General features: G+C 58.3%; 53 protein-coding genes, 4 tRNA genes and 2 pseudogenes (2 of these 59 only partly in view). 39 read left to right on the forward strand and 20 right to left on the reverse strand.

What is annotated here, in order from left to right; genetic code table 11:
* From ACQZ5Y_RS21300 to ACQZ5Y_RS21330, 7 genes and pseudogenes are all read left to right on the forward strand, one after another.
* A protein-coding gene (locus ACQZ5Y_RS21300) for an SGNH/GDSL hydrolase family protein (RefSeq protein WP_174059852.1) crosses the window boundary here: on the forward strand, window positions 1-1330 show its 3' end. The gene continues 1595 nt to the left of window position 1, outside the view; only the last 1330 of its 2925 coding nucleotides appear in the window; its start codon lies off the left edge, out of view; its stop codon occupies window positions 1328-1330.
* 141 nt (window positions 1331-1471) lie between these two features.
* A pseudogene (locus ACQZ5Y_RS21305) lies at window positions 1472-2209 on the forward strand (N-acetylmuramidase domain-containing protein); the annotation flags it as partial.
* A gap of 338 nt (window positions 2210-2547) precedes the next feature.
* Window positions 2548-2811 carry a hypothetical protein gene (locus tag ACQZ5Y_RS21310; RefSeq protein ID WP_236762852.1) on the forward strand — a complete coding sequence of 88 codons (264 nt, stop codon included), beginning with the start codon at window positions 2548-2550 and terminating at the stop codon, window positions 2809-2811.
* A gap of 174 nt (window positions 2812-2985) precedes the next feature.
* Window positions 2986-3396 carry a hypothetical protein gene (locus ACQZ5Y_RS21315; RefSeq protein ID WP_174059853.1) on the forward strand — a complete coding sequence of 137 codons (411 nt, stop codon included), beginning with the start codon at window positions 2986-2988 and terminating at the stop codon, window positions 3394-3396.
* The gene (locus ACQZ5Y_RS21320; RefSeq protein ID WP_174059854.1) at window positions 3396-3866 is read left to right on the forward strand and encodes a hypothetical protein; all 471 of its coding nucleotides are present in this window, start codon (window positions 3396-3398) and stop codon (window positions 3864-3866) included. Before ACQZ5Y_RS21315 ends, ACQZ5Y_RS21320 begins: the two co-directional genes overlap by 1 nt.
* Window positions 3867-3875: 9 nt before the next feature.
* A complete protein-coding gene (locus ACQZ5Y_RS21325) occupies window positions 3876-5291 on the forward strand; it encodes a hypothetical protein (protein WP_174059855.1) in 1416 nt (471 codons plus the stop codon).
* A gap of 171 nt (window positions 5292-5462) precedes the next feature.
* Window positions 5463-5876 (forward strand): hypothetical protein, encoded by a 414-nt coding sequence (locus ACQZ5Y_RS21330; protein ID WP_236762856.1) that lies wholly within the window; start codon window positions 5463-5465, stop codon window positions 5874-5876.
* Window positions 5877-6029: 153 nt separating this feature from the next.
* Here ACQZ5Y_RS21330 and ACQZ5Y_RS21335 read toward each other — a convergent pair whose 3' ends face one another.
* Together ACQZ5Y_RS21335 and ACQZ5Y_RS21340 are read right to left on the reverse strand one after the other, a co-directional pair.
* Complete coding sequence (locus ACQZ5Y_RS21335; protein ID WP_112402966.1) at window positions 6030-6293, reverse strand: hypothetical protein; 264 nt, start codon at window positions 6291-6293, stop codon at window positions 6030-6032.
* A gap of 220 nt (window positions 6294-6513) precedes the next feature.
* A tRNA-Pro gene (locus ACQZ5Y_RS21340) sits at window positions 6514-6590 on the reverse strand.
* Window positions 6591-6809: 219 nt separating this feature from the next.
* On the opposite strand from ACQZ5Y_RS21340, the gene ACQZ5Y_RS21345 reads away from it, so the two are divergent.
* Window positions 6810-7346: a DUF1269 domain-containing protein gene (locus tag ACQZ5Y_RS21345; RefSeq protein WP_003512604.1), complete on the forward strand. Its 537-nt coding sequence runs from the start codon at window positions 6810-6812 to the stop codon at window positions 7344-7346.
* A gap of 96 nt (window positions 7347-7442) precedes the next feature.
* On the opposite strand, the gene ACQZ5Y_RS21350 is transcribed toward ACQZ5Y_RS21345, so the two are convergent.
* The 6 genes from ACQZ5Y_RS21350 to uppC form a co-directional block, all read right to left on the reverse strand.
* On the reverse strand, window positions 7443-8123 hold the full coding sequence (locus ACQZ5Y_RS21350) for a hypothetical protein (protein WP_236762858.1): 681 nt from the start codon (window positions 8121-8123) through the stop codon (window positions 7443-7445).
* Window positions 8124-8351: 228 nt separating this feature from the next.
* Window positions 8352-8501 (reverse strand): hypothetical protein, encoded by a 150-nt coding sequence (locus ACQZ5Y_RS21355; protein WP_003512607.1) that lies wholly within the window; start codon window positions 8499-8501, stop codon window positions 8352-8354.
* Window positions 8502-8579: 78 nt separating this feature from the next.
* The gene (uppF, locus tag ACQZ5Y_RS21360; RefSeq protein ID WP_174049389.1) at window positions 8580-9821 is read right to left on the reverse strand and encodes a polysaccharide biosynthesis O-antigen ligase family protein UppF; all 1242 of its coding nucleotides are present in this window, start codon (window positions 9819-9821) and stop codon (window positions 8580-8582) included.
* Entirely contained in the window at window positions 9818-11371 is a 1554-nt protein-coding gene (gene uppE / locus ACQZ5Y_RS21365) for a polysaccharide biosynthesis glycosyltransferase UppE (protein WP_174049390.1), read from the reverse strand. The genes uppF and uppE overlap by 4 nt, the downstream gene beginning before the upstream one ends.
* A gap of 221 nt (window positions 11372-11592) precedes the next feature.
* Window positions 11593-12735, reverse strand: coding sequence for a polysaccharide biosynthesis type 4 glycosyltransferase UppD (gene uppD / locus ACQZ5Y_RS21370; RefSeq protein WP_019565456.1), 1143 nt, complete (start codon window positions 12733-12735; stop codon window positions 11593-11595).
* A gap of 17 nt (window positions 12736-12752) precedes the next feature.
* Window positions 12753-13325 carry a polysaccharide export protein UppC gene (gene uppC / locus ACQZ5Y_RS21375; protein ID WP_003512614.1) on the reverse strand — a complete coding sequence of 191 codons (573 nt, stop codon included), beginning with the start codon at window positions 13323-13325 and terminating at the stop codon, window positions 12753-12755.
* Between the two features lie 209 nt (window positions 13326-13534).
* Here uppC and uppB point away from each other — a divergent pair, with 209 nt between their 5' ends.
* Window positions 13535-15799: a polysaccharide biosynthesis protein UppB gene (gene uppB, locus ACQZ5Y_RS21380; protein WP_174049391.1), complete on the forward strand. Its 2265-nt coding sequence runs from the start codon at window positions 13535-13537 to the stop codon at window positions 15797-15799.
* Between the two features lie 21 nt (window positions 15800-15820).
* Here uppB and uppA read toward each other — a convergent pair whose 3' ends face one another.
* Both uppA and ACQZ5Y_RS21390 read right to left on the reverse strand, forming a co-directional pair.
* Window positions 15821-17053 carry a polysaccharide biosynthesis GNAT family N-acetyltransferase UppA gene (uppA, locus tag ACQZ5Y_RS21385; RefSeq protein ID WP_174049392.1) on the reverse strand — a complete coding sequence of 411 codons (1233 nt, stop codon included), beginning with the start codon at window positions 17051-17053 and terminating at the stop codon, window positions 15821-15823.
* Window positions 17054-17151: 98 nt separating this feature from the next.
* Window positions 17152-17364 (reverse strand): DUF2842 domain-containing protein, encoded by a 213-nt coding sequence (locus tag ACQZ5Y_RS21390; RefSeq protein ID WP_003512618.1) that lies wholly within the window; start codon window positions 17362-17364, stop codon window positions 17152-17154.
* A gap of 227 nt (window positions 17365-17591) precedes the next feature.
* Between ACQZ5Y_RS21390 and ACQZ5Y_RS21395 the strand changes: the two genes are divergently transcribed.
* Window positions 17592-18710, forward strand: a complete 1119-nt coding sequence (locus ACQZ5Y_RS21395; RefSeq protein WP_174049393.1) for a COX15/CtaA family protein — start codon at window positions 17592-17594, stop codon at window positions 18708-18710.
* A 6-nt stretch (window positions 18711-18716) separates the two neighbouring features.
* On the opposite strand, the pseudogene ACQZ5Y_RS21400 reads toward ACQZ5Y_RS21395, so the two are convergent.
* The 6 genes and pseudogenes from ACQZ5Y_RS21400 to ACQZ5Y_RS21425 all read right to left on the reverse strand — a co-directional run bounded on the left by ACQZ5Y_RS21400 (window position 18717) and on the right by ACQZ5Y_RS21425 (window position 23681).
* Window positions 18717-19561: pseudogene (locus ACQZ5Y_RS21400) on the reverse strand (aminoglycoside phosphotransferase family protein).
* A gap of 10 nt (window positions 19562-19571) precedes the next feature.
* Complete coding sequence (gene argC, locus ACQZ5Y_RS21405; RefSeq protein WP_019565461.1) at window positions 19572-20504, reverse strand: N-acetyl-gamma-glutamyl-phosphate reductase; 933 nt, start codon at window positions 20502-20504, stop codon at window positions 19572-19574.
* A gap of 71 nt (window positions 20505-20575) precedes the next feature.
* Window positions 20576-21529, reverse strand: coding sequence for an agmatinase (gene speB, locus ACQZ5Y_RS21410; protein ID WP_174049394.1), 954 nt, complete (start codon window positions 21527-21529; stop codon window positions 20576-20578).
* A gap of 131 nt (window positions 21530-21660) precedes the next feature.
* A complete protein-coding gene (gene rpsI, locus ACQZ5Y_RS21415) occupies window positions 21661-22128 on the reverse strand; it encodes a 30S ribosomal protein S9 (RefSeq protein ID WP_003512631.1) in 468 nt (155 codons plus the stop codon).
* Between the two features lie 2 nt (window positions 22129-22130).
* Window positions 22131-22595: a 50S ribosomal protein L13 gene (gene rplM, locus ACQZ5Y_RS21420; RefSeq protein WP_038490710.1), complete on the reverse strand. Its 465-nt coding sequence runs from the start codon at window positions 22593-22595 to the stop codon at window positions 22131-22133.
* Window positions 22596-22844: 249 nt separating this feature from the next.
* Window positions 22845-23681 carry an EamA family transporter gene (locus ACQZ5Y_RS21425; protein ID WP_003512635.1) on the reverse strand — a complete coding sequence of 279 codons (837 nt, stop codon included), beginning with the start codon at window positions 23679-23681 and terminating at the stop codon, window positions 22845-22847.
* A gap of 239 nt (window positions 23682-23920) precedes the next feature.
* Here ACQZ5Y_RS21425 and ACQZ5Y_RS21430 point away from each other — a divergent pair, with 239 nt between their 5' ends.
* The 4 genes from ACQZ5Y_RS21430 (at window position 23921) to ACQZ5Y_RS21445 (ending at window position 26740) form a co-directional block, all read left to right on the forward strand.
* Window positions 23921-24067, forward strand: a complete 147-nt coding sequence (locus tag ACQZ5Y_RS21430) for a hypothetical protein (protein ID WP_162163069.1) — start codon at window positions 23921-23923, stop codon at window positions 24065-24067.
* Window positions 24068-24564: 497 nt separating this feature from the next.
* Window positions 24565-24999 carry a CoA-binding protein gene (locus ACQZ5Y_RS21435; RefSeq protein WP_025593243.1) on the forward strand — a complete coding sequence of 145 codons (435 nt, stop codon included), beginning with the start codon at window positions 24565-24567 and terminating at the stop codon, window positions 24997-24999.
* Window positions 25000-25072: 73 nt separating this feature from the next.
* Window positions 25073-26356: an O-acetylhomoserine aminocarboxypropyltransferase gene (locus ACQZ5Y_RS21440; RefSeq protein ID WP_035198148.1), complete on the forward strand. Its 1284-nt coding sequence runs from the start codon at window positions 25073-25075 to the stop codon at window positions 26354-26356.
* Between the two features lie 15 nt (window positions 26357-26371).
* The gene (locus ACQZ5Y_RS21445; protein WP_113473845.1) at window positions 26372-26740 is read left to right on the forward strand and encodes a cupin domain-containing protein; all 369 of its coding nucleotides are present in this window, start codon (window positions 26372-26374) and stop codon (window positions 26738-26740) included.
* A gap of 58 nt (window positions 26741-26798) precedes the next feature.
* Here ACQZ5Y_RS21445 and ACQZ5Y_RS21450 read toward each other — a convergent pair whose 3' ends face one another.
* Together ACQZ5Y_RS21450 and ACQZ5Y_RS21455 are read right to left on the reverse strand one after the other, a co-directional pair.
* Window positions 26799-28046 carry a cytochrome P450 gene (locus ACQZ5Y_RS21450; RefSeq protein ID WP_174059856.1) on the reverse strand — a complete coding sequence of 416 codons (1248 nt, stop codon included), beginning with the start codon at window positions 28044-28046 and terminating at the stop codon, window positions 26799-26801.
* 91 nt (window positions 28047-28137) lie between these two features.
* Window positions 28138-29385 (reverse strand): GGDEF domain-containing protein, encoded by a 1248-nt coding sequence (locus ACQZ5Y_RS21455; protein ID WP_065688229.1) that lies wholly within the window; start codon window positions 29383-29385, stop codon window positions 28138-28140.
* Between the two features lie 455 nt (window positions 29386-29840).
* Here ACQZ5Y_RS21455 and clpP point away from each other — a divergent pair, with 455 nt between their 5' ends.
* The 5 genes from clpP to ACQZ5Y_RS21480 all read left to right on the forward strand — a co-directional run bounded on the left by clpP (window position 29841) and on the right by ACQZ5Y_RS21480 (window position 37993).
* Window positions 29841-30473, forward strand: a complete 633-nt coding sequence (gene clpP, locus ACQZ5Y_RS21460; RefSeq protein WP_003496491.1) for an ATP-dependent Clp endopeptidase proteolytic subunit ClpP — start codon at window positions 29841-29843, stop codon at window positions 30471-30473.
* A 291-nt stretch (window positions 30474-30764) separates the two neighbouring features.
* Entirely contained in the window at window positions 30765-32042 is a 1278-nt protein-coding gene (clpX, locus tag ACQZ5Y_RS21465) for an ATP-dependent Clp protease ATP-binding subunit ClpX (protein WP_003512644.1), read from the forward strand.
* A 412-nt stretch (window positions 32043-32454) separates the two neighbouring features.
* A complete protein-coding gene (lon, locus tag ACQZ5Y_RS21470) occupies window positions 32455-34872 on the forward strand; it encodes an endopeptidase La (RefSeq protein ID WP_003512645.1) in 2418 nt (805 codons plus the stop codon).
* 288 nt (window positions 34873-35160) lie between these two features.
* Window positions 35161-35436, forward strand: coding sequence for a DNA-binding protein HupB (gene hupB / locus ACQZ5Y_RS21475; RefSeq protein WP_003496481.1), 276 nt, complete (start codon window positions 35161-35163; stop codon window positions 35434-35436).
* Window positions 35437-35794: 358 nt separating this feature from the next.
* Complete coding sequence (locus ACQZ5Y_RS21480; RefSeq protein WP_174049395.1) at window positions 35795-37993, forward strand: esterase-like activity of phytase family protein; 2199 nt, start codon at window positions 35795-35797, stop codon at window positions 37991-37993.
* A 208-nt stretch (window positions 37994-38201) separates the two neighbouring features.
* On the opposite strand, the gene ACQZ5Y_RS21485 is transcribed toward ACQZ5Y_RS21480, so the two are convergent.
* Entirely contained in the window at window positions 38202-38342 is a 141-nt protein-coding gene (locus ACQZ5Y_RS21485; protein WP_003512649.1) for a hypothetical protein, read from the reverse strand.
* Between the two features lie 311 nt (window positions 38343-38653).
* Window positions 38654-38729 (reverse strand) — tRNA-Val (locus ACQZ5Y_RS21490).
* 226 nt (window positions 38730-38955) lie between these two features.
* Between ACQZ5Y_RS21490 and ACQZ5Y_RS21495 the strand changes: the two genes are divergently transcribed.
* From ACQZ5Y_RS21495 to ACQZ5Y_RS21590, 20 genes are all read left to right on the forward strand, one after another.
* Complete coding sequence (locus ACQZ5Y_RS21495; RefSeq protein ID WP_003512651.1) at window positions 38956-39087, forward strand: hypothetical protein; 132 nt, start codon at window positions 38956-38958, stop codon at window positions 39085-39087.
* 89 nt (window positions 39088-39176) lie between these two features.
* Window positions 39177-39253, forward strand: a tRNA-Asp gene (locus ACQZ5Y_RS21500).
* 41 nt (window positions 39254-39294) lie between these two features.
* Window positions 39295-39371, forward strand: a tRNA-Asp gene (locus ACQZ5Y_RS21505).
* 435 nt (window positions 39372-39806) lie between these two features.
* Window positions 39807-40172, forward strand: coding sequence for an NADH-quinone oxidoreductase subunit A (locus ACQZ5Y_RS21510; RefSeq protein WP_003512653.1), 366 nt, complete (start codon window positions 39807-39809; stop codon window positions 40170-40172).
* Window positions 40163-40747 carry a NuoB/complex I 20 kDa subunit family protein gene (locus ACQZ5Y_RS21515; protein ID WP_003512655.1) on the forward strand — a complete coding sequence of 195 codons (585 nt, stop codon included), beginning with the start codon at window positions 40163-40165 and terminating at the stop codon, window positions 40745-40747. Before ACQZ5Y_RS21510 ends, ACQZ5Y_RS21515 begins: the two co-directional genes overlap by 10 nt.
* Window positions 40748-40768: 21 nt before the next feature.
* Window positions 40769-41371: an NADH-quinone oxidoreductase subunit C gene (locus ACQZ5Y_RS21520; RefSeq protein ID WP_003512657.1), complete on the forward strand. Its 603-nt coding sequence runs from the start codon at window positions 40769-40771 to the stop codon at window positions 41369-41371.
* Window positions 41368-41796, forward strand: a complete 429-nt coding sequence (locus tag ACQZ5Y_RS21525; RefSeq protein WP_038490727.1) for a GFA family protein — start codon at window positions 41368-41370, stop codon at window positions 41794-41796. Before ACQZ5Y_RS21520 ends, ACQZ5Y_RS21525 begins: the two co-directional genes overlap by 4 nt.
* Before the next feature lies 1 nt (window position 41797).
* Complete coding sequence (locus ACQZ5Y_RS21530) at window positions 41798-42988, forward strand: NADH-quinone oxidoreductase subunit D (protein WP_003512668.1); 1191 nt, start codon at window positions 41798-41800, stop codon at window positions 42986-42988.
* On the forward strand, window positions 42988-43248 hold the full coding sequence (locus tag ACQZ5Y_RS21535) for a hypothetical protein (protein ID WP_025593255.1): 261 nt from the start codon (window positions 42988-42990) through the stop codon (window positions 43246-43248). The genes ACQZ5Y_RS21530 and ACQZ5Y_RS21535 overlap by 1 nt, the downstream gene beginning before the upstream one ends.
* A 16-nt stretch (window positions 43249-43264) precedes the next feature.
* Window positions 43265-44374, forward strand: coding sequence for an NADH-quinone oxidoreductase subunit E (locus ACQZ5Y_RS21540; protein WP_019565474.1), 1110 nt, complete (start codon window positions 43265-43267; stop codon window positions 44372-44374).
* 10 nt (window positions 44375-44384) lie between these two features.
* A complete protein-coding gene (gene nuoF, locus ACQZ5Y_RS21545) occupies window positions 44385-45689 on the forward strand; it encodes an NADH-quinone oxidoreductase subunit NuoF (protein ID WP_003502381.1) in 1305 nt (434 codons plus the stop codon).
* A 156-nt stretch (window positions 45690-45845) separates the two neighbouring features.
* A complete protein-coding gene (nuoG, locus tag ACQZ5Y_RS21550) occupies window positions 45846-47927 on the forward strand; it encodes an NADH-quinone oxidoreductase subunit NuoG (RefSeq protein ID WP_174049396.1) in 2082 nt (693 codons plus the stop codon).
* A 12-nt stretch (window positions 47928-47939) separates the two neighbouring features.
* A complete protein-coding gene (gene nuoH, locus ACQZ5Y_RS21555) occupies window positions 47940-48986 on the forward strand; it encodes an NADH-quinone oxidoreductase subunit NuoH (RefSeq protein WP_013635951.1) in 1047 nt (348 codons plus the stop codon).
* 36 nt (window positions 48987-49022) lie between these two features.
* Entirely contained in the window at window positions 49023-49514 is a 492-nt protein-coding gene (gene nuoI / locus ACQZ5Y_RS21560) for an NADH-quinone oxidoreductase subunit NuoI (RefSeq protein ID WP_003512679.1), read from the forward strand.
* Window positions 49515-49655: 141 nt separating this feature from the next.
* On the forward strand, window positions 49656-50270 hold the full coding sequence (locus ACQZ5Y_RS21565; RefSeq protein ID WP_003512680.1) for an NADH-quinone oxidoreductase subunit J: 615 nt from the start codon (window positions 49656-49658) through the stop codon (window positions 50268-50270).
* 29 nt (window positions 50271-50299) lie between these two features.
* Window positions 50300-50608 (forward strand): NADH-quinone oxidoreductase subunit NuoK, encoded by a 309-nt coding sequence (nuoK, locus tag ACQZ5Y_RS21570; RefSeq protein ID WP_003496445.1) that lies wholly within the window; start codon window positions 50300-50302, stop codon window positions 50606-50608.
* A 7-nt stretch (window positions 50609-50615) separates the two neighbouring features.
* A complete protein-coding gene (gene nuoL / locus ACQZ5Y_RS21575; protein WP_174049397.1) occupies window positions 50616-52613 on the forward strand; it encodes an NADH-quinone oxidoreductase subunit L in 1998 nt (665 codons plus the stop codon).
* The gene (locus ACQZ5Y_RS21580; protein ID WP_013635953.1) at window positions 52613-54124 is read left to right on the forward strand and encodes an NADH-quinone oxidoreductase subunit M; all 1512 of its coding nucleotides are present in this window, start codon (window positions 52613-52615) and stop codon (window positions 54122-54124) included. Before nuoL ends, ACQZ5Y_RS21580 begins: the two co-directional genes overlap by 1 nt.
* Window positions 54125-54142: 18 nt before the next feature.
* The gene (gene nuoN, locus ACQZ5Y_RS21585; RefSeq protein WP_003512691.1) at window positions 54143-55585 is read left to right on the forward strand and encodes an NADH-quinone oxidoreductase subunit NuoN; all 1443 of its coding nucleotides are present in this window, start codon (window positions 54143-54145) and stop codon (window positions 55583-55585) included.
* 26 nt (window positions 55586-55611) lie between these two features.
* A protein-coding gene (locus tag ACQZ5Y_RS21590; protein WP_025593259.1) for a biotin--[acetyl-CoA-carboxylase] ligase crosses the window boundary here: on the forward strand, window positions 55612-56221 show its 5' portion. 131 nt of this gene lie beyond the right edge of the window; only the first 610 of its 741 coding nucleotides appear in the window; it begins with the start codon at window positions 55612-55614; its stop codon lies off the right edge, out of view.

Raw genomic sequence — 56221 nt, forward strand, 5'->3', positions numbered from 1 at the left:
TATCTCGACCGATTATCAGATCCGGACGTTGATCGGCTTCACCGCCAAGATACCGCCAACCGAGACGCGCCGCCCATCTGGTCGCGTAAAGACGCCGGAGACCACACTGAACTTCGATGCTCCGGCGTCCACGGTTCGGACAGGGACACTTTCCCTTGCTCTTCTGCCGACCTCTGGGATTTCCCCTGTTCTGCCGACGTTCGATCAGTACATATCTGATGTGACGTTGGTTCGGATTTCGGACGGTGTAACGCTGATGCAGGGTACAGACTATGTCGTCTACCCAGACCAGGGCGCGGTTGGGTTGCCGGCTGCTGGAACGCCTTTTGACGTGAACTACACCATCACCGGTCACTCCCAGCGTTACGACATGGTTTCTCTGAATCCTACTACGAGGGCTGTGGTGGTGACGAAAGGGACGGACCGGGTCCGCGATCCGGATTACTACGCTGCGGTAGCGCCAGCTGGAAACATACCGCTCTACCGTGCCTTCGTCACCCGTTATGGGGCCGATCTTATCCCTCTCATGCATCATCATCGGATGGTGAGGGACGATCTCAAGTCTGACTTTGCTGCTCGTATGGCCTACAACCGTTCCTGTCTGGCTAAGACCCTGAAAGCGTTTCGTGCGGGAATTGCTTGGAAGCTGATAGGATACGGCGACAGTATCACCGCTATTGGTGGTGGCGGCATTGAACCGGATGGCGCATTGCGAGACATGGCGTCATGGATATCTGGCATGCCAGCAGATACAAGGGCAACCATACCGGTCTTTGATGGCCCTGGTGGTGTTGGCGCTCACGTTCATATTGGTTGGAACTGGGTGCTGAAGGCAGCTCTTGAGACGCGTTATAGCTCGGCTATCACCTATCTCAATTTCGGTTGGTCAGGGACCACTTCGGCAAACACCGGCAACAACGGTCTGAACCCGACGAGGCTAAACCGCGTCCTGTCGGAAGGTCCGGCCCTAATGGTGCTTGCTTTCGGGATGAATGAGCTGGGTTCGACGTCGACTTATGCCAATGTCGTCAGCATCATCCAGCAAGCTAAGGCTGCTGGTATGGAGGTGATCGTGTTGACACCTCCGCGATGCAATGAAATCGGTCGCGCTTCCGTCTACGACAGTTGGCGCAAGACGCACGATGACCTCATAATGGCTGCCATTGATACGGGGTCGGCCTATGTCTCCACCTTCGAAATCTCGGGCAACGGTTTTGAAGGAGCGATCGGTCGTTCCCCGAAGAGCATGTGCATGCAGAACCTCTATAACCACCCGTGGCCGCTTGAGCTGTCGGAAATTGGCGCCGCCTTGGTCAAGAGTTTTGACTAAGCTGTTAATTCTAATGGTTTGGCTCCGCCTGACCTGACGCTGGAATATCCCTCGACCAAGGCGTCAACCATCTAGGCTCGCTTCGGCGCGCCTTTCCTGCGCCGTAACCCGGCACCCATAACCACAATCAGGAGAAGCCTCATGCTGAAGGCTGATGTCGCGCGCTCGATCGAGCGAGTTGCGAGCGTGCACGGTATCGACCCGGCGGCGCTGAAGGCTGTTGTCGAGGTCGAGAGCAACGGCGTTGTCTTTGCGGATATCGACGGCAAGGAAATGCCGATCATTCGGTTTGAGGGGCATTACTTTGACCGGCTGGTGACGGCGTCTCGTCGTGAGGAGGCGCGGCGTCTCGGTCTTGCATCCCCGAACGTCGGTGGAGTGAAGAACCCGGCATCGCAGAAAGACCGCTGGCAGCTTCTTGGACGGGCAATGATGATCGACAAGCAGGCAGCACTGGAAAGCACGTCCTTCGGCGTTGGGCAGGTCATGGGGAGCCACTGGAAAGCACTCGGCTATCCAACGGTAATTGATCTGTTCGAAGCGGCCCGCAGCGGCGTAGAGGGCCAGGTCGATCTGATGGTTCGCTTCATCAAGACGAACAATCTCCTCGGGGCGCTGAGCCGTAAGGACTGGGCCGGGTTCGCTCGCGGCTATAACGGCCCTGCTTACAAGAAGAACGCCTACGACACGAAGATGGCCGCCGCATATGAGCGCTATGCGAGAAAAGAACCGGTAGCTTCTGGTGCCGTAGGCATGTTGCGCCTCGGCTCCAAAGGCGCAGGGGTTCGCGAAATTCAGGTACTCCTCACGCGCGCCGGCCATTCCGTTCCGGCCGATGGCGACTTCGGCCCTGCCACTGATCGGGCGCTACGCAGCTTTCAGGATGAAAACTCCCTGACGATCGACGGCGTTGCCGGTCCGCAGACCATGCGCAAGCTGAAAGAGTTTCAGGTGTCCGCGGATGAGAAGCCTGGCAATCTCGGCATCGCGCAGGTGCCGGAAGTGAAGAACGCAGCGCGCAACTTCGGCCCGCTGGCGCTGGTGACTGCCGCACGCGACCAGATTGCAGAACTCGCAACCTATGTCACCGGCATCAACTCGGATCTGGCGAACACCATCGCGAACGGGATGCTGGCCGTCTCGGGCGCCATTGGTCTCGGTCTTACGATCTGGGGCGTCTACGGCTGGTGGAAGAGCAAGCAGACGGTGGAACAGGCATGATCACAGACAAGATCAGTTTCGCCGTTGGCGCGGCTGCAGGAGCGATTGTGGCCTGTCTGCTGTTCACCACCATCAACGCCGTCTGGTGGCTTCCTTGGGCTAAGCAAGAGGCGCGATTGATCGAGCGTGCGGAACTCGACGCTGCAACCAACAAGGCAATCGGAGAACTCACCAATGAAGCTGATAAGGCTCGCGTCAATCGTCGCCTGTGCCGTGAGCGTGGCGGCGTGTACCTCAACGCAACAGGTCGCTGCCAGTAAGGAGCGGTTGAACCAGTCAGCCCGGTCAATCTTCGGAACGTCTCTCGTTGGCGCTCGGGGCGCATCACCCAAGGATCAGGATGCAATTGATGAAACGGTTGCCGGCATTTGCGGCGCCAAGGTTTGGACCGTCGGCGAGTGCGCGCGCCATGACGAACTCACAGGAGCGAAATAATGGCACCTACCAAGCGATTTGACACAGTCACCTATCAGGGGGCGGCCGGCAATCTTCTCGACGCGCAAGGCGTCGTTGCGTATAGCCCAGATGGCACTCCGGCTGGCGACAAGAAGCAATACACGCTGCTTGCTGGCGCGACCGCAACCGGCTCTCAGGTCGGGCCGATCTCCGGCGGTGATTATATCTGGCGCGCGGAATCGGCCAACTGGAACGGTGCTACGGCCACGCTGCAGTATCTCGGGCTTGATGGCGCGACGTGGAATAATGTGAAGGACAGCGCAAACGCTGATGTGACGTTGACAGCCAATGGCTCGAAGGCGATCGGCGTTGCCCAAGGCTCTGTCATGCGTGTGTCGATCAGCGGCGGTACTCCTGCACCCATGAACTCGGTCATCGGTGGCCTGTAATGTCTGCGCTTGGCTATGGAGCGGCGGTGACCGAGGCCGCACTGAGCGCTATATCCGCCCGCCTCGGCAAAGTGGAAACGGCTATGCCTGGCAAAGCTGATACGTCCATGGTGGCATCAGAACTGGCAGAGAAAGCCAACGAGAGCGATCTTCCACCCGCGGTGCAGTGCAAGCGCATTCAGGTGGCAGGAGCTTCAGGTGTGGCGACGTGGGTATTCTCTCCAGCCTTTGAAGTTGCGCCGATCTGCGCTGCCATCGCTGAGACTCCTACTGGCGCCAGCTACATCAACGTTGCCACAATCGTTCAGGGTTCGACAACGACCGCGCAGACGCAGTTCGTGGTTAAACAGGTCGCCAAATCAATCATGCTCCCCACTCTCGCCACGGCGCTGCTCGGTCTCGTCTTGACGCTGTTCGGCTTCGCTCCCGCCGGCGTCTACGTCAACTGCTTCGCCCGCCGCCCTTCATAGGATAGACCAATGGTATCTCGCGCGATCTTGAATAACTGGCCGCTGGTGCCGCCGTCTGGGACTAGCAAAGGCGATCTAGTGGATATGCCAATTGCTGCCTTTTCGTTTCTATCTTCGGTCTTTGGGGTGAACGTTTACAAAAATAACGGGCTATTCGTCCACGACTACGACGACCAGAAATCGAAGCCCGCGATCACCGGATCGACGTACTACGTGAAGCCGGGTGGCAGTGACGCAGCGGCGGGTACATCGCCTGCAACGGCGTTTGCCACTTTAAGCCGCGCCATGAACCGCATCATCAACGATGGTGTTTCTCAGGCGCTTGTCGGCAAGATTGTCATTGACACCAGTGCTGGGGACATCATCTACAGCGGCAGCACACAGGGGCTTTACGGCGTCACCTGCCGGAAATCGGTCGTGATCGAACCTTCCGGTCCTGGTCGTGTCATCTGCGCAAACACTGTTGCCAATACAGCATCGTTCACATGGACGGTGACCGCGAACCCGCCGATTTATTCAACTCCTTGCCCATCTGCGCCGGGATATGTCGTAGACCTGTCTCGCATCGTTGCTGGATCGCCTGCTAACAAGCGAGAATATGAACCTCTGGCACTAGGCGCGTCGGCCACGACCTTGACCGCTGGACAGTATTTCTACGATAGCGGCACCACCACGCTTTACGTCAGAACGGCAGACGGTCGCGCGCCTGACAACAAGATCATCCCCACGGCAATTGGCACAGGCAGCTTTGCCTTTGGCCCGCAGCTTTCCGGCCAAGTCTTTTGGGCGAAGGGTATTGATTTCGTCGGCGGCTACAATACGCAGATCGATTACACCTTTATGCCCGACAACACCGGCAAGGCGTATTTCAACGAATGCACGTCTCAGGCGACGGGGCTTGATGGCTTCGTCATGAACATGATGGGTTACGGGCTGTTCAGCAAATGCGGCGCGTACAATACGACCGGCGACGGCTTCTCTGCCTATGCTGGGGCGGCCGGGAACACTCTAAACCAGTCTTGGAAGGCAGAGCTTGATTGCCGCGCTCGTCGTAATGGAAACAGCGGTAATCTGGCGAATAACGCTTCCACGGGCCATGATGCTTCAAGGACGGTGGTTGTGAACCCGGATTATGATCTGTCGCAGGATAGGCTCGTTCACTACGTCTACGCATCGCTGGCGTGGATCGTTGGTGGTATTCTTGGCCGCTCAGCTCGCGCTTCTGGAGCGACTTCAAGAACATTGATGGTCAATCAAGGCGCATCTGGTCGCGTCCCGACAATCTGGCTTGATGGTGTTACCTACAGCGGCCACTCCGAAATCGATGTGGAAGCCACATCCTACGGACAGATACTCTTCAAAGGCTCTACCCCTGCCGGTCTCACCACCACGACCAGTGCAAACGGTGTGATCGGAACCTACTGATGACGGATATAGAAAAATCAATGCGAAGCTTTCGCTATGGCTTCATGGCTGGCTCAGCCTGGGTGCTTTTCTGGTTTCTCGTTTCACTCTGACGCTCTCCCCCGACCTATGGCCGGGGCTTCTTCAATCGCATCTCAAGGGCAGGCTTACCGGATGGCGGAGAATACAAACATGCAGATAAGTCGCGCGCCTAAGTTGGAATGGAACCTCAATACCATAATCCAGATTGTCACCCTCATCGGTATGGTCGGGGGCGGGATCGCAATCTGGGTAGACAAGAGCCGAGACATAGAAGAGCTTCAGGGCTGGCGAACGAACCACGAGCAGCTGCACAAGGAGCGCCTTGTGGACGTTAAGGCGAATGAGGCAAGGAACGACGAGAAGTTCAAGAGCGTCGAGGCTGATGTTCGAAAGCTCACCAGCCTAACAGACAGCCTCAATTTCCGGCTCACCACCAACGAGAATGCCACGACGGGTATTGCTTCGACAGTCAAGGACATCCAGACCCAGCTATCTCAGCAGTCTGGTGACCTTCGCGAGATAAAGGTCATCTTGCAGCGGATGGAGAAGGGCCAGCGGCCTTGAGCATGCCCCGCTCCGGGTAATGCTCGATGCAGTGCCACGATGGCTTGTCTGCCTTAGACCGGCTGAAGCCAAAACTGCCCCAGCGCTTACACCCCGGATGCTCGCACCAGTGATTCTCGTGTACGCCGTCGCCGGCCTTGATGTTCTGGTCGCTCATGCCTTCACCCTTACACCAACGACAGGCGGCAGCCCAGCCGCTTCTCTCACCATGTCATAGTGATCTTCCACCTTACGTGCCGCCTCGTGCACGTCCGGCACATAGCCGCCCTGTGGAAGCACGTTGACCCTGATGCGCCTTGAGTGCCCTCCATCCCATTTGTAGGTGCCGCGCATCGGGCCTGTCTCTTGCTCAGAGATTCGGCCGACAATCTCCCCCTCGACAATGCATACGAAGTCGTTGAGAAGTTCGCCGTTCAAGGCTCGCTCTCCCTTCCACGTTCTCATCCAGAAATGTCTGCGTTGGTATTTCTCATCATCGCGCACGGGCTTTCCCTCCGGTGACAGAGTTTCGTTTTGCCGCATGTGATGGAGCGCGCCGCCCAGCGCGGAAAAGAACCCTTGGTGAACAGCAACTGTAAACCGGTTCTTTTCGTGTAAACTGCTTGAGGGTGGGGGATGCCTCAAGTCTTTGAATTAATGGTCGGAGCGGCGGGATTCGAACCCACGACCCCTTGACCCCCAGTCAAGTGCGCTACCGGGCTGCGCTACGCTCCGAACCTGAAAGCCGTTTATATATAAGCCTGTTAGGGCGCAAGCGGAAAATAGCCTTTTCTTGAAAAAAGGAACAAAGGCTGTGGACGGTGGGTAGGGGACTTTCTTCCCGAAGATGTTGCCCGTCAAACGCGTGACACATCATCCTTCCATCATGGCGGGAACCTGCCGTGTTCTTTGGCGTTCCAATCTAAGCGAAACTAAAATTCAGGGAGATGAAACATGTCCGAACTCGTCGTTGTCGGTTTTGACGGAACGGAAGAGGCCGACCGGGTCCTTCTGAAACTTGCTGGAATGAAAAAGGAATATCTGGTCGATCTGGAAGATGCCGTCGTCGTCGTTCGCGATGAAAACGGCAAGGTGCACCTGAAGCAGAGCGTCAATCTGACGGCGATCGGTGCAAGCTCCGGTTTTCTCTCCGGTGGTCTCTGGGGCGGCCTCGTTGGCCTGCTGTTCCTCAATCCGCTCGCGGGATTTGCGATTGGCGGCGCGATCGGTGCGGGAACGGGTGCGCTTGCGGGGTCGTTGACGGATTATGGCATCGACGACGATTTCATCAAATCTCTGGGTGAAACCATCCCGAATGGATCTTCGGCGTTGTTCGTGCTGATCCGCAAGGTGCAGCCGGAAAAGGTGATGGCGGAACTGGAAGGTCTTCGTGGGCGGGTCATCAAAACCTCGCTTTCGCCAGAGCAGGAAGCGCAACTGCAAAAGGCGCTTTCCGGCGGAACGGAACAAGCCGCAGCACCTGCCGTCTGAACGATGCAGGGAGACGATGCTGCGGCATGATTCATGTCGCAGCAGATCTATGAAAGTGCGGCGGCGCTCTTTGCGACCCGTGCCGGAAACGTTGGCTTAAACCGTCAGCGTTCCGGTTTTCGCCTGCGGCCAGGTCAGATAATAATACCGACTGCCGACATTGCCAAAAAATGCGTTGTCGCCGGAAATACTGTCGACATAGGCGCCACCAGTAGTCTTTGCATAAGCCGAACCGTCGCGCTTGAGGTGGTCCTTCAGAAAATCGCTCCAGCCGGTCGTGGTAATCTCGGTTGCCGGTTTTGAGGTGGTTGTCTTGTCGGCCTCCACGTCCCAGGCTTTTATCTTTGCGCCTTCGGTCGGATCGGAGGCTGTCAGCGTTCCAGCGGCCAGCGCTTCCAGCATTGCCTTGGCTTGCGTAGATTTGCTCGGATCCTTGGAGAGTTCTTCCAGCGTCGCCTTCAGGCTTGTCATGAAACTGGCCTGCGTAATGTCGCCGGAGGGCGCCTGCGTGCTGGTATCGTCGGTCTCCGCGTCAGTGCCGGAGACTTGCGCATATTGCGCCAGAAGCTGTGTCAGCCGTGTATTGGTGGAGGAGGGCGAGGTGTCGATCCCGTAGGAGTCGAGGATCGCAGTTCGTGGCGAGGAGGTCGAAGCGGAATTGTCCTCCTGCTCCTTGATGGCCTTGAGTGCGAGTTTGGTGGCATTGATGCGTGTGGACAGGTCGACGGAGGAGACCATTGCGCTCACTGTTTCCATGATCAGGCCGATACACGTCATGCATACCGAACCGGCTCGGCGAAGATTCTCGATCCCGCCTTTCGTCTCCTCTCATAAGAAGACCGGGTGTATCCCCAGCCGTCTCAAGCTTGGGATGCACCCGGTCTAATAGCCGAACTTTGCGCGACGCTTGCGGACATATAGTGCGTCTCTAATGAACCGAAGCGTTGGACGCGCTCAATGCCTTGGTTTCAGTCATGAAACCGCTACGCATTTTACTGGAAGTGCTCAGTTTTCCTGCACGGAAACACCGTTCGGGCCGATATTCATCTCGATCCCCTTCGGTTTGCTTTCTTCGTGCCAGACATACGCTCCAAGGCCGACAAGAACCACCAGGAGTGCGCCAATGATGAAATAGAGATTGTTCGTCTGCGTCATAGGATGTCTCCCCGTTTGACAATCATGATCGCGGGCTAAACGCATGAAATAATGTAAGGTTCCGTAAGGGTAAGGACTTTAGGTGGCACTTCTGCTTTGGCGCAGGTTTTCGCGCTTTTCCAGAGCCATGCATCCCCACAATATGCCGAGCAGCAGGAAGAAATGCCGCCAGTGGTCGGTGTCAATAACGTTGCCGATCATCACATGCCCGACAAAGGTTACCCAGGAAATGATGAGAAACGGCTGCCAGGGCCGCTGGCGCAGCAGCAGTTTGAAGCAGGCGGCAATGGTCCAGCAGATCAGCGTGAGATAGATGACGAAGCCAAACCAGCCATGCGTGGTCAGGCTCTTCAGCCAGATATTATGTTCCGCGGCGGGAAAGATGTCGTCGAACACCATGGGGCCGATGCCGAGCGGATGTTCCATCGCCATCAGGAAACCGAGATAGTGGCGGGCAAAACGCCCGAGATGGCCGCCATCATAGGATTGCACCGCCGAGGCGCGGCTGGAGAACAGGTCTGCTACCTGCTTGAATTGCAAGGCGATGATGACGGCTGCCACCATCAATGCCACGGCGACGAGAAACAGAACGAGGATTTTCAGCCGGAATGCCGCCGTACGCTCTTTCAGCAGCATGACGAAAACCAGAAGCACGGCCGAAAACAGGAAAAGGCCCCATGCGGCGCGTGAAAACGACAGGAACACGGCAAGAGACAGAATGAGCAGGCCAAGGATCCGCCATGGCGCATGCATCGCCTTGCCGGAGAGCAGGCCGTAAATCAGATACAGCGACGGCGTCACCAGGAAGGGGCCGAAGACGTTCGGGTCCTGAAAGGCGCCCTTGGCGCGATCGTAAAGGGTAAAGACCTCGAAACCGGGAATGGCGTGAAAATATCCGATGATGCCTAGCAGGGAGGTAATCAGCGCTGCGGCGAGCCAGGCCCGGAAAATCAGCAGCAGCCGCTGGTGCTTGTCCTCGATGATGGCAGCATAAAAAACCGAGGTCAGCGCCAGAAAGGTCGATACGGCGAGATAAAGCGGCCCCTCGTCAAGATTGGCCATGGTGGTGAGCGAAAGATAACCGCCGACATTGAAGGCAAGCAGCAGGCACAGAAGCAGGACGACGGTGCGCGAAAGGCGCAAGCCCAGCAGGAACCAGATGGCCACTTGCCCTACCATCATCAGCTCATAGGGCGCCGGTTCGGAAATCACGAAGCCGGAAAGAAAGACGCCGAAGGCAATGAAGAACGCGCCGACCAACCGCATGGCGGCAAGCGGTGCGTCAAAATCCGGTGCGTGCTGGTAACCGGTGTGGGTCAATAGGCATTTTCCGATTTGAGCAGCCGGATCGGTGTCAGGAACAGGATCTTGAGATCGAGAAGCAGCGACCAGTTCTCGATATAATAGAGATCGTATTCGGTGCGGAACTTGATCTTGTCGCCGTGGTCGATCTCACCACGCCAGCCATTGATCTGCGCCCAGCCGGTAACACCGGGCTTGACCTTGTGCCGGGCGAAATAATGCTCCACCACCTCGGTATATTTCAGGTCGCCCGTCTGGGCGTGCACGGCGTGCGGACGCGGCCCGACCAGTGAAAGATCGCCGTAAAGAACGTTGAAAAGCTGTGGCAGCTCGTCCATCGAGGATTTTCGCAGGAACCGCCCGACCGGCGTGACACGCGGATCGTTTTTCGTGACGGCCTTTTTTGCCGTGGGATCGCTGAGTTCCGTATACATGGAACGGAACTTCCAGACATTGATCGTTTCATTGTTGAAGCCATGACGCTTCTGCTTGAAGAACACCGGGCCTTTGGATGTCGTTTTGACGGCAATAGCCGCGCCCAGCATCACCGGCCACAACAGAACGATGCCGATAATGCTGAAGACGATGTCGAACACCCTTTTCCCGACCGAATCCCAGTCGCGTATCGGCTTGTCGAACACGTCAAGCATCGGCACCGCGCCGACATGGGAATAGGCGCGGGGGCGGAAACGCAATTTGTTGGCATGGGCCGCGATACGGATATCGACGGGTAGCACCCACAGCTTGCGCAGGAGCTGGAGGATACGCGCCTCGGCACTGAGCGGCAGGGCGATGATCAGCATGTCGAGCTTCGTCAGGCGGGCGAATTCCACCAGTTCCGCGAAGGTGCCGAGCTTGGGGTAGCCGGCAACCACATCGGGCGAACGCTCGCTTTTCCGGTCGTCGAAAATGCCGCAGATGCGGATATCATTGTCCGTTTGCTGTTCGAGCGAGCGGATGAGGTCCTTGGCGGCATCGCCGCCACCGACTATCACGGCGCGACGCTCCATCACGCCGTTGCGGCCCCAGTGGCGAATGGCGAAGCCGAGGATCAGCCGTCCGGTGAAAATGGCGATTGCGCCGGTGGCGTACCAGATGGCAAAAGTCTGCCAGGAATGCAGCGCTTCTGGCAAAAACAGGAGAAGGATGCCGGCGACGGTGACGAAGGACAGGCAGACGGCGCCCTGAATGCGGGCAAACATTTTCAGCGGCGCGCGCAGCGTCGGCAACTGGTAACAGTCGCCGGCCTGCAAAAGAAACACGCAAACCGCCGCGCCCAGCACCCCAATGCCGAAAACCGCAAGAAAGGTTTCAAGCCCCTGCCGCGCAGCGATGGCGTTGACGATGGCCGCGATGATCGCAAGCATCGAAAATTCGAGAAGACGCAATTGGCCGATGACCATGTTTGGCGAATGGTTGCCGGCGCGCAGCTGGTTGGCGATCTGCCGTGCAAGCGGATTGAGAACAACGCTTTCCGATGCGGAAGGCTCATCCGCATCCCGCTCGGAGATTTGCTGGCGCAACGTTGCCAGATCGAATTCAAGTCTTCCCTTGTCAGCCTTGGTCATTGCTTTGGTCCGCACCCTCCAGCCCATCGGCCCGAAAACCGGAATCGATTTTCGAAGGGAACGATGCGCAACTTCAAAGTGGTAGAGCACAGTTTTCGCATCCGTGCGGATACGTGCGCTCTACGAGCAGGAAACTAGCCGAAACATGCTAAGAAACGTTTATGATGAGTTTCTACAGGACGGCGGAATATACAATTAAAAATCGTGTTTTTGAAATGTTTCTAGAGCGAAAGCAGGTGACGATAGAGCTTCATCATGTCGTCGGCCATAACAGGCGTTGAAAATTTCGCCTTGAAGCTGTCGGGGCGGGGCATCACCCGTTTCCCCCAGTCCGGGCTCTCGGCATCCTTGACCATTATCTTTGCCAGCGCATCGGCGTCTCCAGCCGGAACGAGCGCCTCGCTGTCTTCTCCCAGAACCTCAGCTATGCCTCCAACATGCGAGGCGATGACGGTTTTCCCCGCAGCAAGCGCTTCCAGCACGATGTAAGGCATCGCCTCGGCGCGTGAGGGAACGACAACAGTCGTCGCCAGCGCAAATGCCTGTCTGGCGGGCATGGCGGCGTGCATGGAAATGCGCTGCGAAAGTCCGGCCTTGGCGATCATATCAGCATATTTGTCCCTGTCCGGCCCATCGCCGACGATGACGCCGGACATGGGCTGGCCGATGCTGCGTTCCATCTTGGCGAATGCCTTGATGAAGATGTCGGGGCCCTTCAGGTCACGCAGCATGCCGATATAGAGAAAGCGCGCTGCCCCTTCGCGGGCGGGCACGGTTTCAAACTCGCTTTCCTGCACGCCGTTATAGATCATCGCCGTGCGGGTGCGTGGTTTGCCGACCTTGGTTTCGTAGGTTTCCTGTTCGAAATTGCAAACGAAACACAGGGCGTCCGTGAAATGCTCCTGAAACCGCTCGATACGCAGGAACAGCTGCCCTTTAAGGCTTTTGCGATCGTAATGCAGGCTGCCGCCGTGCGGCGAATAGAGGCGGGCTACGCGATACTTGTTCACCCGCAACAGTGAGCCGATCAGCCGGGCCAGAGCGCCACCCTTGGCGCTGTGCCCATGCAAAATATCCGGCCGCAAACTTTTGATATGGTTGTAGGACTTAACGAGCGCCCAGAGGTCGCCGGGGCTGATCGACCGCTTGATCGGCAGGCGGGTCAACCCTAGCTCCAGCATCGGGGCGATCTGCGCGAAAAGCCGTTCCTCATGCGCGCCGCCGGTCGAGCTGTCACAGACGATGCCGACCTTGTGGCCCTGCTTGACGTGTTCTTCGATCAGGTCGCGGACATGGCGGAACACGCCACCGACGGGAGAGCGGAAACAGTGAATGATGCGCAGGGGAGGACCGTCATCCGCCATGTCAGCCGCTCCGTTTTTCAGAAGAAGCGTTCACGCACATAGACCGTATCGCCCGCAAGAATTGGTGCGGTGATCCCGATCCGGCCGGTCATCACCTCGGTATTGATCTTGCGGGTGATATCGACATCGGCCTGATTGGCGCGTGGCGTGAAGCCGCCGGCGATGGCGATGGCGTTCTGCGCCGTCATGCCCGGCACGTAGGAATATTGGCCGGGACGGCCGACTTCGCCCATGATGAAGACGGGGCGATAACGATCGATCTCGATCGTGACGTCGGGATCGCGCAGATAACCCTGACGCAACTTGGCGGCAATGGCGGCTTCGAGCTGCGGCAGCGTCTTGCCTCGGGCGGGAACCTGACCGACAAGCGGGAAGGCGACATAACCAGCCTGATCGACCGTATAGGTATTTGTCAGCCCGGTCTGTTCGAACACGTTGATGCGCAGCCTGTCACCGCTATCGACATGATAGGGCTGCAGGGCGCCCTCGTGAAACGCCTTGGGCGCAGGTTGATATGCCGCGCAACCGGAAAGGGCCGTTAGAACGGCAAGCGTCAGTGCGGTGACATGTCGTGATCCGGCGAGCGGCATCTCATCTGGCTCCGAGTCGAACTATGAGCATTCTTATCGTTCTGTTAGGGTTAATGGGCGGTAAACAGCCAGTCACAAGGATGGTAATATCGGCTTTATTTCGTGGGCTTCGTCACAATTAACTGTTGTGTTACCGGAAAGACTTAAACTTCGCGAAAATTGGCCTCTATATTTGAGCGCCCGAGGTGTATCTCGGTTACGGAGCCCGTATGAACGGCGATCGCATTGATGACAGGGATGTGGATATCGATCTCGCGCGGCTCGTCGCTGCCATATGGCAGCGCAAGGGCAGGATAGCGGCGATCACGCTGCTTGCCGGGGGCGCCGCCTTCGTTGTCGCAAGCATGATGTCGCCCGCTTACAAGGGCGAGGCGCGCGTCCTCATCGAATCGCGCGCGGCCTCCTTCGGTGCGTCGCAGCAGTCGAATGCGCCTGCCGAACCCGTGCTCGATGAATTGACCATCTCCAGCCAGGTGCAGATCCTGCAATCGGTCGACCTCATCAAGCAGGTCGCGAAAGATATGAAGCTTTATGAGCGGCAGGAGCTTGACCCGGCGGCGCGTCCTTCTCTCGTCTCGAAGCTGCTGGTTGCTGTCGGCGTCAAGAAAGATCCGCAGCAGGTGCCGCCAGAGGAACGGATACTGAAGGCGTTCCAGGAGAGGTTGCAGGTCTACCAGGTCGAAAGCTCGCGCGTCATCACGGTCGAGTTCTCGTCCGAGGACCCCATGCTTGCGGCAGCAGTCCCCAACGCGATGATGAAGGCCTATATCGCGCTGCAGAGCGGCGCGAAACTGGACACAAGCACGGAGGCGGCACGCTGGCTGGAGCCGGAAATCGCCAGTCTGCGTGAGAAGGTTCGCGATGCGGACAGGAAGGTCGCGGATTACCGCGCCTCGTCCGATATTCTGTCGGCAGGGCAGGGCGAAACGCTCGCCACCCGGCAACTCAGCGATATCTCGACCGAACTTGGCCGTATCCGCGGCGAGCGGGCGAATGCGGAGGCGCGGGCAGAAGGCGTGCGCAACGCGCTTTCGAGCGGCCGCCCACTCGATACTTTCCCCGACGTCGTCGCCTCGCCGATGATCCAGAGACTGAAGGAAAGCGAGGCTGCCATGCGCAGCCAGATTTCCGATCTGTCTTCCTCGCTGCTGGAAGGCCATCCGCGTATCAAGGCGCTGCGCAGCCAAATTGACGGCATACAACGGCAGATTCAGGAGGAGACCCGCAAGGTGCTCGCAAGTCTCGAAAACGAGGCCAATGTGTCCCGCCTGCGGGAGCGGCAACTGGTTCAGCAGTTGAACGTGCTGAAAACGGAAAGTGTACGCGCCGGTGAGCAGCAGGTTGGCCTCAACGACCTGGAGCGCGAGGCCTCGGCTCAGCGCCAGCTTCTTGAAACCTATCTCGCCCGTTACCGCGAGGCGACGTCGCGCGCCGGCTCAGCCGAATCCACGCCCGCCGATGCCCGCGTGATTTCAACGGCAGTGGAGCCGCGCGAACCCTATTTCCCGAAGACCGGCGCCATCACCATCGTCGTCACGTTGGCGGCCTTCCTTCTCTCCTGCATCGTCGTCATGCTCGTGGAACTGTTCACCGGGCGGGCGTTGAAGCCGGTTGGCAAGACCCATGTCCCGCCGCTGTCCGATCCGCCACCGCCCGCCAAAGCGCGTGCTGACACGAATGAGACACCGGATACGCCGGAGCAACCGCTTCTCGCACGTGAAGAGGATGCGCCGCCTGCGGTTCGTTCCATGCCTGCCGCTGCCCGCCAGTCCATTGTCGAACAGGAAGCGCAGATACCGGTCGCAGCCGTTGCTGCCAAATCGGCGCTGCCGGTTGCAGACGCCGCGGCTGCGAAAGTGGACGCTGCGGAAGAAGAGATCGACAACGCCGACAATTTCTCGATCGACTCCGTCGCGTCTTTCCTCGCCACCCGTCTTGCGAAATCCGTCGCAGCGGTCGTGTCTCCAGCTGGTGATAGTGGTTCGACCACCACCGTCATGCTGGCGCGCGCCCTGTCCGAAATGGGCCGTTCGGTCGTTCTCGTCGATATGACGGCATCGGCCTGTCCGACGCGCCTGATGGCGCCTGAGACAGGACTTCCGGGCGTCATGGACCTTTTGGCGGGTGCCGCCGCCTTTGGCGAAACCATTCACGGCGACCGGCTTTCCGATGCCCATATCGTGCCGCGCGGCAATGCGCAGCCGCGTGAGGCCATGCGCGCCATCGACCGGTTGACCATGATCCTCAGCGCGCTTTCCGACGCCTATGACACGGTTCTCGTGGAGTGCGGCGCGGTGCAGATATCGAGCCTTGAGAAAATGCTGCGCAATCTGCCGGCGGAAATCGTCGTGTCCGTTCCCGGTAATGATAGCGAATTGCTGGAAAAGACCCTCGGAGAACTGGTTGCCCACGGCTACGAGCAGGCATTGCCGATGACCGGCATGCGCAAACCGGACCGTCTGAGCGCCGCCTGAGATGCTGTGGCCGATAACCGGTCAGTCGGCAGCGGGCGTTGCGTCCATGCTCGGCCGACCGGCGCGGAAACGCTGAATGAACGCATAGAGTGCCGGATTGGATTTGATCAGGCTTTTTGTCCGGGCAATGGCAACGTAGGCCGAGGCCGCCGCGCGGCCCTTCAACGTCACCGGCAGGAAAATATCATGCTGCACGGTGAAAAGCGGACACCAGCTGCGCTTGTAGGGCTGGTCACCGACGCCGAAATCGAAGATCGCCGCATTTTCACTGCAAGCCCGTTCAATCATCAGCCAGAACAGCAGCTCACCGGGGCTGATTTCCGCGAAGGTCTCATCGATAGAACCGAACTGGCAGATGATGTGATCCTGCTTGCGCGAAAGGCCGGATATGGCAGCGATGAAACCTTCATTTTGACCATGCAGACGAATGGCGTGCAGTTCCAGAAGACTGTCTCTGCCGATCTCCGGAAAATTTGCGAGGTCATAGAAAAAGTCTTTTACCGATTGATCGCGAAAAACATCCGGAATGCCCTGCGATGCGAACCGGGCTGCCTTCTGCCGGAAAAACGTCTGCAATAATTCGCACTTTTCCCGTGGCGAACGGGCGATCACATGGCTGTAACCACCCATTTCCCCGGCTCTCCGGCTCTGGATGCGGAATTTCTTCCGGCGCCTCTTGGCGTTGATCTGCCGAAGCGTGCTCTCAAAATTTGCCAGTAAGGGAATCTGGAAGGCCGGGTTCTGGTTTTCGACGGATGCCAGATGCGAGAGCGGGTTGGTCCTGCCGCGCCAGATCAGCGGTATGTTCTGCAAGGCCAGAATATCCGCCTGGCCACGCAGCAGCTTTCGCGCTTCGCGGGCAATGGCTGCCGCCGTTTTGTGGTTGGCTGCTTCGGCGAAGGACCGGTCGAAAAGCCCGGTATTGATATTGTTGAAACGGCCGCCGGGAAAACGTGCCTTGCGGATGCCGCCTTCCAGAACGATTTCGAGCGGCAGCAGGAACACGGTCTTTCCGCTTTGCCTGCCGCGAATGATGAGGAGGGGTCTGTCCTGCGTTTGCGCCCAGATGGAGCACCAGCCGTAACCCTGATGCAGCGAATTGAGCGGGTCGCTCTCCAGCTGTTCCCAGTCGGCGCGGATAGTGGAGGCATCGTCGACGAGATCGATAGCCAGGCGATCGGCGCCCCGCCGCTCGTTTTGCACGGCGGCTGGTCCTTCACCCTCGCTGACTATGACCGGCGCTTCAGCCGCCATCCACGCTCTCCGGTTGTTTCGGTGAGACTATATCGTTGAGCGGCAAACAAGAGGTTTATAAAATTGCGACCTCTGGATGTCCCGTAGAAGGCAGGTGCCTATTCCTGTTTTTTGGAGCCGGCCATCCATTTGATGACCAGCATGGCGGGCAGTATCCACAAAAGCCCACTCAGCACGAAGTAGGCAAGATGCACCCACCATGGAGATTGCGCCAGCGTCGCCGACGCGATGGCCGTCGCCGCTACGGCGTAGATGACGACGAGGCAGATGATGACGATGGTGCCGATGAGCGATCTGAGGCGAGGGTGCATGAAATCTTCCGTAACCGAGCATGTATCCCAAAAGTGTCATCGGTTTTGGGGAAAAGACATGCGTAAAACAAAAAATCTAGATCGTATTGGTGATTCGAAGCAGAGACAGGACGATCTAGTGTCTGGCGAAACTATACCGCCGCGACCGGATGCCGCAAACCCTGAGGCCTTGTTTTGTTGTGCCGGTTGGGGCTAATCAACATGACTGTATGATGGAGACCTCAAAGATGCATTCGAGCGGCATGACGATGGCAAATGGTTCTGCGGAAATGGTGGTGGAGGCTGCCCTGCAGAAACAGGAGAAGGATCGCCGCCTGCTGCGCATCTGGCTGCGCGTCGTCGTCTTCACTCTGTTCTGTCTCGTGCTTGTCGGCGGCGCCACGCGGCTGACCGAGTCTGGCCTGTCAATTACCGAATGGAAGCCCATCCACGGCGCCATTCCGCCGCTTTCCGTTGCCGAATGGGAAGAGGAATTCCAGCTCTACAAGCGTATTCCCCAATATCAGGAAATCAACCGGGGCATGTCGCTCGATGAGTTCAAGACGATCTTCTGGTGGGAGTGGGCGCATCGACTGCTTGCCCGCGCCATCGGTCTCATCTTCGCCCTGCCGCTCGCCTTCTTCTGGCTGACCGGCCGCATCGAAAGGCGCTTGCGCCTGCCGCTCATCGGCCTTCTGGGGCTTGGCGGCTTTCAGGGCTTTGTCGGCTGGTGGATGGTGTCTTCCGGCCTCGTCAACCGTACAGATGTCTCGCAATATCGCCTGGCAACGCATCTGACGATCGCGTGCCTCATCTTTGCGGGCTGCATGTGGATATTGCGCGGCCTGTCGCACCATTCGCCAGATGCTGCCAATGAAACGACCGGCCGCCGGTTTGCCGCGCTGCTGACCTTCCTCTGTCTGTTCCAGATTTATCTCGGCGCGCTGGTGGCGGGGCTGAATGCCGGCCTGTCCTACAACACGTGGCCGCTGATGGACGGCTCCCTGGTGCCCGGCGATCTTTTCCTGCAACAGCCCTGGTGGATCAACTTGTTCGAAAACCCGAAGACGGTGCAGTTCGTCCACCGCCTCGGCGCCTATACGCTGTTTGCCGCCACGCTGTGGCATATGGTGTCCTTGGCTCGCGCCTTGCCCGGCACGCCGCATGCCCGCCGCGCCGTACTGTTCTTCGTGTTGATCTCCATTCAGGCGGCGCTCGGCATCACCACGCTTCTGATGCATGTGGACATTCATGTGGCGCTCGCCCATCAGGGCATGGCGCTGCTGGTGCTTGGTTTTGCAGTCGCCCATTGGCGAGGCTTCCTCGGCGAATACCCGGCACCTGTCGCGGTTGAGATCAGGGACTGAAAACCATTAAAATTGCTTCAGGACAGACTTGATGGTTGTCGCGACGGCCAGTTCGTCGTCGCGTTCGCGCGTGTTGCCATCTTCCTCGTGCCATGCCGCCGAAAGGCAGCCGTAGGCGAACGCATATTGCAGAAGCACCCGTTCGTTCCGTTTGAGCGCTTTCGCAAAAGTCGACGCCATGGAGGCGATGCGTGCCTCGCTGCGTGTCAGATCGAAGCGGTCGAGCGGATTGGAGAACATGTTGGCGACGTCGAGTGCTGCATCGCCGATCAGGCCTGCCGGGTCGATGATGATCCAGCCACGCGAACTGCGCATGATGTTTTCGTGATGCAGATCGCCGTGCAGCGGTCGAATATTGCTTTGGTGCCCGATAAGCTCCTCGGCAAGCGAAGCGGCTTCGATGTAGGGGCTGTCGGTGCCTTCGCTGCGATCGTGCTCGGCTTTACGGAACAGGCTTTCGAAATATTGCGGCAGCGTCAGCAGGCTTGCTGGTGGCGTCTGCGTTGAAGGCTGGTGATAGTGAAGGAGAACATCGGCGGCGATTGCGGTCGTGGCATCATCGTCGCCGTCGCGAAAAAGCACGTCGCGCAATGTCTCATTGCCGGCATGTTCCATGAGCAATATGTCGTCGGAGCGATCGAGCAGCTTCACGCAGCCGACACCTGCCCGCCATTCGATGAAATCCGCCCCGCGAAGGCTGTCTTTCAGAACCTTGTGTTTAAGTACCTTGGCGATGGCAAGGAACCATTGCCAAGTCTGACTTCGTAAACCACCCCGGCCGGCGTATCGGCAATCTGTTTTGCGGCCTCGATATTCCACGAGGCCGGAAAAAAGGGGATAGCTCGGCTCACGCAAAAAGCCTCATGCCGAGAGCATCAGCTCCATGTTCTGGACAGCCGCACCCGATGCGCCCTTGCCGAGATTGTCGAGCAGCGCGACGAGATTGATGTGTTCGCCGCCCGGCGTGCCGAAGACGAACAGCTTCATCGTGTCCTTGCCCGCCAGTTCCTCGGCATCGATGCGGGACAGCCCCTTGCTTTCGGCAAGTGGAACGACGCTGACGATGTCCTGTCCGGCATAATGGGCGGTGAGCGCGGCATGCACGGTCTCGATGGTCGCGCCGTCCTTGAGGTCGGCGGCAAACAGCGGAACCTGCACGATCATGCCCTGCGGGAAGCGCCCGACGGAGGGTGCAAACAGCGGCGCGCGGTCCAGCTGGCCGTGAATGGTCATTTCCGGCACGTGCTTGTGTGCAAGCGTCAGGCCATAGAGGAAGTTGTTGGCACTGATCGCATCGTCCCTGCTCTGATCTTCCATCTGCGCGATCATCTGCTTGCCGCCGCCGGTATATCCGGACACGGCGTTGACACTGACGGGATACCCATCGGGCAGAATGCCGGCGGCGCGCAGCGGACGCAGAAGGCCGATCGCGCCGGTCGGGTAGCAGCCCGGATTGGCGACGAAGCGGGCGGAACGAACCTTTTCGCCCTGTTCCTTGTCCATTTCGGCAAAACCGTAAGCCCAGTCCTTATGGATACGATAGGCGGTCGAGGTGTCGATGATGCGGACATTGTTGTTGCCTGCCACCATGGTGACAGCTTCTCTGGAAGCATCATCCGGCAGGCAGAGAATCGAAATGTCGGCGTTGTTGAGCATGTCCTCGCGGATAGCGGCGTTGCGGCGCTCGGCTTCGGGAATGGACAGCAACTCGATATCGCGGCGACCAGCAAGGCGCGTGCGGATCTGCAGACCCGTTGTGCCGTGTTCGCCATCGATGAAGATCTTCGCTGTCATGTCCTTGTCCTGACTTTTCAGAGGGTTGCGAGTGTAATCGGATTCAGTTTGCTAAGCGCCCGGGCGTCGGTTCAGCCGGCCTTCGCCAGCCGTTCGGCGCGCAGGCCAAGCATATACATTGCAACGGTCGCTCCGGCAATGGCAGTGATATCAGCATGGTCGTAAGCGGGCGCGACCTCCACCACATCGGAGCCGCGAATATCGAGCTGGCCGAGTCCGCGAAGGACGGACAATATCTTGGCGCTTGTCGGCCCACCGGCCACGGGCGTACCGGTTCCGGGAGCGAAGGCTGGATCGAGGCAATCGATATCGAAGGTCAGATAGATGGGCATCCCTGCCGTGTGCTTGATGATCAGCGAGGCGATGTCGCTCGCCCGCATCTCCTCCACCTCGTAACCGTGGAGAATGCGGATGCCGAAATCCTCAGGCGCATGGGTGCGAATGCCGATCTGGATGGAACGATCGGCATCGATCAGACCATCGCGCACGGCGCGGGCCACGAAGGAACCATGGTCAATGCGTTTGCCGTCGTCGAACCAGGTATCCTGATGCGCATCGAAATGCACCAGCGCCAGCGGGCCGTGCTTTGCCACATGCGCCTTCAGCAGCGGCCAGGTGATGAAATGGTCGCCGCCAAGCGTCAGCAGATAATCCGTCTTGGAGATGATCTTGCGCGCTTCCTTTTCGATTGTATCAGGCGTTTTCCAGTGATTGCCGTAGTCGAGCAGGCAGTCGCCATAATCGATGGTCGGCATATGGGCGAAAAGATCGCGGGCAAAGGGATATTGCGGGTCGTTGTCGAAAATCGCGGAGGCGCGGCGGATCGCCTGCGGCCCGAAGCGTGCACCCGGCCGGTTGGATGTCGCCGCATCGAAGGGGACACCCCAGACGGCCGTCGATACGCCCTTGAGGATCTTGGTATATTTGCGCCGCATGAAGGAGAGGACGCCCGCATGGGTCGGGTCGGTCGCAGCCGATGTCAGCGTTGCTGCGGTGAAGGCATGGTCGATGATTTTTGATGGCATTGATCACCCCATTGCGGTTTGCGCTGAGGGTGCTGTCTTCTCGCCGAAAAAACAAGGAGGATGGCAATGAAAAAAGGCGGAGCCGAAGCCCCGCCTTTTCGAAGTTTTGAACGAACGGTTCCGAGAAGCGATTAGCGCTTGGAGAACTGGAACGAACGGCGGGCCTTGGCCTTACCGTACTTCTTACGTTCGACAACGCGGCTGTCGCGGGTCAGGAAGCCACCCTTCTTCAGAACGGCGCGCAGGCCCGGTTCGAAGTAGGTGAGGGCCTTGGACAGACCGTGACGAACGGCACCGGCCTGACCGGACAGACCACCACCGGCAACGGTAGCGATGATGTCGAACTGGCCCGTGCGTGCAACGGCAACGATCGGCTGCTGAAGGATCATCTGCAGAACCGGACGTGCGAAATACGTGGTGAAATCGCGGCCGTTGATGATGATCTTGCCAGAACCCGGCTTTACCCATACGCGGGCAACGGCGTTCTTGCGCTTGCCGGTCGCGTAGGAGCGGCCGAGAGTGTCAACCTTGCGGACGTGCACGGGAGCAGAAGCTTCCGATGCAGGGGCGAGGTCTTTCAGAGAGGAAAGATCGGCCATTATCAGGCGCTCCTTACGTTCTTCTTGTTGAGCACGGCTACGTCGAGAACGACGGGCTGCTGTGCTTCGTGTGGGTGGTTCGAGCCGGCGTAAACGCGCAGGTTCTTCATCTGACGACGGCCGAGCGGGCCGCGCGGGATCATGCGCTCGACGGCCTTTTCAACGACGCGCTCCGGGAAGCGACCTTCGATGATCTGGCGAGCCGTACGCTCCTTGATGCCACCCGGGTGACCGGTGTGCCAGTAGTACTTCTTGTCGGAGTACTTGTTGCCGGTGAAGGCAATCTTTTCCGCGTTGATGACGATGACGTTGTCGCCATCATCGACGTGGGGGGTGTAGGTGGCCTTGTGCTTGCCGCGCAGGCGGGTTGCAATGATGGTGGCGAGGCGACCAACAACGAGGCCTTCGGCGTCGATGATGACCCACTTCTTCTCCACCTCAGCAGGCTTCTGAACGAAAGTAGACATGGATTTCACTTTCTAACGTGGACCCGTCATCCTCTTTAAGTAAGAGCATACGGGCGTTTCTTGTTGCTTGGTTTGGTCACCCAAAGGCGACCGCAAATGACCATATTCCCTTTGGAATCCGATCTGGCGCGCTTATACGGTGTGCTGGATGAAGCGTCAATATGACAGATTTTGCTGACTGTAAAAATAAATCAATAAAAACAATGGTTTATTTATGTGGTATTATTTTACCCCATAGATTTGCCTGTTTCATCCCAGCCGCATGACCAGAACACCCGCTGCGATGATGCCGCCAGCGAGATAACGCCAGACGCTGGCGCGTTCTTTGAGGATGACGACGGAGATCACCAGCGCAAACAGAATTGAGGTTTCGCGCAGCGCCGCGACGACGGCGACGGGGGCCTTGGTCATGGCGTAGAGCGCCAGCCCGTAGGAGAGGATGGAGCCGCCGCCGCCGATCAGGCCGCGCCACCAGTTTCGCTGCACATGCTGCGTCACCGCGCTTACGCCGCGCTGGTAAAATGCGAAACCGAAGAGGAGCACGGGCGGCAGAAGCGACATCCACAACGTATAGGAAATCGCATTGCCGGAAAGCCTTGCGCCGACACCATCAACGAAGGTGTAGGATGCAATCACGAAGGCGTTGATGAGCGCGACAATGATCGCCTTTCCGCCGCCGCGCCGCGCCTCGAAGGCAAGCGTCAGGATGCCGCCGGAAATGATGGCAATCCCGGCAAGCGCGAGCGGGCTTAAAATCTCGCTGAGAAAAAGGCTGCTCGTCGCTGCGACGATCAGCGGCGCCACGCCACGCATGACGGGATAGACGAGGCCGATATCGCCGATCGTATAGGCGGCGGCGACTAGGCGGAAATAAGCAAATTGCAGAACGGCCGAGGCGATGAGAAAGGGAATGGCCACCGGCGCAGGAAACGGCAGGAAGGGCAGGAAGGGTAAAGAACAAGCTGCGGCGCCCGCCGCGATCAGCGAGGCGTCCAGCGACTTGTCGGATCCGGATTTTACCAGCGCATTCCATCCGGCATGCAATATCGCGCCCAGAAGCACCAGAATTAGAATGTCAAATGTCACGATAGAGACTCGCTCATGGGCTATTCCAGGCAACCTACAGCATCGGCTTGAAAACCGGAATCCATTTTCCGTGGTGGCTGTGGGAGACGCAAATCCTCCTGTCGTAAGCGGTTGCTTCTTTGCGGATTATGACGCGTGTCAAGTTTCGGGTTTGTGCGTGTTGCGGGATGAAGTGGGCAACTGTGCGAGAGGCGATATGCGGCCGTGCTCACGATTTCATCAGCAGGACATACGCGCCGATGCCGGATGCACAGCTTATGGTTTTGCTGTGGAACGTGTTTTTCGCAAAAATGCGACCGATTGCGGCGATTATTCCTGCTCAAAATTGCCCATATCCAGAAGATAAAACTGTATCAATCAAGCGAGCACATGCAGGCTCAAAATGAAAAGAAGTTTCAATTCATTACTGAATGGCTCTCTACAACGTTACAGTTTTACCTATAACTTGATTTACAGAATAACTTTCTGAAAATTAGATACGCCTAATGCATCGGTGAACGGAATGAAAACAAACAGGAGACGAAGGGCGCATAAGATGCACGCAAATGTTGTTTCAGCAAATATTCATCGAAATGTATGCTTTTGAAAAACTGGATAAAAATACTCAGCACAACGCCGCTTAAGGTGTTTTTGTGAAATCATTTTGCGCAAACTAGGTGTACTTTCGTGACACCACGAGTCCGGCTTGTTCAATATTTTCATTCGGGCGGGGGTTCAAGAGAAGGATGAGGGTTCCTAGATCTAGGAAAGCGGCCGCAAAAAAGCGGTGCGAAAAGCTCGTCCGCGGATTTATGCGGGAGAGGCAATTCTCGCTGGGCCATTGAGCGTCGAGCCGGCGCATGAGGTCCTTGAACCGCGCGATATGGCAGAGGGAAAAGTTGACATGCAGCATGATACCTATGAACCGGATTACCTCAGAAAAATTCTGACGGATGTCAGGACCATCGCCCTGCTTGGCGCCTCTCCCAATCCGGATCGGCCGAGCCACGGCGTCATGCGCTTTCTGCTGTCCAAGGGTTACCGCGTGTTTCCCGTCAATCCCGGTCAGGCGGGCAAGGAGATATTGGGGCAGAAGGTGTATGCGCGGCTTGCCGACATTCCCGAACCCGTTGATATGGTCGATGTGTTCCGGGCGCCGGAATATTTGTCGGCAATTGTCGAAGAGGCGATATTGCTGCCGCAGCGGCCATCGGTGATCTGGGGCCAGCTTTCGGTCAGAGACGACAATGCGGCGGCCAAGGCCGAGGCCTACGGCATGAACGTGGTGATGGACCGTTGCCCCGCAATTGAGTATCCGCGTCTCAATATTGTGCGATAGTTGGTACGGATTGGACTTATCATTTGGCGGCAAGGCATTATGATCCCTCCAAAATATCATTGGAGGAAACATCATGCCGAGCAGCAATCCCGGGTTCTCAACGTTGGCCGTGCACGCGGGCGCACAGCCCGATCCGACCACCGGTGCGCGCGCGACGCCGATCTACCAGACAACGGCCTATGCCTTCCGTGACGCCGATCACGCAGCCGCGCTGTTCGGATTAAAAGAGTTCGGCAATATCTACACGCGCATCATGAACCCAACCCAGGCGGTTCTGGAGGAGCGTGTCGCAGCGCTTGAAGGCGGCACGGCGGCACTTGCCGTTGCATCCGGTCACGCCGCGCAATTGCTGGTCTTCCACACATTGCTGCAACACGGCGACAATTTCGTCGCGGCACGCCAGCTTTATGGCGGCTCCATCAACCAGTTCGGCCACGCCTTCAAGGGTTTCGACTGGCAGGTGCGCTGGGCCGATGCGGCTGATCCGGCCAGTTTCGAACGGCAGATCGACGACCGCACTCGCGCCATCTTCATCGAAAGCCTCGCCAACCCGGGTGGCACATTCGTGGATATCGCCGCGATTGCAGATGTCGCCCATCGTCACGGCCTGCCGCTCATCGTCGACAACACCATGGCAAGCCCCTATCTGTTGCGGCCGCTGGAGCATGGCGCGGATATCGTATTGCATTCGTTGACGAAATTCCTCGGCGGCCATGGCAATTCCATGGGTGGCATCATCGTCGATGGCGGCACTTTCGACTGGTCGGCCACGGATAAATATCCGTCGCTGTCGCAGCCCCGCCCAGAATATTCCGGCGTCGTGCTGCACCAGACCTTCGGCAATTTCGCCTTCGCGATTGCCTGCCGCGTTCTTGGCTTACGCGATCTCGGCCCTGCGATCTCACCCTTCAATGCCTTCCTCATCCTCACGGGCATAGAGACCCTGCCGCTGCGCGTTCAGCGCCACTCCGACAATGCGCTGGCCGTCGCCAAATGGCTGAAAGCGCACCCCAAGGTGGGCTGGGTGCATTATGCCGGGCTGGAGGACAGCGACAACTACGCAATCCAGCAGCATTATTCGCCAAAGGGCGCTGGTTCCGTCTTCACCTTCGGCATCAAGGGCGGTTATGCCGCCGGCAAGGCGCTGGTGGAAGGTCTGCAACTCTTCTCCCATCTCGCCAATATCGGCGATACACGCTCTCTCGTCATCCACCCGGCTTCCACGACACATGCGCAGCTGACACCGGAACAGCAGACGGCGGCGGGTGCCGGACCGGATGTGGTGCGCCTCTCGATCGGCATCGAGGATGTCAAGGACATCATCGCCGATCTCGAACAATCGCTTGCGAAGCTCTGAGAGACCGGGGTCGTCATGACGAATTTTCTCGCATTCGAAGATACACGAACCGCTACGGCCAGTGATGTCGAGGCGGAGGTGGAGCACAGTGCACCCGCACCGGAAAGGCTGATTTCCGGCGACCCCAAATTCACCACGTGGAATCTGGAGGAAGCGCCCGGTGGCATCTATGCCGGCATCTGGCAGTCGACGCCCGGCAAATGGCGGGTGGTCTATGACGAATGGGAATATTTTAACATTCTCGAGGGTCACTCGATCCTGACGGAGGATGGCGGATCCGCGAGAGATCTGAAACCGGGCGACAGGCTGGTCCTGCGGCCGGGCTTCAAGGGAACCTGGGAGGTCATCGAAACGACCCGCAAGGATTATGTCATCCGGTTGTAGGGGCCGGATGATTTCTATTGGTCCATCGCCGGGATAAAGGTTGTTCCCGGCGTGGCTGTCACCAGCTGAGATCGAGCCGTTCCAGACCATGGAAGTGATAGACGTCCTTGACCTTGGGTGGCTCGGCAATCTTCAGGCCCGGCAGTCGCTTGAAAAGCAGAGGCAAGGCTAGGTTCAGCTCCAGTCTTGCCAGCGGCGCGCCAATGCAGAAATGGATGCCGGCGCCGAAGGAGACGTTGGCGCCTTCGTTTCGGTCCGGCCTGAATGCCAGGGGATCGGAAAACTTGGCCGGATCGAGATTGGCGGCCGCCAGAATGAGGCTGACCTTGTCGCCGCGTTTGAATTCCACGCCATCGATCTCGACCGGCTCCAGAACCCAGCGCTGGAAAATATGGACGGGCGCGCAGATACGCAGCGTTTCTTCCACCGTGCGTTCCGTTGCCGTCTCGTCGTGGAAAAGTGTGTCAGGCGCAATGCCGCTTTCCAGAATGATGCGCACGGAATTGCCGATCTGGTGCACCGTCGCCTCGTGCCCGGCGTTCAACAGAACGATGGTGGTCGAGATCAGCTCGTCGTCGGTCAGATACTGGCCCTTGTGCTCCGTATGGATCATGTGGCTCAGCAGATCGTCTTTCGGCTCCGCCCGGCGCTCCGCGATCACACTGCGCACATAGTCTGAAAACTCATGTGCGGCCCTGTCGGCCAGAAGCTCGTCCTCAGGCGTGCGCTTGAACATGTAGATGCCGACATAGGCATGTGACCATTTCAGAAGCTGCGGCCCCATTTCCTCGGGAATGCCGATCATGCGCGCGATCATCGTGACCGGGATGATATCGGCATAGGAAGAGAGCAGTTCCGTCTCGCCGTTTCGTTCGAAGGCGTCGATCAGCCGGTTGGCGAGTTCCTCTATTTCCGGCTTCATCTTGTCGACATGCCGCGAAACGAAAGCGCGGTTGATGAGGGTGCGCAGCCGTGTGTGTTCCGGCGGCTCCAGCTCCAGAAGCGAGTGCTGCTCTGCGGCGTCGAAATGCTTCACATGCTCGAGCGGCTCTGCCAGACCGATCTCCTCGCGGCTCGCAACATGCAGGATCTGCCGTCCGAACCGGCGGTCGCGCAATAGGGCGCTGACATGGTCGTATTCGGTGAAAAACCACTGCCGCTGCTCTTCCCAATAGAAAGTGGGACATTGGGCATGCAGGGCAGCATAGACCGGGTTCGGATCGTTGTAGAAAGCCGGATTGCGGGCATCGAGTGAAACACGACGCGTGGCGGGATCGATTTTGAGAAAGGGAAATGTCGCTGTCATGTCTATGGTTTATTCCGCGCGCCGCACTTTGGGAAGGGCGGGAAAGTGCCGTTCCGTGTGTTTATCCGCATGTCACTGTATGGTTACTTTGTCACCGGTTGGCGATGGCCGCTATCCGGTTCAGCGCCGCAACCTGCCGGTTGGCATTGTTGTCCATCGGGTTTTCGTTCCGGTCCGGAGAGGGGACGACAACATTGGCTGAATTGACGTGGATCACAGTGCGGTTGCGGCCGGCCTTCTTGGCCGCGTAAAGCGCGCGGTCGGCCTCCGTCATCATCACGCTCAGGTCCGCATCCTTGATCATGGCTTCGGATATGCCGACGCTGGTCGTGACCTCGATGTTTTCGCCCCGTGCGCTGATCTTCGAAAGGCGCAGGTTGCTGCGGATGGCTTCCGCAAGCGTCACGGTGCTGGAGGGGCTTTCCACTTCGGCGACGAGCGCGAATTCTTCGCCACCCATCCTGACGAACAGGCCGCGCTCACCGATGACCCGCTGCGCCATATTGCAAAAATGCACAAGCACCGCGTCTCCCGACTGATGGCCGTATTTGTCGTTGATCTTCTTGAAATGGTCGATGTCAAACAGCGCCAGCGCCACGTAACGGCTGGAGCCGGGCGACCTTTTTTTGATGTGTTCGAACTCTTCAAGCAGCCCTCGCCGGTTGAGGACGCCGGTCAGGTGGTCGGTCATGGCCAGCCGGTGCAGGCGGGTTTCCGTGTCTTCCATGATGATCTTGGCACTCATCATGACGATGATGGTAAAGCCGAGAATGCCTGAAAAGGCGAGCGCTGCCGTCAGCGGAATGGCGTTGGGGGCGGCGGCGTTGACGGGAATGACGATGGACGCCACGAGCGCCCCGCAAAATGCCTGCACGATGAAGGTGGCCGCCAGCACCTTGCGGCTGAATGACGCGCGTGCCTTGCTGGCCAGAAGAATGCCGGCCAGCATGAAATAACCGGTGGCGGCACAGATGTGATAGAGCAGGATGCGCGGGACCATGTTTTCGCGTACGGGGCCGATCAGCATGCCCGCCACCCATAACAGCGGCGGAATGGCGATCCAGCCGGCGGTCTTGCGCTGTTCGAAGGACAGGAGACCGGCGAGCCAGAAACTGAAGGCCGAAAGGGCAAGCGTATTGCCGACTTCGATCGACAGGAAGTTGGGAATATCGCCGCGCAGCGCCACCATCACCGTGCCGGCGCTCGTGGCGGCGAAACCGGCTGCGAAATAGATATTGTGCCGGCGGGCAGGGCGGTGCAGCCACAGGGTTCCCAGCAGCAGGGCAAGGGTCAGCGTTTCCGACGCCCAAAGCAGCATGCCCGTCTTTGCATCCAGCATTGCAAAATCCTATCTGCGCTATCATGCCGTAAAAGCGGTTCGCGGCACGATGTGCGCAATGCCCGCCGAATTGGTGGAGATGCCATTTCGCCTCAAAAGAGGCTCCCGCCCCCTGACGGGAAACCGGAAATTCGCGGTCGTAGTATCAGCCGCAAATACCTAACGAGTTCTTGCCAGTGAGAAGTTATATCTGGGCAACACACCGGTTTTTGCGTTTGCGGTTTGCTCCTGTTAAAAAATAATGCGGGCGACAGAGAATGGTTCGGCTGGCATCGGCTTCTCCATAGCCGTTACCCCGCGGGTGGAAAACGCCCGTAAACGCTGTTGAGCCGTTAAGGATATGCGGCTTCGTGTCTTGAAGTACCGGGCAGGGACACTCTATGTAGGGAGAACGAAGGTTAGAAGTGATTCCGGAGCGGTTTTCCGCGAAGGGCAGAGTTTGACAAAGGACGGACATGAAAAATCCAGTTGATACCGCCATGGCTCTGGTGCCGATGGTCGTAGAGCAGACCAATCGCGGCGAACGCTCCTATGACATATTTTCCCGTCTTCTCAAGGAACGCATCATTTTCCTCACCGGACCGGTGGAAGACCAGATGGCCTCGCTCGTCTGCGCGCAGCTGCTTTTCCTCGAGGCTGAAAACCCGAAGAAGGAAATCGCGCTCTACATCAATTCGCCGGGTGGCGTCGTGACCGCCGGCATGGCGATCTACGATACGATGCAGTTCATCCGCCCTGCCGTTTCGACGCTTTGCGTCGGCCAGGCCGCATCCATGGGCTCGCTGCTTCTGGCTGCTGGCGAAAAGGGAATGCGTTTCGCAACTCCGAACGCCCGCATCATGGTGCATCAGCCCTCCGGCGGCTTCCAGGGGCAGGCTTCGGATATCGAGCGTCACGCCCGCGACATCATCAAAATGAAGCGTCGCCTTAATGAAGTCTACGTGAAGCACACCGGCCGTACGCTGGAAGAGGTTGAAAAAACCCTTGATCGCGACCACTTCATGGATGCCGACGAGGCCAAGGACTGGGGTGTGATCGACAAGATCCTCACCTCGCGCCAGGAAATGGAAGGCGCCGCCGCGAATTAAGGCGCGACGCTTTTTGACGGTTGTTTAACCCCGCAAAGTAATTTCGGGGCTTTCAACCGCAACAGAAAGCGATATTAGTATATATAAAGGCTGTGTTGAATTTTTATGACGTGGCCTTTGGTTTGATGGGGAATTCGTTGCAGCCGGTTGTCAGCTCATGTATCTGATACCGGTTAGTACCCCGGGAAACGAGGCGGATACGGCGATGCACCCAAGGGCGGCCGTATCGGCGGGCGGTAAGTTGACCGCGATCCGTTTGGCGGACCTGCGGCGTGCTGGAAGGAAAGTGATATGAGCAAAGTCAGCGGCAGCAACGGCGGCGACTCTAAGAATACACTCTATTGTTCATTCTGCGGCAAGAGCCAGCACGAAGTCCGGAAACTCATTGCCGGACCGACGGTATTCATCTGCGATGAATGCGTCGAATTGTGCATGGACATCATCCGCGAGGAGAACAAGACGTCGATGGTGAAGTCGCGCGAGGGTGTTCCCACCCCGCAGGACATCATCAAGATCCTCGACGAATACGTCATCGGCCAGAAGCAGGCGAAAAAGATCCTGTCGGTGGCCGTTCACAACCATTACAAGCGCCTTGCGCACGCCTCCAAGAATGGCGATGTCGAGCTTGCGAAGTCGAACATCATGCTCGTCGGTCCGACGGGTTGCGGCAAGACCTATCTTGCCCAGACGCTCGCCCGCATCATCGACGTTCCCTTCACGATGGCGGACGCAACGACGCTGACCGAAGCCGGTTATGTCGGCGAGGACGTGGAAAACATCATCCTGAAGCTGTTGCAGGCTGCGGATTACAATGTCGAGCGCGCCCAGCGTGGCATCGTCTATATCGACGAAGTCGACAAGATTTCCCGCAAGTCGGATAACCCGTCCATCACGCGTGACGTGTCGGGCGAGGGCGTTCAGCAGGCGCTTCTGAAGATCATGGAAGGCACGGTCGCTTCCGTTCCGCCGCAGGGCGGCCGCAAGCATCCGCAGCAGGAATTCCTGCAGGTGGATACGACTAACATTCTCTTCATCTGCGGCGGCGCGTTTGCCGGCCTGGACAAGATCATCTCGGCCAGGGGCGAAAAGACCTCGATTGGCTTCGGTGCGACCGTCAAGGCGGAAGACGATCGCCGCGTTGGCGAGGTGCTGCGCGAACTGGAGCCGGAAGATCTGGTGAAATTCGGTCTTATTCCGGAATTCATCGGCCGTCTGCCGGTTCTGGCTACGCTGGAGGACCTTGACGAGGATGCGCTGATCCAGATCCTGTCCGAGCCGAAGAACGCGCTGGTCAAGCAGTACCAGCGTCTGTTCGAGATGGAAGATGTGGAACTGACCTTCCACGAGGACGCGTTGCGCGAGATTGCCCGCCGGGCGATTACCCGCAAGACGGGTGCCCGCGGTCTGCGCTCGATCATGGAAAAGATCCTTCTGGATACCATGTTCGAACTGCCGACGCTGGAAGGCGTGCGCGAAGTGGTGATCTCCAACGATGTCGTCAGCGGCATCGCTCGCCCGCTCTACATCTATGCGGATCGTCAGGAAGAAAAGGCCAATGTTTCGGCTTGATTGACCGATCCGACGCTTTGATGAATTCAAAAGGCCCGCACTCGTGCGGGCCTTTTCTGTTGTGGCAGGTGCGAAACTTGCCGCTAACTTGGAGTAACCCGATTTTGCGTTTGGAGCGGATTGCGCTTTGCTGATAAAGTCTTAAAACTGATTTGCAGCGCGATATGACGGAAATGTGAATTACCGTCGGCGACCCGGTTCCTGATCCTGTGGGATAACCGGAAATGTCGGGAGTAATAGCCGGCGCTGTATTTGTTTGAATTTTACGGCCGTGCCGTTGCGCGGGGTCGTCTCTTCCGGTGACTTGAAATCGGCGTTCCGAAACTCCACTTTCAGTCTCGAGAAATGAATATGCCGGACGCCCCAAGACGTCAGGCAAAGTGTCCTGAAAGGGACCATGAAAGGAAATGATATGACGAACATCACGTCTGCGGCATCCGGCGGTATCTATCCGGTACTTCCCCTGCGCGACATTGTCGTTTTCCCGCATATGATCGTTCCCCTGTTCGTCGGGCGGGAAAAATCCATTCGCGCTCTCGAAGAGGTCATGGGCTCGGACAAGCAGATCATGCTTGTTACCCAGATCAACGCCAGCGATGACGATCCGTCCCCGGAAGCCATCCACAAGGTCGGCACGGTCGCTAACGTTCTCCAGCTGCTGAAGCTGCCCGACGGCACCGTGAAGGTGCTTGTGGAAGGCAAGGGCCGCGCCCAGATCGAGGCCTATACCGACCGCGAGGATTTCTACGAAGCGTCTGCGACGCCGCTGCAGGAGCCTGCGGAAGACCCGGTTGAGATCGAGGCGCTGTCGCGTTCCGTCGTTTCGGAGTTCGAGAGCTATGTGAAACTCAACAAGAAGATTTCGCCCGAGGTTGTCGGCGCTGCCGGCCAGATCGACGATTATTCGAAGCTGGCCGACACTGTTGCGTCGCACCTGTCGATCAAGATCACCGAAAAGCAGGAAATGCTGGAAACCGTCAGCGTGAAGCAGCGGCTTGAAAAAGCGCTCGGCTTCATGGAAGGCGAAATTTCCGTGCTTCAGGTTGAGAAGCGTATCCGCTCGCGCGTCAAGCGCCAGATGGAGAAGACGCAGCGCGAATATTATCTGAACGAACAGATGAAGGCGATCCAGAAGGAGCTCGGCGACGGCGAGGATGGCCGTGACGAGATGGCCGAACTGGAAGAGCGCATTGCCAAGACCAAGCTTTCCAAGGAGGCCAAGGATAAGGCCGAGGCGGAAATGAAGAAGCTTCGCCAGATGAGCCCGATGTCTGCGGAAGCGACTGTCGTGCGCAACTATCTGGACTGGCTGCTCAGCCTGCCCTGGGGCAAGAAGTCGAAGGTCAAGGTTGATCTCAACAGCGCCGAGGCGGTCCTCGATCAGGATCATTTCGGTCTGGACAAGGTCAAGGAACGCATCGTTGAATATCTGGCCGTGCAGGCTCGCGCTTCGAAGATCCGTGGGCCGATCCTGTGCCTCGTCGGTCCTCCCGGCGTCGGCAAGACTTCGCTCGCCAAGTCGATCGCCAAGGCGACCGGCCGCGAATATGTGCGTATGGCGCTGGGTGGTGTGCGTGATGAGGCGGAAATCCGCGGTCACCGCCGTACCTATATCGGCTCCATGCCGGGCAAGATCGTTCAGTCGATGAAGAAGGCCAAGAAGTCCAATCCGCTCTTCCTGCTCGACGAGATCGACAAGATGGGCATGGATTTCCGCGGCGATCCGTCTTCCGCACTGCTGGAGGTGCTCGATCCGGAACAGAACTCCACCTTCATGGACCACTATCTTGAAGTGGAATACGACCTGTCCGACGTGATGTTCGTGACCACGGCCAACACGCTGAACATTCCAGGTCCCCTGATGGACCGTATGGAAGTGATCCGCATCGCCGGTTACACGGAGGACGAAAAGCGCGAAATCGCCAAGCGTCACCTGCTGCCGAAGGCGATCAAGGAACATGCCCTGCGTCCGGAAGAGTTCTCGGTCAGCGACGACGCTCTGATGATCGTGATCCAGCAGTACACCCGCGAGGCGGGCGTGCGCAGCTTCGAGCGCGAGCTGATGAAGCTTGCACGAAAGGCCGTGACCGAGATCATCAAGGGCAAGGTCAAGTCCGTGGAAGTCACAGCAGCCAACGTTCCGGATTATCTGGGCGTTCCGCGGTTCCGCCACGGCGAAGCCGAGCGTGAGGATCAGGTTGGTGTCGTCACCGGTCTGGCATGGACGGAAGTCGGCGGTGAGTTGCTCACCATCGAAGGCGTGATGATGCCGGGCAAGGGCCGCATGACGGTCACCGGCAACCTCAAGGAAGTGATGAAGGAATCCATTTCGGCAGCGGCATCTTATGTCCGCTCGCGCGCCGTGGACTTCGGCATCGAACCGCCGCGTTTCGACAAGAGCGACATCCACGTTCACGTTCCGGAAGGGGCTACCCCGAAGGATGGACCGTCTGCCGGTGTTGCCATGGCAACCGCCATCGTCTCCATCATGACCGGTATCCCGGTCTCCAAGGATGTGGCGATGACGGGTGAGATCACGCTTCGTGGTCGCGTGCTGCCGATCGGCGGCCTGAAGGAAAAGCTGCTTGCGGCGCTTCGCGGCGGCATCAAGAAGGTGCTCATCCCGGAAGAAAACGCCAAGGACCTGGCGGATATTCCTGACAATGTTAAGAACGAGATGGAGATCATCCCGGTTTCTCGCATGGGTGAGGTCATCAAGCACGCGCTGCTTCGCATGCCCGAGCCAATCGAGTGGGACGGCAGCATCGAAACGCCTGTTATCGCAACTGTCGACGGTGTCGACGAGGGCGGACAGACGATCGCACATTGATTGCCACGTCGTTGTGAAAGCCAGAATCGGTTTTCGCGACACCTGTGCATAGATTCAATGTGTTAGATGCCGAAAGACGCGATGCTTCTTTGATGCTCGCAGAACTGGTGCGAAATTGGCACGTTTAAGGGAAAGGCCGGCAGAAATGTCGGCCTTTTTTGTGAAAAACCCCGCAGACCCCTTGTTTTTCAGGCGATTCCAGCGCTTTTGAGTTGCTGCGCGCGGATACAGACGTATTCTGCGCCGGCTTAATTTGAGTCGTTTCAAACCATTGAAAGGGGTGGAAACATGAACAAGAACGAGCTCGTCTCTGCTGTTGCCGAAAAGGCTGGTCTCACGAAGGCAGATGCTGCTTCCGCTGTTGATGCCGTATTCGAAACCGTACAGAACGAACTGAAGAGCGGTGGCGACATCCGTCTCGCTGGCTTCGGCAGCTTCTCCGTAAGCCGTCGTGAAGCCTCCAAGGGTCGTAACCCTTCCACGGGTGCTGAAGTCGATATCCCGGCTCGCAACGTACCGAAGTTTTCCGCAGGCAAGGGCCTGAAGGACGCCGTCAACTCGTAAGGTTTCCGAAAGGCCGTGACGTCCGGCGGCGGGCGGGCGGCTTTTCAGGTTCACGAGGAAACATGTTTTGACGCCCTGACGCCATCATGCCGGCACGTAAACCGGGCGGCTTTTCGGAATGCTTTTTCGGATAGCCCTTTTTTCGAACCGGCAAGATGTACTCGAAAGTAGGAGAGCGCGCCTGTGTAGCCTCCATCCGGTCACACGGCGCTCTGATACGCGGAATGTGCGCACGAACAGGAAAGCCCGGCCTTCATGGTCGGGCTTTTTGATTCCTCCGACAGGAAATGTCATGCCGCTGTCATGTCTCTGACGCAGAAGCCATAGGGTGTTTTTTTGGATCCAAGGGGGATTTATAATGGCGTTCCGACTTTCTCAGATGGCTTTGACTGCTGCTCTGCTCACGTCCGCGGCCTTTCCGGCTGCCGCCGAGCCGGTTTTCAACCGCATCGCATCTTTCCCGGTCGTAAAGAACCTGCCAGCGGACAAGGACGCGAAGGCCGTCACTTCAGCTGAAATCGTAACCGCAAGCGAAGATGGTAAGACGCTGATCTATTCGGACAGCCCGCTTGGCGGCATTGGTTTCGTTGACATCACCGACGCGAAGGCACCCAAGGCTGGCGGCGCGTTGCTGCTGGAAGGCGAACCGACCTCGGTTGCCGTTGCTGGCGCCAAGGTTCTGGCCGGTGTCAACACGTCCGAAAACCGCGCCAAGCCGTCCGGCAAGCTCGTGACGGTCGATATCGCCACCAAGAAGATTGAAGCGAGCTGCGATCTCGGCGGCCAGCCCGATTCTGTCGCAATTTCCCCGGACAAGACCTTCGCTGCCATCGCGATCGAAAACGAACGCGATGAAGAGGTGAACGAAGGCGCCCTGCCACAGATGCCCGCCGGTTATCTGGTGACAGTCGGTCTGAAGAACGGTGTTGCTGACTGCGCGACGCTGAAGAAGATCGACGTGACCGGCCTTGCCGAAATCTCCCCGGAAGATCCGGAGCCGGAATTCGTCTCGATCAATGCCAATGGCGAGATCGCGCTCACGCTGCAGGAAAACAACCACATCGTCATCATCGACGGCAAGACCGGTACGGTAAAGACGCATTTCTCCGCCGGCACGGTTGATCTGGAAGGCGTCGACACGAAGACGGACGGCCAGATCAAATTCACCGACAAGCAGGAAGGCCGCAAGCGTGAGCCAGATGCCGTGAAGTGGCTGGACAATGACCGAATCGTCATCGCCAATGAGGGTGACTGGCAGGGCGGCGCGCGCGGCTTCACCATTTTTGACAAGACCGGCAAGCTTCTTTATGAAGCCGGTGCCACCCTTGAGCACGCTGCCGCCAGCATCGGCCACTATCCGGAAAAGCGCTCCAAGGCCAAGGGCATCGAGCCGGAAGGTCTGGAGACGGCAACCTTCGATGGTCAGAAGTACTTCTTCGTTCTTGCCGAGCGCGCGTCTCTCGCTGCGGTCTACAAGGATACGGGCGGCACACCGGAATTGCTCCAGCTTCTGCCGTCGGGCATTTCGCCTGAAGGTGCCGTCGCCATTCCGTCGCGCAATCTTCTCGTCACTGCCAACGAAGCCGATCTCGTCGAAGATGGCGGCGCTCGCTCGCATGTCATGATCTATGAACGCGCAGAAGGCCAGATTGCCTACCCGCAGCTCGCTTCCGCCACCGTTGACGGCGCACCGATCGGCTGGGGTGCGCTCTCCGGTCTGGTGGGCGATGCTGAAAAGCCTGGCATCCTCTATGCCGTGTCCGACTCGGTCTATGGCAACCAGCCGTCGATCTACACCATCGACGCAACGAAGAAGCCTGCCACCATCACCAGCGCCCTGCGCATCAAGCGCGACGGTATCGCAGCCCAGAAACTCGACATCGAAGGCATTACGCTTGACGGTAAGGGCGGCTTCTGGCTGGCCTCGGAAGGTGACAGTGCCAAGCTCTTGCCCCACGCACTCTACAATGTCAGCGCCAAGGGCGAGATCAAGGCTGAGATCGCTCTGCCGAAGGAACTGCTGGCTGGCGAAACCCGCTTCGGTTTCGAAGGCGTGACCATGATCGGCAAGGGCGACGACGCGACGCTGTGGATGGCCGTACAGCGCGAATGGGGCACGGACGAGAAGGGTTTCGTCAAGCTCGTCTCCTACAATCCGAAGTCCAAGGAATGGGGAGCCGTGCGTTACCCGCTCGACAAGACCGAGGCAGGCTGGGTCGGCCTTTCTGAAATCACCGCACAGGGCGACTATGTCTATATCGTCGAGCGCGACAATCAGATCGGTGACAAGGCAAAGATCAAGAAGCTTTACCGCGTCGCGATCGCTGACCTGAAGCCGGGCAAGGTCGGTGGCGAACTGCCGCTGGTGGCCAAGCAGGAAGCACATGATTTCCTGCCGGACCTCAAGGCCCAGACGAATGGCTATACCGTTGACAAGCTGGAAGGCTTCACCTTCGACAAGGCAGGAACGGCCTATGTCGTCACTGACAACGACGGCGTCGACGGATCTTCCGGCGAAACGCTGTTCTTTACCGTCGATCTAAAGGCGATCAACTGATCGGTCCGAATAGAATCGCAAATGAGAAAAGCCGGGCATAGCCCGGCTTTTTTGTGCGGCGGAAGAAACCCCGATCTGGGGAATGCCGATTCCCCACGATGAGTCGCACACCAGCCGTTAAAACCGGCATGGTCGCGTCGCTATCGCATAATCGAGGGTGTTATCCGGAGGATTTCCATGAATGTGCAGTGGACCAGATCGCTAGAGATCACCGCCCCATGGAATTCTTGCTTTTGGGAGTGCTGTCTTTTTCTGAGTCCTGCTGGACCCAGCGGAAAAAAATATAAACAGGCAGCGCAATAAGCGCGAGTGTTACAAACGCGTCGACCGACATGGTTTCATCCATCATTTATACCGTTCATCATGAAACGGCTCGAAAACAATGCATGAAATCTCTTTAAAAAGTCTGAATCTGCTTATTTTTCGGTATGTTGCGGGCTGGCACACCTATTGGAGCCGGCCTGTATGAATGTGGAACAGGAGTGCCGATCTGGCATAGACTCACGCGGGAAAAGCCGCTCCACCAGCCCAAGGCCGCGGCCGTCTACAGAATCGGGGGCAGGGGCTGTGATTCCCAAAGCAGAAAGTTTACGGCGGAACGCACCGACACCCGAAAGAGCTTCGGCTTGGTAATGCGAACAATTTTAAGTAGATGGAAAATGGTGGGCGATGAGAGACTCGAACTCCCGACATCCTCGGTGTAAACGAGGCGCTCTACCAACTGAGCTAATCGCCCTTCGCGTCTTGCAGATCGTGTCTGCCGCGTCGGTGGCCGTGATGTATTCGGATCGGAAAAAAACCGCAAGGGCTTTTGTGAAGTTTTTTTGTTTTTTTTCCGGACAGCTTTGCCCATTGGCAGAGGTGATCGGCAAAAAGCCGGGAACTGCGGGCTTTTCGATAAAAACAACGCCCGGCCGTTACCTTTGGCGGTATGCTGGAATCGCGTTACGGACGCCCCGGCTGTGGACAAGTTTTTTGTTTTTGTTGGGAAAAGCCCGGAAAACAAGGCATTCGCTGCAATGCCGGTCAAAGGCCTTTCAGTTTTTTCCGATCAAAATGAAGAAGCTTATTCTTTTGTCGTGAAACCTGCTTGACACCCCCGCACGAACGCCGTAGTTAGCCGCTCAACGAACAGCCGAGGCTGGTTCGTACGGCGAGACTAAGGTCTTGTCGGTCAGGATAAGCGGGTGTAGCTCAGTTGGTTAGAGTGCCGGCCTGTCACGCCGGAGGTCGCGGGTTCGAGCCCCGTCACTCGCGCCATCCTGTTCCTCGGAAAAAACGCAGACGAGTGTCTGTGGAGCGCGGGTGTAGCTCAGTCGGTTAGAGTGCCGGCCTGTCACGCCGGAGGTCGCGGGTTCGAGCCCCGTCACTCGCGCCATTTCTTTCACCGAAATGACACTCCCAAACGAAGCAAGCAGGCATCTTCCTGCCATATCGGCAATGGCGATTTCAGCGCCTGTTTCCGGCATTTGCGAGCGCGGTTTTTCCTGCTGTTTTTAGTCAAGTTTCGATATCGAGAGATCGTCACTTCGCTGCCATTTTGACGTAAAATTCGTGTGACTTTTTTGCGGTTGCGTCGTTCAATCGATTATTATTGTATTTGAGGGGCTTAGCCCGGAATTGTGGCCCAAATTTGCGTCAATTCCGGCAATATTGTTGCCAATCAATGCGGCAGGTGTCTTGAAATGGTGCCTAAACTCTTGCAGAGAGAGCGCGGCTGCGCTAACCACTTTGGCGTTGCAACATATTTGTGCGCCTTTAGACTTTCAGTCGCAAAGGCAGGTCCGGCACCCGGCCGGACAGGGAAGAGACCATGACTGAACTCCTCAGTTCCTATATTCCGATCGCAATCTTTATCGGTATCGCTCTTGTCATTGGCCTGGCGCTTCTCATCGCGCCTTTCGCTGTCGCTTATAAGGCGCCGGACCCGGAAAAGCTCTCCGCTTTCGAGTGCGGTTTCAATGCCTTCGACGACGCCCGCATGAAGTTCGATATCCGGTTTTATCTGGTGTCCATTCTCTTCATCATCTTCGACCTGGAAGTCGCCTTCCTGTTCCCCTGGGCTGTGTCCTTCGGTGATATGGGCTGGTTCGGTTTCTGGTCTATGATGGTGTTCCTCGCCGTTCTCACCATCGGCTTTATCTATGAGTGGAAGAAGGGAGCGCTGGAATGGGCATGAGCCAGAACAACAGCACGCTCGTTGCACCGCAGCCGAAGGGGATCATCGATCCCGCGACCGGCAAGCCCGTCGGCAGCAACGATGCCTACTTCACGGAAATCAACGACGAGCTGGCCGACAAGGGCTTTCTCGTCACCTCGACCGACGAGCTGATCACGTGGGCGCGTACCGGCTCCCTGATGTGGATGCAGTTCGGTCTTGCCTGCTGCGCCGTCGAGGGTCTGATGCAGGCTTCCGGCCCGCGTTACGACATGGAGCGCTTCGGTGTCGCCCCGCGCGCCTCGCCGCGCCAGTCGGACGTGATGATCGTCGCGGGAACGCTGACCAACAAGATGGCGCCGGCACTGCGCAAGGTCTATGACCAGATGCCCGAGCCGCGTTATGTCATCTCCATGGGCTCCTGCGCCAATGGCGGCGGCTATTACCATTATTCCTACGCCGTCGTGCGCGGCTGCGACCGAGTCGTGCCGGTGGATATCTACGTTCCGGGCTGTCCCCCCACGGCGGAGGCGCTGCTTTACGGCGTGCTTCTGCTGCAGAAGAAGATCCGGCGTACCGGTACCATCGAGCGCTAAGGGCAAAGGACGGATTTAGGAATGAGCGAAGCTCTAAACGATCTTGCTGCTTACGTTAAGGAAGCGCGTGGTTCCCTCGTGGTTTCGGCCGATATTGCCTATGGCGAGTTGACGCTGAACACGACGACGGAAAGCGTTATCGCGCTTTTGACGTTCCTGCGTGACGATGTGCAGTGCGGTTTCGTCAACATCATCGATATTTGCGGCGTCGACTGGCCGCAGCGCGAGAAGCGTTTCGACGTTGTCTATCACCTCTTGTCGCCGCGCCAGAATCTGCGCGTGCGCATCAAGCTGCAGGTGGCGGAGGACGAGGGCGTTCCCTCGGCGACCTCCGTTTACATGGGTGCAGACTGGTTCGAGCGCGAAGCCTGGGATATGTACGGCATTCCTTTCGAAGGCCATGCGGATCTTCGCCGAATCCTCACCGATTACGGTTTCGAAGGTCATCCGCTGCGCAAGGATTTTCCGGTTACCGGCTTTGTGGAAGTACGCTACGATGACGTTCTGAAGCGGGTTCTCTATGAACCGGTCGAACTGAAGCAGGAATTCCGCAATTTCGATTTCCTCTCTCCCTGGGAGGGGACTGACTATGTTCTCCCGGGTGACGAAAAGGCCAAGCAATGAGCGAAGCCCCCGCGACAGAGCACGGACAATGTCTTTGCGGCGCCGTTGGCTTCAATGCCAGCATCGGCGCCCGCGAATTCGGCGTTTGCCATTGCTCGATGTGCCGCCGCTGGTCCGGCGGAACATTTCTGGCTGTCGAATGCGCTGACGTCGCCATCGAGAACGAGGAACATTTCGGTGTTTATACCTCGTCGGAATGGGGTGAGCGCTGCTTCTGCAAAAATTGCGGCAGCACGCTGATGTGGCGCTCCAAGGATGGCAAGCATTTTGCCGTCTCGTTGCAGGCTTTCGACAACCCTTCCAGTTTCCATTTTGCGTCGCAGATTTTCACGGATGAGAAGCCTTCGAGCTATTCTTTCGCGCAAACCACGCAGAACATGACCGGCCCCGAATTCATCGCCATGATCACCTCGGCGGAGCACTAGAATGACTGAGCATAACGTCCGCAATTTCACGATCAACTTCGGTCCGGAACACCCTTCCGCGCACGGCGTGCTGCGTCTGGTTCTGGAACTGGACGGCGAAATCGTCGAGCGCGTCGATCCGCATATCGGTCTTCTGCATCGCGGTACCGAAAAGCTGATCGAGACCAAGACCTACCTTCAGGCGGTGCCTTATTTCGACCGTCTCGACTACGTCGCGCCGATGAACCAGGAACACGCTTTCGCGCTCGCCGTCGAAAAGCTGCTGGGTCTCGAAATCCCGATGCGCGGCCAGCTGATCCGCGTGCTTTATTCGGAAATCGGCCGCATCCTGTCACACATCATGAACGTGACGACTCAGGCCATGGACGTCGGCGCAATGACGCCGCCTGTCTGGGGCTTCGAGGAACGTGAAAAGCTGATGGTGTTCTACGAGCGCGCCTGTGGCGCCCGCATGCACTCGGCCTATGTCCGTCCGGGCGGCGTGCATCAGGATTTGCCGCCGGAACTGGTCGAAGATATCGGCAAATGGTGCGATCCCTTCATTACCGTTCTCGACAATATCGAAGGCCTGTTGACCGACAACCGCATCTACAAGCAGCGTAACGTCGATATCGGCGTCGTCTCGCTTGAAGACGCCTTTGCCTGGGGTTTCACGGGCGTCATGGTGCGCGGTTCGGGTGCTGCCTGGGATTTGCGTCGCGCGCAGCCCTACGAGTGCTATTCCGATCTGGAGTTCGATATCCCCGTCGGCAAGAACGGCGACTGCTATGACCGTTACCTGATCCGCATGCAGGAAATGCGCGAATCGGTGAAGATCATGAAGCAGTGCGTCGATCTTCTCTCCGGCAAGCACCGCATCGGCCCGGTCTCCTCGTTGGATGGCAAGGTGGTTCCGCCCAAGCGCGGCGAGATGAAGCGTTCGATGGAAGCTCTTATCCATCACTTCAAGCTCTATACCGAAGGCTATCACGTTCCGGCCGGCGAAGTTTACGCCGCCGTCGAAGCGCCGAAGGGCGAGTTCGGCGTCTACGTGGTCGCCGATGGTTCGAACAAGCCCTACCGCTGCAAGATCCGCGCGCCGGGTTATGCACATTTGCAGGCGATGGATTTCCTGTGCAAGGGCCATCAGCTTGCCGACGTTACAGCCGTGCTCGGCTCCCTCGACATCGTGTTCGGGGAGGTCGACCGCTGATGCGTCTGCCGCTGGCCATCTTGGCTTTTCTTGCTGCGATGTCGACCTCCGTTCTCGCCCAGACGGCGACGGACGAGGGGGGCGTATCGCTATCAAGCAGCGGCGGTTCCACCATCAAGCAGCTTCTGTCATCGGGATACGAGATCAAGGCCTCGGTTCCCAATGGCAGCAAGTTCATCGTGTTCATGCAGAAAGACAAGGCGGCTTATGCCTGCGAATTCGTCACGGTGGCGAGATCGCGTTGTGAGACGTTAAACTGAAAAGGCGTGAGGAAGTATGTCCGTTCGTCGACTAGCCGAAGATCAGTTCCAGCCCGTGGCATTTGCCTTCAACGCGGATAATACCGCATGGGCGGAAAAGACGATCCAGAAATATCCGGAGGGACGCCAGCAATCGGCGGTTATCCCGCTGCTTATGCGTGCGCAGGAGCAGGACGGCTGGGTTACCCGCGCCGCCATCGAAAAAATCGCCGACATGCTGGATATGGCCTATATCCGCGTCATGGAAGTGGCGACCTTCTACACCCAGTTCCAGCTGAAGCCGGTCGGCACACGCGCCCATGTTCAGGTTTGCGGCACCACGCCCTGCATGCTGCGCGGCTCCGAAGCGCTGATGGATGTCTGCCGCAAGAAGATCCACCACGATCCGCTGCACACCAACGAGAGCGGCACGCTGTCCTGGGAAGAAGTGGAATGTCAGGGCGCCTGCGTCAATGCGCCGATGGTCATCATCTTCAAGGATGCCTATGAGGATCTGACGCCCGAGCGCCTGGAAGAGATCATCGACACGTTCGAGGCAGGCAAGGGCGACACGGTCAAGACCGGCCCCCAGATCGACCGTCACCAGTCGGTGCCCGTTGGCGGCCTGACGACGCTGACGGAAGAGATCAAGCCAGATCGCTCCAATCTCGACAAGCCTGCGGAAGCTCCGGCGGAAGCAGCCCCCGTTCTTCCTTCGAATGCCGCCAAGCCGAAGACGGACGCACCGGAAACCGATCCGAAGCTGAAGACGCCTGCGAACGAGCCCAAGGCTGCTGCGGAAAACGCAAAGGCAGGGGAACAGCAATCGGCAGGCAAGGAAGCGACAGCATCCAGACCGTCGCTTGAGTCGGCCGACCGTCCGGCAGGCATTGAAAAGCCCGCTGCGCCCGATGACCTGAAACTCATTTCAGGCGTTGGCCCGAAGATCGAAGGCACGCTTAACGAGCTCGGTATCTTCACCTATGCGCAGATTGCCGGCTGGAAGAAGGCCGAGTGCGACTGGGTGGATGGTTATCTGAATTTCAAGGGCCGCATCGAACGCGATGAGTGGATCAAGCAGGCCGAGGCGCTCGCCAAGGGTGGCGAAGCCGAGTATATCAGGGTCTTCGGCAAGAAGCCGCGGTAAAGGGTGAAGCATGTTAAAAGATCAGGATCGCATCTTTACCAATCTCTACGGCCTCAAGGACAAGTCCCTGAAGGGCGTGATGGCGCGCGGCCATTGGGATGGCACCAAGCAGATCATCGAAAAGGGTCGTGACTGGATCATCAATGAGATGAAGGCTTCCGGCCTTCGCGGTCGCGGCGGCGCAGGCTTCCCGACGGGTCTCAAGTGGTCCTTCATGCCCAAGGAAAGCGACGGCCGTCCGCATTATCTCGTGGTCAACGCCGACGAATCCGAGCCCGGCACCTGCAAGGACCGCGAAATCCTGCGCAACGATCCGCATACGCTGATCGAAGGCTGCGTTATCGCCGGTTTCGCCATGGGTGCGCACACTGCCTATATCTACGTACGCGGCGAATATATGCGCGAACGTGAGGCGCTTCAGGCCGCCATCGACGAATGTTACGATGCCGGCCTGCTCGGCAAGAACAACAAGAACGGCTGGGATTTCGACATCTACGTCCATCACGGCGCAGGTGCCTATATCTGCGGCGAAGAGACAGCACTGCTCGAAAGCCTCGAGGGCAAGAAGGGCCAGCCGCGCCTGAAGCCGCCGTTCCCGGCCAATATGGGTCTTTACGGTTGCCCAACGACCGTCAACAACGTCGAATCCATCGCCGTTGCTCCGACGATTCTGCGCCGAGGTGCGGCATGGTTCTCGTCTATCGGCCGTCCGAACAATGTCGGAACCAAGCTGTTCATGGTCTCCGGCCATGTCGAGCGTCCATGCACCTTCGAAGATGCGCTGGGCTTGTCCTTCCGTGAGCTGATCGAACACCATTGCGGTGGCATTCGCGGCGGCTGGGACAATCTGCTTGGCGTCATTCCCGGCGGCGCATCCTGCCCCATCGTGCGCGGTGAGGACATGAAGGACGCCATCATGGACTTCGACGGCATGCGCGAAGTGAAGTCGTCCTTCGGCACCGGCGGCATGATCGTCATGGACAAGTCCACCGACGTCATCAAGGCGATCGCCCGCATCGCGGCGTTCTTCAAGCATGAAAGCTGCGGCCAGTGCACGCCGTGCCGAGAAGGCACCGGCTGGATGTGGCGCGTGCTGGAACGCATGGTGAAGGGCAACGCGCAGAAGCGCGAAATCGACATGCTGTTCGAAGTGACGAAGCAGATTGAAGGCCACACCATCTGTGCTCTCGGCGACGCCGCCGCATGGCCGGTACAGGCGCTGATCCGCAATTTCCGTCCGGAAATCGAAAAGCGCATCGACCAATATACCTACAGGGCCATGGATGATGGCGCTGTTCTGGAAGCTGCCGAATAAGCTCTTCGCAGTTTGCATGCGGCGCGGGTATGATCCCGGCGCCGGAAAACCATGAAGCGCCTGACCGACGAGATGAAGTGTCGGGCGCGATTAAGGATTTGTTGCGGACCGTGTGAGAGACACGGGACGAACAGGCAACAGGACGTAAGTAGAACCATGGCAAAGCTCAAGGTTGACGGTAAAGAGATCGAGGTTCCGGATCATTTCACGCTGTTGCAGGCGTGCGAGGAGGCTGGTGCTGAAGTTCCGCGCTTTTGTTTTCATGAGCGCTTGTCGGTCGCGGGTAACTGCCGCATGTGTCTCATCGAGGTGAAGGGCGGACCGCCCAAGCCCGCCGCATCCTGCGCCATGGGCGTGCGCGACGTTCGCGGCGGCCCGAATGGCGAATTGCCTGAAGTTTTCACCAACACGCCGATGGTCAAGAAGGCCCGCGAAGGCGTGATGGAGTTCCTTCTCATCAACCACCCGCTCGATTGCCCGATCTGCGACCAGGGCGGCGAATGCGACCTGCAGGACCAGGCTATGGCCTTCGGTATCGCCGGTTCGCGTTACGCTGAAAACAAGCGTGCGGTTGAAGACAAATATATCGGCCCGCTCGTCAAGACGGTGATGAATCGCTGCATCCACTGCACGCGCTGCGTCCGTTTCACCACGGAAGTTGCCGGCATCGCCGAACTGGGCCTCATCGGCCGCGGCGAGGACGCTGAAATCACCACCTATCTCGAGCAGGCTATGACCTCCGAGCTTCAGGGCAACGTCGTCGATCTTTGCCCGGTCGGTGCGCTCACCTCCAAGCCTTTCGCTTTCACTGCCCGTCCGTGGGAACTGAACAAGACCGAAACCATCGACGTGATGGACGCTCTCGGTTCGGCAATCCGCGTCGATACCCGTGGCCGCGAAGTCATGCGCGTCATGCCGCGTGTCAACGAGGCAATCAACGAAGAGTGGATCTCCGACAAGAGCCGCTTCATCTGGGACGGCCTGAAGACGCAACGTCTCGACCGCCCTTACGTCCGTAAGGATGGCCGCTTGCAGCCCGCAAGCTGGGGCGAAGCCTTCGGCGCTATCAAGCAGGAGGTTGCCGCAACCAGCGGCAGCAAGATCGGCGCGATTGCCGGTGACCTTGCTTCCGTCGAGGAAATGTTCGCGCTGAAGTCGCTTCTGGCGTCGCTCGGCTCGGCCAATGTCGATTGCCGTCAGGATGGCGCAGCGCTTGATCCGTCTTTGGGTCGCGCCAGCTACCTGTTCAATTCCACAATCGAAGGCATCGAGCACGCGGATGCGCTGCTGATCGTCGGCGCCAACCCGCGTTACGAAGCGGCCGTGCTCAATGCACGTATCCGCAAGCGCTGGCGTCGCGGTGGTTTCCCGATCGGCGTGATCGGCGAAGCCGGTGAGCTGCGCTACAACTACGAATATCTAGGCTCCGGCGCGGAAACGCTTTCCGATCTCGCCAATGGCTCTCACAGCTTCGTTGAGAAGCTGAAGTCCGCCAAGAACCCGCTGATCATCATCGGCCAGGGCGCTCTGGCACGCGCCGATGGTGCAGCCGTTCTCGCGGCCGCTGCGAAGCTTGCCGTTTCGGTTGGCGCAATCAGCGAAGAGTGGAACGGCTTCTCGGTGCTTCACACTGCCGCTGCCCGCGTCGGTGGTCTCGACATCGGCTTCGTGCCGGGCGAGGGCGGTGTTGCTGCTGCCGAAATGGTAACATCCATGGACGTTCTCTTCCTGCTCGGCGCCGATGAAATCGACCTGTCGAACAAGGGCGCCAAGTTCACCGTCTACATCGGCAGCCACGGCGACCATGGCGCGATGAACGCCGACGTCATCCTTCCGGGTGCAGCCTACACCGAAAAATCCGGTATCTGGGTCAACACCGAAGGCCGCGTTCAGGTGGGCAACCGCGCCGGTTTCGCACCGGGCGAGGCCCGTGAAGACTGGGCGATCCTGCGTGCGCTTTCCGACGTGCTCGGCAAGAAGCTGCCGTTCGATTCGCTGTCGGCGCTGCGCGGCCAGCTTTATGTCGCGCATCCGCATCTGGCGGAAACCGATGAGATCGTTGCCGGCAACGGCGCGGATGTCGAGGCACTTGCCGCTCGCGCGGGCAGCCTCAATAAGTCTGCGTTTGCCTCGCCGGTAAAAGACTTTTATTTGACGAACCCGATTGCGCGCGCATCCGCCGTCATGGCCGAGTGTTCCGCATTGGCCCGCAACAATTTCCAGGCTGCGGCAGAGTAAGGGTAGGGGATTATGGAATCGTTTTTCTGGAGCTACGTCTGGCCCGCGCTGATCATGGTCGGCCAGTCCCTGCTGCTTCTCGTTTGCCTTCTGGTGGCCATCGCCTTCCTTCTGCTTGCCGACCGTAAGGTCTGGGCAGCCGTGCAGTTGCGCCGTGGTCCCAACGTCGTCGGCCCCTTTGGTCTGTTCCAATCCTTCGCCGACCTTTTGAAATTCATCCTGAAGGAACCCGTCATTCCGGCGGGCGCCAACAAGGCGGTCTTCCTTCTGGCGCCGCTGGTTGCCGTAACGCTGGCGCTCGCCACCTACGCGGTCATCCCATTTGCCGATGGCTGGGTCGTTGCCAATATCAATGTCGGCATTCTCTACATTTTCGCGATTTCCTCGCTTGAAGTGTACGGCATCATCATGGGCGGCTGGGCTTCGAACTCGAAGTACCCGTTCCTCGGCGCGCTTCGTTCGGCGGCGCAGATGGTGTCCTACGAAGTGTCGATCGGCCTCGTCATCGTCACCGTGCTTCTGTGCGTCGGCTCGCTCAACCTCACGGATATCGTTCTGGCGCAGCGTACCGGCCTCGGCACAATGATAGGTCTGCCGGCCTCGTTCCTCGACTGGCACTGGCTGTCGCTGTTCCCGATGTTCATCGTGTTCTTCATCTCGGGCCTTGCCGAAACCAACCGTCCGCCCTTCGACCTTCCGGAAGCGGAATCGGAACTGGTGGCCGGTCACATGGTCGAATATGGCTCGACGCCTTACATGATGTTCATGCTCGGCGAATATGCTGCGATCGTCCTGATCTGCTGCCTGACGACGATCCTGTTCCTTGGTGGCTGGCTGCCGATCGTGGATGTGTGGTTCCTGAACTGGATTCCGGGCATTGTCTGGTTCGCGCTCAAGGGCTGCATGGTTTTCTTCATGATCGCTCTGGTGAAGGCCTTCGTTCCGCGTTACCGCTATGACCAGCTCATGCGCCTTGGCTGGAAGGTATTCCTGCCGCTGTCGCTCGCCATGGTCGTTATTGTTGCATTCGTATTGAAGCTGACGGGGTGGGCCGGTTGATGTCCGTACTCCTCGCTCAGAAATCTGGAGTTTGAGATGGCAAGCCTTTCCCAAGCCGTCAATTCACTGTTCCTCAAGGAGTTCGTCGGTGCGATCTTCCTGACGATGCGCCACTTCTTCAAGCAGAAGGCCACGGTGAATTATCCTTTCGAAAAGGGCCCGGTGTCTCCGCGCTTCCGCGGCGAGCACGCGCTGCGCCGTTATCCGAACGGTGAAGAGCGCTGCATCGCCTGCAAGCTGTGTGAGGCGATCTGTCCCGCTCAGGCGATTACCATCGAGGCCGGTCCGCGCCGCAATGACGGCACCCGCCGCACGGTGCGTTACGACATCGACATGGTGAAGTGCATCTATTGCGGTTTCTGCCAGGAAGCCTGCCCGGTGGATGCCATCGTAGAAGGCCCGAACTTCGAATTCGCGACGGAAACCCGCGAGGAGCTCTATTTCGACAAGCAAAGGCTTCTCGACAATGGCGACCGCTGGGAGCGTGAAATTGCGCGCAACCTCGCACTGGATGCGCCTTACCGTTAAGGCGCAACCGTCTTTCCGGGGGAGACCCCGGAAAGCGAAGAAAGAGTAAAAGAGCCTGCACGGTTATCGCCGGCGGGGACGAAACGGGTAGAGCGCGCGATTGCGCGGTCTTTGCCCGGATGAGGACAAGAAGGCACCAACATGGGTCTGCACGCTGTATTCTTTTATATATTCGCTTTCGTCGCCGTGGCGTCTGCGTTCATGGTCATCGCATCGAAGAACCCTGTTCATTCGGTGCTGTTTCTGATTTTGACCTTCTTCAACGCAGCCGCGCTGTTCCTGCTGACGGGGGCCGAATTCCTCGCCATGATCCTGCTCGTCGTTTATGTCGGTGCGGTGGCGGTGCTCTTCCTGTTCGTCGTCATGATGCTGGATGTGGATTTTGCGGAGCTGCGCTCCGGCGTGCTGCAATATGCGCCGATCGGTGCGCTGATCGGTATCATCCTCGCGGCTGAACTGATCGTCGTGGTCGGCGGCAGCGTGCTTAACCCGCAGGCGGCCAAATCGATTACCATGCCGATCCCGTCACCGGCCGTGCGCACCAATACGGCCGCGCTGGGCGACGTGCTCTATACCAATTACGTCTACTTCTTCCAGCTTGCCGGTCTCGTGCTGCTGGTGGCCATGATCGGCGCCATCGTGCTGACGCTGCGTCACCGCACCGACATCAAGCGGCAGAACATATCCACGCAGGTCGGCCGTGACCCGAAGACCGCCGTCACCACGGTCAAGGTCAAGCCGGGCCAGGGCATCTGAAGGCGCGAACGGATCCAAGGAAACAGAATATGGAAATCGGTCTTTCCCACTACCTGACGGTCAGCGCGATCCTCTTCACGATCGGCATCTTCGGTATCTTCCTCAACCGGAAGAACGTCATCGTCATCCTCATGTCGATCGAACTCATCCTGTTGGCGGTCAACATCAACATGGTGGCGTTCTCGGCTTTCCTGAACGACATCGTCGGCCAGGTCTTCGCACTGTTCATTCTGACCGTCGCAGCCGCCGAAGCGGCCATCGGTCTTGCAATACTCGTTGTCTTCTACCGCAACCGCGGATCGATCGCTGTCGAAGACGTCAATATGATGAAGGGCTGATAAGGCTATGATCTACAAGGCTATCGTCTTTCTTCCCCTGATCGGCTTCCTGATTGCCGGCCTGTTTGGCCGGTCGATCGGCGCCAAGGCTTCGGAATATGTCACCACCGGTCTGATGATCGTGGTCGCCGTCCTGTCGTGGATCGTCTTCTTCTCCGTCGCGCTTGCCCATGGCGAGCCGGGCGAGGTGATCAAGGTCACCGTGCTGCGCTGGATCCAGTCCGGCGGCATCGACGTCGAGTGGGCGTTCCGCATCGATACGCTGACGGCCGTCATGTTCGTCGTCGTCAACACCGTCTCGACGCTGGTGCACCTCTATTCGATCGGATACATGCACCACGATCCGCATCGTCCGCGCTTCTTTGCCTATCTTTCGCTGTTCACCTTCGCCATGCTGATGCTGGTGACCTCCGACAACCTGCTGCAGATGTTCTTCGGCTGGGAAGGCGTTGGTCTGGCGTCGTACCTGCTGATCGGTTTCTGGTTCAAGAAGCCTTCGGCGTCTGCTGCTGCCATGAAGGCGTTCATCGTCAACCGTGTTGGCGACTTCGGCTTCATTCTCGGCATATCAGGCGTCTTCGTGCTGTTCGGCTCGATCAATTTCGAAACCATCTTCGCTGCCGCCAGCACCTATCTGCCGGCTGAAGGTGCAGCTTCCACCGAAACCGTCATCAACCTGTTCGGCATGCAGCTGGACAAGGCCAATGCGATGACGGGCGTCTGCCTGCTGCTCTTTATGGGCGCCATGGGTAAGTCGGCGCAGTTCCTGCTGCACACCTGGCTGCCGGACGCGATGGAAGGCCCGACCCCTGTGTCCGCCCTCATTCACGCCGCAACCATGGTCACCGCCGGTGTCTTCCTGGTTGCCCGCATGTCGCCGCTGTTCGAATTGTCGCATGATGCGCTCACCGTCGTGACGCTGGTCGGCGCCATCACCGCCTTCTTCGCAGCGACCGTCGGTCTCGTGCAGAACGATATCAAGCGCGTGATTGCCTATTCGACCTGCTCGCAGCTCGGTTACATGTTCGTGGCACTTGGCGTTGGCGCTTATGGCGCGGCCGTGTTCCACCTCTTCACGCATGCCTTCTTCAAGGCACTGCTGTTCTTGTGCGCCGGTTCGGTTATCCATGCCGTCGATGGCGAGCAGGACATGCGTTACATGGGCGGCCTGCGCAAGCATATCCCCATCACCTTCTGGACGATGACCGTCGGCACGCTTGCGCTGACAGGTGTGGGCATTCCGGGCACGATGATCGGCTTTGCCGGCTTCTTCTCGAAGGACGTGATCATCGAATCCGCTTATGCGTCCCATTCGGTGCTGTCAGGTTTCGCCTTCACGCTGCTGGTCATCGCCGCGCTGTTCACCAGCTTCTATTCCTGGCGTCTGGCGTTCATGACTTTCTTCGGAAAGCCGCGCGCTTCGGCTGACGTGATGCACCATGTGCATGAATCGCCGATGGTCATGCTGATCCCGCTCTTCATCCTCACAGTCGGCGCGATCTTCGCCGGTGTTGTCTTCGAAGGTTACTTCTTCGGCCATGAATATGCCGAGTTCTGGAAGGGTGCTCTCTTCACGCTTCCGGAAAATGAAATCCTTGACGAGTTCCACCATGTTCCGCTGTGGGTCAAGTGGAGCCCGTTCTTCACCATGGCACTTGGTTTCGTCACCGCATGGTACATGTATATCAAGTCGCCGGAGACGCCGAAGCGTCTGGCAGCGACCCATCGCGGCCTCTATCAGTTCCTCTTGAACAAGTGGTATTTCGACGAGCTTTACGACTTCCTCTTCGTGCGTTCCGCAAAGGCGCTCGGCCGCTTCCTGTGGAAGAAGGGCGACGTGGCGGTCATCGACCATTATGGACCGAACGGCATTGCAGCGCGTGTGGTTGACGTGACCAACCGCATGGTCCGCCTGCAATCCGGTTACCTTTATCACTATGCCTTTGCGATGCTGATCGGCATCGCGGCGCTTGTCACCTGGATGATGCTCGGGAGTGCGTTTTGATGACCGATTGGCCAATTCTTTCAACGGTCACCTTTCTGCCGCTCGTCGGCGTGGTGCTCTTGCTGCTGACCAATGAGAACGGCCCTTACGGTCGCCGCAACATTCTCAACGTCTCGCTGCTGACGACCGTTTTCACCTTCCTGGTGTCGCTGTTCGTCTGGATCGGCTTCGATAATTCGAACCCCGGTTTCCAGATGGTGGAGAAACACGCATGGTTCGGCAACATCGCCGCCTATCATCTGGGCGTCGACGGCATCTCCATGCTGTTCGTCATCCTCACCACCTTCCTCATGCCTTTCTGCGTGCTGGCAAGCTGGCAGTCGGTTGAAAAGCGCATCAAGGAATACATGATCGCCTTCCTGCTTCTGGAAGTCGTCATGATCGGCGTCTTCGTGGCGCTGGATACCGTTCTTTTCTACGTCTTCTTCGAAGCAACGCTGATCCCGATGTTCATCATCATCGGCGTCTGGGGCGGCAAGGATCGCGTCTACGCATCCTACAAGTTCTTCCTCTACACGCTGCTTGGCTCGGTTCTGACCATGCTCGCCATCATGGCGATGTACTGGCAGTCCGGCACGACCGATATGACGGAATTGCTGAAATACGGCTTCCCGGCCGGCATGCAGACGTGGCTATGGCTTGCCTGTTTCGCGGCATTCTCGGTCAAGATGCCGATGTGGCCGGTGCACACCTGGCTGCCGGATGCGCACGTGCAGGCGCCGACCGCGGGTTCCGTCATTCTGGCAGGCGTCATGCTGAAGCTTGGCGGTTACGGTTTCATCCGTTTCTCGCTATCGATGTTCCCCTTGGCGTCGGACTATTTCGCACCCTTCGTCTTCACGCTGTCGGTTCTCGCCATTATCTACACCTCGCTGGTGGCGATGATGCAGGACGACATCAAGAAGCTGATCGCCTATTCCTCCGTCGCCCACATGGGTTACGTGACCATGGGCATCTTCGCGGCCAATGTGCAGGGCGTGCAGGGCGCAATCTTCCAGATGCTGTCGCACGGCATCGTGTCGGGCGCGCTCTTCCTCTGCGTCGGCGTCGTTTACGATCGGCTGCATACCCGTGAGATCTCTGCCTATGGCGGTCTCGTGAACAACATGCCGAAATATGCCGTCGCCTTCATGATCTTCACCATGGCCAATGTCGGTCTGCCCGGCACCTCCGGCTTCGTTGGTGAATTCCTGACGCTGATCGGCGTATTCCGCGCCAACACGCTGGTCGCGCTGTTTGCGGCAACCGGCGTCATCCTCTCGGCCGCTTACGCGCTGTGGCTTTACCGCCGCGTGATTTTCGGTGCGCTTGAGAAGGAAAGCCTGAAATCGATGCTCGATCTGTCAACCCGCGAAAAGGTCATCCTTTATCCGCTGGTTGCGCTGACGATCTTCTTCGGCGTCTATCCGGCTCCGGTTTTCGATGCGACAGCCGCTTCGGTCGATCTTCTGGTAAACAACTATACGGCTGCATTGCAGGCGGCGCAAAATGTTGCGCTTTCTATGAATTGACGACAGGACCCGTTGGACATGACCGCTGAAATTCTTTTTGCCAGTCTGCACATCGCGACGCCCGAGCTGATCCTAGCGGTCGGCGCGCTGGCGCTGCTCATGATTGGCGTCTTCTCGGGCGACAAGTCGACAACGACGGTCACGGGCCTCTCCGTGGCCCTGCTGCTCGTCGTCGGTCTCTGGATCGTCTTTGCGCCCGCTTCGGGTGTGGCTTTCGGCGGCGTTTACGTCGCCGATGCCTTCGGCAACTTCATGAAGGTGCTGGCGCTGATCGGCTCGATCACCGCCATGATCCTTTCTGTCGGCCAGAGCCGTTTTGAGCCGGTCGGCCGGTTCGAATATCCGGTCCTTCTGGTTCTGGCGACGCTCGGCATCCTGCTGATGATTTCGGCCAACAACCTGATCTCGCTCTATATGGCGCTGGAGCTGCAGTCGCTTGCGCTCTACGTCGTCTGCGCCATCAACCGGGAAAGCCTTCGCTCCACCGAAGCGGGCCTGAAATATTTCGTTCTCGGTGCGCTCTCCTCGGGCATGCTGCTTTACGGCATGTCGCTGGTTTACGGCTTTACCGGCAATACCGGCTTTACCGAAATCGCCCAGGTTCTAACGGCGGAGACCCGTTCGCTGGGCCTCGTCTTCGGTCTGGTTTTTGTTCTTGCCGGTCTGGCATTCAAGATTTCGGCCGTGCCGTTCCACATGTGGACGCCTGATGTTTATGAGGGTGCGCCGACACCGGTCACGGCCTTCCTGTCTGCCGCTCCCAAGATCGGCGCCATGGCGATCTTCGTTCGCATCGTTGTTGACGCTTTCCAGCCGGTCTTTGCCGACTGGCAGCAGATCGTCGTCTTCATCTCCATCGCTTCCATGCTGCTCGGCTCGTTCGCGGCAATCGGCCAGAAGAACATCAAGCGCCTGATGGCTTATTCTTCCATCGGTCACATGGGTTACGCGCTGGTTGGTCTTGCGGCGGGCACCGAGGCCGGTATCTCGGGCGTCATTCTCTACATGACCATCTACATGGTCATGACGCTCGGCACCTTCGCCTGCATTCTCTCCATGCGCCGCAAGGAAATCGGCAATGTCGAAAATGTCGAGGATCTGGCCGGGCTTTCGTCGACCAACCCCTTCATGGCAGTTGTTCTGACGATCCTGATGTTCTCGCTTGCCGGCATTCCGCCGCTCGCCGGATTCTTCGGCAAGTACTACGTCTTCCTTGCTGCCATCGAAGCCAAACTCTATCCGCTTGCCGTCATCGGTGTGATCGGCTCGGTTGTCGGTGCGTATTATTATATCCGCGTCGTCAAGGTCATGTGGTTCGATGAAGCCAAGGGCAGCTTCGAGCGTCCAGCTGGCGAACTGAAAATCGTTTATGCGCTCTCTGGACTGTTCGTCGTCGCTTTCATCGTCTTCGGTGGTGCGCTCGGTAATGCAGTCACGGTTGCGGCAAAGACGTTCTTTTGAGCAATACGCACAAGCATACGGGCCGGATGTCCATCGATGACTTCCGGCACGAGGCGATGGCGGAAACGCCATCGACCAACATAGAATGTTTCGCCCGGGCAAGGGCAGGCGATGGCGGCAATCTGTGGATCACCGCCATCCGCCAGACTGGCGGGCGCGGTCGCCGCGGCCGGCCTTGGGTGTCTGAACCAGGCAATCTCTACGCTTCGCTTCTTCTCATCGATCCCGCGCCAATGGACCGCATCGGTTCATTGCCGCTTGCCTTTGCGCTCGCCGTCTACCGCGCCATTCGCGCTGTGTTACCGACCGGTGGCGAACCGCTAGAGATAAAATGGCCGAATGACGTGCTGATCGGGCGCCGGAAGACCTGCGGCATTCTGATGGAAGCCGAACTTCTGCCGGATGGACGCCGCGCCATCGTCATCGGCATCGGCATCAATATCGCCCACAAGCCTGAAAATCCGCTTTATCCCGTCACCATGCTGTCCGAACACGGGGCGTCGTGCTCCCCCGACGAGCTGTTCGCGCATCTCTTCCGCGAGACAGCGGATGTGCTGCAAAGCTGGGATGAGGGCAGGGGCGTTTCCGGTGTCATGGCCGGATGGCGGGCGGCTGCCTGCGGTATCGGCGAACATA

Source organism: Agrobacterium sp. A3-95 (genome assembly GCF_053521785.1).

Bases quoted from the DNA above. Each gene is read 5' to 3' on its own strand.
- hupB (WP_003496481.1), top strand. From the start codon at position 35,161: ATGAACAAGAACGAGCTCGTCTCTGCTGTTGCCGAAAAGGCTGGTCTC.
- lon (WP_003512645.1), top strand. From the start codon at position 32,455: ATGACGAACATCACGTCTGCGGCATCCGGCGGTATCTATCCGGTACTT.
- ACQZ5Y_RS21480 (WP_174049395.1), top strand. From the start codon at position 35,795: ATGGCGTTCCGACTTTCTCAGATGGCTTTGACTGCTGCTCTGCTCACG.
- clpP (WP_003496491.1), top strand. From the start codon at position 29,841: ATGAAAAATCCAGTTGATACCGCCATGGCTCTGGTGCCGATGGTCGTA.
- ACQZ5Y_RS21310 (WP_236762852.1), top strand. From the start codon at position 2,548: ATGATCACAGACAAGATCAGTTTCGCCGTTGGCGCGGCTGCAGGAGCG.
- speB (WP_174049394.1), bottom strand. From the start codon at position 21,529: ATGCCATCAAAAATCATCGACCATGCCTTCACCGCAGCAACGCTGACA.
- ACQZ5Y_RS21530 (WP_003512668.1), top strand. From the start codon at position 41,798: ATGACTGAGCATAACGTCCGCAATTTCACGATCAACTTCGGTCCGGAA.
- ACQZ5Y_RS21315 (WP_174059853.1), top strand. From the start codon at position 2,986: ATGGCACCTACCAAGCGATTTGACACAGTCACCTATCAGGGGGCGGCC.
- ACQZ5Y_RS21580 (WP_013635953.1), top strand. From the start codon at position 52,613: ATGACCGATTGGCCAATTCTTTCAACGGTCACCTTTCTGCCGCTCGTC.
- ACQZ5Y_RS21440 (WP_035198148.1), top strand. From the start codon at position 25,073: ATGCCGAGCAGCAATCCCGGGTTCTCAACGTTGGCCGTGCACGCGGGC.
- ACQZ5Y_RS21355 (WP_003512607.1), bottom strand. From the start codon at position 8,501: ATGACGCAGACGAACAATCTCTATTTCATCATTGGCGCACTCCTGGTG.
- uppE (WP_174049390.1), bottom strand. From the start codon at position 11,371: ATGACCAAGGCTGACAAGGGAAGACTTGAATTCGATCTGGCAACGTTG.
- ACQZ5Y_RS21535 (WP_025593255.1), top strand. From the start codon at position 42,988: ATGCGTCTGCCGCTGGCCATCTTGGCTTTTCTTGCTGCGATGTCGACC.
- ACQZ5Y_RS21430 (WP_162163069.1), top strand. From the start codon at position 23,921: ATGCCGGATGCACAGCTTATGGTTTTGCTGTGGAACGTGTTTTTCGCA.
- uppD (WP_019565456.1), bottom strand. From the start codon at position 12,735: ATGGCGGATGACGGTCCTCCCCTGCGCATCATTCACTGTTTCCGCTCT.
- ACQZ5Y_RS21450 (WP_174059856.1), bottom strand. From the start codon at position 28,046: ATGACAGCGACATTTCCCTTTCTCAAAATCGATCCCGCCACGCGTCGT.
- ACQZ5Y_RS21345 (WP_003512604.1), top strand. From the start codon at position 6,810: ATGTCCGAACTCGTCGTTGTCGGTTTTGACGGAACGGAAGAGGCCGAC.
- ACQZ5Y_RS21520 (WP_003512657.1), top strand. From the start codon at position 40,769: ATGAGCGAAGCTCTAAACGATCTTGCTGCTTACGTTAAGGAAGCGCGT.
- ACQZ5Y_RS21395 (WP_174049393.1), top strand. From the start codon at position 17,592: ATGCATTCGAGCGGCATGACGATGGCAAATGGTTCTGCGGAAATGGTG.
- rpsI (WP_003512631.1), bottom strand. From the start codon at position 22,128: ATGGCCGATCTTTCCTCTCTGAAAGACCTCGCCCCTGCATCGGAAGCT.
- ACQZ5Y_RS21325 (WP_174059855.1), top strand. From the start codon at position 3,876: ATGGTATCTCGCGCGATCTTGAATAACTGGCCGCTGGTGCCGCCGTCT.
- uppC (WP_003512614.1), bottom strand. From the start codon at position 13,325: ATGCCGCTCGCCGGATCACGACATGTCACCGCACTGACGCTTGCCGTT.
- ACQZ5Y_RS21510 (WP_003512653.1), top strand. From the start codon at position 39,807: ATGACTGAACTCCTCAGTTCCTATATTCCGATCGCAATCTTTATCGGT.
- ACQZ5Y_RS21485 (WP_003512649.1), bottom strand. From the start codon at position 38,342: ATGATGGATGAAACCATGTCGGTCGACGCGTTTGTAACACTCGCGCTT.
- ACQZ5Y_RS21515 (WP_003512655.1), top strand. From the start codon at position 40,163: ATGGGCATGAGCCAGAACAACAGCACGCTCGTTGCACCGCAGCCGAAG.
- nuoL (WP_174049397.1), top strand. From the start codon at position 50,616: ATGATCTACAAGGCTATCGTCTTTCTTCCCCTGATCGGCTTCCTGATT.
- rplM (WP_038490710.1), bottom strand. From the start codon at position 22,595: ATGTCTACTTTCGTTCAGAAGCCTGCTGAGGTGGAGAAGAAGTGGGTC.
- ACQZ5Y_RS21565 (WP_003512680.1), top strand. From the start codon at position 49,656: ATGGGTCTGCACGCTGTATTCTTTTATATATTCGCTTTCGTCGCCGTG.
- ACQZ5Y_RS21540 (WP_019565474.1), top strand. From the start codon at position 43,265: ATGTCCGTTCGTCGACTAGCCGAAGATCAGTTCCAGCCCGTGGCATTT.
- nuoG (WP_174049396.1), top strand. From the start codon at position 45,846: ATGGCAAAGCTCAAGGTTGACGGTAAAGAGATCGAGGTTCCGGATCAT.
- argC (WP_019565461.1), bottom strand. From the start codon at position 20,504: ATGACAGCGAAGATCTTCATCGATGGCGAACACGGCACAACGGGTCTG.
- ACQZ5Y_RS21330 (WP_236762856.1), top strand. From the start codon at position 5,463: ATGCAGATAAGTCGCGCGCCTAAGTTGGAATGGAACCTCAATACCATA.
- nuoK (WP_003496445.1), top strand. From the start codon at position 50,300: ATGGAAATCGGTCTTTCCCACTACCTGACGGTCAGCGCGATCCTCTTC.
- nuoN (WP_003512691.1), top strand. From the start codon at position 54,143: ATGACCGCTGAAATTCTTTTTGCCAGTCTGCACATCGCGACGCCCGAG.
- ACQZ5Y_RS21435 (WP_025593243.1), top strand. From the start codon at position 24,565: ATGCAGCATGATACCTATGAACCGGATTACCTCAGAAAAATTCTGACG.
- uppB (WP_174049391.1), top strand. From the start codon at position 13,535: ATGAACGGCGATCGCATTGATGACAGGGATGTGGATATCGATCTCGCG.
- uppA (WP_174049392.1), bottom strand. From the start codon at position 17,053: ATGGCGGCTGAAGCGCCGGTCATAGTCAGCGAGGGTGAAGGACCAGCC.
- nuoF (WP_003502381.1), top strand. From the start codon at position 44,385: ATGTTAAAAGATCAGGATCGCATCTTTACCAATCTCTACGGCCTCAAG.
- nuoH (WP_013635951.1), top strand. From the start codon at position 47,940: ATGGAATCGTTTTTCTGGAGCTACGTCTGGCCCGCGCTGATCATGGTC.
- ACQZ5Y_RS21455 (WP_065688229.1), bottom strand. From the start codon at position 29,385: ATGCTGGATGCAAAGACGGGCATGCTGCTTTGGGCGTCGGAAACGCTG.
- ACQZ5Y_RS21350 (WP_236762858.1), bottom strand. From the start codon at position 8,123: ATGACGTGTATCGGCCTGATCATGGAAACAGTGAGCGCAATGGTCTCC.
- ACQZ5Y_RS21525 (WP_038490727.1), top strand. From the start codon at position 41,368: ATGAGCGAAGCCCCCGCGACAGAGCACGGACAATGTCTTTGCGGCGCC.
- ACQZ5Y_RS21320 (WP_174059854.1), top strand. From the start codon at position 3,396: ATGTCTGCGCTTGGCTATGGAGCGGCGGTGACCGAGGCCGCACTGAGC.
- clpX (WP_003512644.1), top strand. From the start codon at position 30,765: ATGAGCAAAGTCAGCGGCAGCAACGGCGGCGACTCTAAGAATACACTC.
- nuoI (WP_003512679.1), top strand. From the start codon at position 49,023: ATGGCAAGCCTTTCCCAAGCCGTCAATTCACTGTTCCTCAAGGAGTTC.
- ACQZ5Y_RS21445 (WP_113473845.1), top strand. From the start codon at position 26,372: ATGACGAATTTTCTCGCATTCGAAGATACACGAACCGCTACGGCCAGT.
- ACQZ5Y_RS21390 (WP_003512618.1), bottom strand. From the start codon at position 17,364: ATGCACCCTCGCCTCAGATCGCTCATCGGCACCATCGTCATCATCTGC.